Source organism: Achromobacter sp. RT286_PF (assembly GCF_059760425.1).
In genome coordinates this window covers 112,950-170,620 of sequence record NZ_JCBAMR010000007.1, presented here as the reverse complement: position 1 = coordinate 170,620, position 57,671 = coordinate 112,950, and the positions used below count along the sequence as shown (strand labels likewise).

General features: G+C 65.2%; 46 protein-coding genes and 2 riboswitches (2 of these 48 cut by a window edge). Of the genes, 26 read left to right on the top strand and 20 right to left on the bottom strand.

Features of this window, described 5'->3' with window-relative positions; all coding sequences use genetic code 11:
- Positions 1-496, top strand: partial view of a putative bifunctional diguanylate cyclase/phosphodiesterase gene (locus tag AC6LJY_RS08950; RefSeq protein ID WP_046805088.1) — the 3' end only. 1,568 nt of this gene lie to the left of the window's left edge; only the last 496 of its 2,064 coding nucleotides appear in the window; its start codon lies beyond the left edge, outside the window; the stop codon is at positions 494-496.
- A 225-nt stretch (positions 497-721) separates the two neighbouring features.
- Complete coding sequence (locus tag AC6LJY_RS08945) at positions 722-1,216, top strand: dihydrofolate reductase (RefSeq protein WP_104141932.1); 495 nt, start codon at positions 722-724, stop codon at positions 1,214-1,216.
- 19 nt (positions 1,217-1,235) lie between these two features.
- Here the strand turns inward: AC6LJY_RS08945 and AC6LJY_RS08940 are convergent, their stop codons facing one another.
- Complete coding sequence (locus AC6LJY_RS08940) at positions 1,236-2,654, bottom strand: aminotransferase-like domain-containing protein (RefSeq protein ID WP_046805090.1); 1,419 nt, start codon at positions 2,652-2,654, stop codon at positions 1,236-1,238.
- A gap of 162 nt (positions 2,655-2,816) precedes the next feature.
- Here AC6LJY_RS08940 and aptA point away from each other — a divergent pair, with 162 nt between their 5' ends.
- The 10 genes from aptA (at position 2,817) to AC6LJY_RS08890 (ending at position 17,802) form a co-directional block, all read left to right on the top strand.
- Positions 2,817-4,142, top strand: a complete 1,326-nt coding sequence (aptA, locus tag AC6LJY_RS08935; protein WP_314355556.1) for an omega-aminotransferase AptA — start codon at positions 2,817-2,819, stop codon at positions 4,140-4,142.
- A 116-nt stretch (positions 4,143-4,258) separates the two neighbouring features.
- A complete protein-coding gene (locus AC6LJY_RS08930) occupies positions 4,259-5,752 on the top strand; it encodes a CoA-acylating methylmalonate-semialdehyde dehydrogenase (RefSeq protein ID WP_046805092.1) in 1,494 nt (497 codons plus the stop codon).
- Between the two features lie 133 nt (positions 5,753-5,885).
- A complete protein-coding gene (locus AC6LJY_RS08925; RefSeq protein WP_046805093.1) occupies positions 5,886-7,394 on the top strand; it encodes a M81 family metallopeptidase in 1,509 nt (502 codons plus the stop codon).
- An 81-nt stretch (positions 7,395-7,475) separates the two neighbouring features.
- Positions 7,476-9,041, top strand: a complete 1,566-nt coding sequence (locus AC6LJY_RS08920; protein ID WP_120156992.1) for an ABC transporter substrate-binding protein — start codon at positions 7,476-7,478, stop codon at positions 9,039-9,041.
- Positions 9,042-9,068: 27 nt separating this feature from the next.
- A complete protein-coding gene (locus AC6LJY_RS08915; RefSeq protein ID WP_046805095.1) occupies positions 9,069-10,010 on the top strand; it encodes an ABC transporter permease in 942 nt (313 codons plus the stop codon).
- A gap of 9 nt (positions 10,011-10,019) precedes the next feature.
- Positions 10,020-10,925 (top strand): ABC transporter permease, encoded by a 906-nt coding sequence (locus AC6LJY_RS08910; RefSeq protein ID WP_046805096.1) that lies wholly within the window; start codon positions 10,020-10,022, stop codon positions 10,923-10,925.
- Positions 10,926-10,930: 5 nt separating this feature from the next.
- Entirely contained in the window at positions 10,931-12,628 is a 1,698-nt protein-coding gene (locus tag AC6LJY_RS08905; protein WP_046805097.1) for an ABC transporter ATP-binding protein, read from the top strand.
- A 62-nt stretch (positions 12,629-12,690) separates the two neighbouring features.
- On the top strand, positions 12,691-14,100 hold the full coding sequence (locus AC6LJY_RS08900; RefSeq protein ID WP_498135771.1) for an amidase: 1,410 nt from the start codon (positions 12,691-12,693) through the stop codon (positions 14,098-14,100).
- 27 nt (positions 14,101-14,127) lie between these two features.
- Complete coding sequence (locus tag AC6LJY_RS08895) at positions 14,128-15,603, top strand: M81 family metallopeptidase (RefSeq protein WP_498135770.1); 1,476 nt, start codon at positions 14,128-14,130, stop codon at positions 15,601-15,603.
- A 240-nt stretch (positions 15,604-15,843) separates the two neighbouring features.
- Positions 15,844-17,802 carry a DUF945 family protein gene (locus AC6LJY_RS08890; protein ID WP_498135769.1) on the top strand — a complete coding sequence of 653 codons (1,959 nt, stop codon included), beginning with the start codon at positions 15,844-15,846 and terminating at the stop codon, positions 17,800-17,802.
- A gap of 91 nt (positions 17,803-17,893) precedes the next feature.
- On the opposite strand, the gene gcvP is transcribed toward AC6LJY_RS08890, so the two are convergent.
- The 8 genes from gcvP to AC6LJY_RS08850 all read right to left on the bottom strand — a co-directional run bounded on the left by gcvP (position 17,894) and on the right by AC6LJY_RS08850 (position 28,805).
- On the bottom strand, positions 17,894-20,767 hold the full coding sequence (gene gcvP / locus AC6LJY_RS08885; protein WP_498135768.1) for an aminomethyl-transferring glycine dehydrogenase: 2,874 nt from the start codon (positions 20,765-20,767) through the stop codon (positions 17,894-17,896).
- 71 nt (positions 20,768-20,838) lie between these two features.
- On the bottom strand, positions 20,839-21,216 hold the full coding sequence (gene gcvH / locus AC6LJY_RS08880; RefSeq protein WP_046805102.1) for a glycine cleavage system protein GcvH: 378 nt from the start codon (positions 21,214-21,216) through the stop codon (positions 20,839-20,841).
- A 102-nt stretch (positions 21,217-21,318) separates the two neighbouring features.
- On the bottom strand, positions 21,319-22,419 hold the full coding sequence (gene gcvT / locus AC6LJY_RS08875; RefSeq protein ID WP_046805103.1) for a glycine cleavage system aminomethyltransferase GcvT: 1,101 nt from the start codon (positions 22,417-22,419) through the stop codon (positions 21,319-21,321).
- 91 nt (positions 22,420-22,510) lie between these two features.
- Positions 22,511-22,634, bottom strand: a riboswitch (glycine riboswitch).
- A 33-nt stretch (positions 22,635-22,667) separates the two neighbouring features.
- A riboswitch (glycine riboswitch) is annotated at positions 22,668-22,764 on the bottom strand.
- A gap of 116 nt (positions 22,765-22,880) precedes the next feature.
- Positions 22,881-23,774, bottom strand: a complete 894-nt coding sequence (locus AC6LJY_RS08870) for a ZIP family metal transporter (protein WP_498135767.1) — start codon at positions 23,772-23,774, stop codon at positions 22,881-22,883.
- A 29-nt stretch (positions 23,775-23,803) separates the two neighbouring features.
- Positions 23,804-24,418: a superoxide dismutase gene (locus tag AC6LJY_RS08865; protein ID WP_319301096.1), complete on the bottom strand. Its 615-nt coding sequence runs from the start codon at positions 24,416-24,418 to the stop codon at positions 23,804-23,806.
- Between the two features lie 205 nt (positions 24,419-24,623).
- Entirely contained in the window at positions 24,624-25,826 is a 1,203-nt protein-coding gene (locus AC6LJY_RS08860; RefSeq protein WP_104141918.1) for a BaiN/RdsA family NAD(P)/FAD-dependent oxidoreductase, read from the bottom strand.
- A 23-nt stretch (positions 25,827-25,849) separates the two neighbouring features.
- Entirely contained in the window at positions 25,850-28,111 is a 2,262-nt protein-coding gene (locus AC6LJY_RS08855) for an Orn/Lys/Arg family decarboxylase (RefSeq protein ID WP_314355552.1), read from the bottom strand.
- 241 nt (positions 28,112-28,352) lie between these two features.
- On the bottom strand, positions 28,353-28,805 hold the full coding sequence (locus AC6LJY_RS08850; RefSeq protein ID WP_046805108.1) for a hypothetical protein: 453 nt from the start codon (positions 28,803-28,805) through the stop codon (positions 28,353-28,355).
- 113 nt (positions 28,806-28,918) lie between these two features.
- On the opposite strand from AC6LJY_RS08850, the gene AC6LJY_RS08845 reads away from it, so the two are divergent.
- Complete coding sequence (locus AC6LJY_RS08845; protein ID WP_314355551.1) at positions 28,919-29,437, top strand: GNAT family N-acetyltransferase; 519 nt, start codon at positions 28,919-28,921, stop codon at positions 29,435-29,437.
- Between the two features lie 22 nt (positions 29,438-29,459).
- Here AC6LJY_RS08845 and AC6LJY_RS08840 read toward each other — a convergent pair whose 3' ends face one another.
- On the bottom strand, positions 29,460-30,701 hold the full coding sequence (locus tag AC6LJY_RS08840) for a GGDEF domain-containing protein (protein WP_485803128.1): 1,242 nt from the start codon (positions 30,699-30,701) through the stop codon (positions 29,460-29,462).
- 161 nt (positions 30,702-30,862) lie between these two features.
- Here AC6LJY_RS08840 and AC6LJY_RS08835 point away from each other — a divergent pair, with 161 nt between their 5' ends.
- Positions 30,863-31,732 (top strand): GNAT family N-acetyltransferase, encoded by an 870-nt coding sequence (locus AC6LJY_RS08835; protein ID WP_498135766.1) that lies wholly within the window; start codon positions 30,863-30,865, stop codon positions 31,730-31,732.
- Between the two features lie 18 nt (positions 31,733-31,750).
- Here AC6LJY_RS08835 and dcd read toward each other — a convergent pair whose 3' ends face one another.
- The 4 genes from dcd to apbC are packed head-to-tail and all read right to left on the bottom strand — an operon-like array spanning position 31,751 to position 39,513.
- Positions 31,751-32,314, bottom strand: a complete 564-nt coding sequence (gene dcd / locus AC6LJY_RS08830; protein WP_006221748.1) for a dCTP deaminase — start codon at positions 32,312-32,314, stop codon at positions 31,751-31,753.
- 42 nt (positions 32,315-32,356) lie between these two features.
- Positions 32,357-36,529, bottom strand: coding sequence for a translocation/assembly module TamB domain-containing protein (locus AC6LJY_RS08825; RefSeq protein WP_498135765.1), 4,173 nt, complete (start codon positions 36,527-36,529; stop codon positions 32,357-32,359).
- The gene (locus tag AC6LJY_RS08820) at positions 36,526-38,421 is read right to left on the bottom strand and encodes an autotransporter assembly complex protein TamA (protein WP_498135764.1); all 1,896 of its coding nucleotides are present in this window, start codon (positions 38,419-38,421) and stop codon (positions 36,526-36,528) included. Before AC6LJY_RS08820 ends, AC6LJY_RS08825 begins: the two co-directional genes overlap by 4 nt.
- 3 nt (positions 38,422-38,424) lie before the next feature.
- Positions 38,425-39,513, bottom strand: coding sequence for an iron-sulfur cluster carrier protein ApbC (gene apbC / locus AC6LJY_RS08815; RefSeq protein WP_120157003.1), 1,089 nt, complete (start codon positions 39,511-39,513; stop codon positions 38,425-38,427).
- Between the two features lie 101 nt (positions 39,514-39,614).
- Here apbC and AC6LJY_RS08810 point away from each other — a divergent pair, with 101 nt between their 5' ends.
- Together AC6LJY_RS08810 and metG are read left to right on the top strand one after the other, a co-directional pair.
- Positions 39,615-39,890, top strand: coding sequence for a hypothetical protein (locus AC6LJY_RS08810; protein ID WP_006221752.1), 276 nt, complete (start codon positions 39,615-39,617; stop codon positions 39,888-39,890).
- A gap of 202 nt (positions 39,891-40,092) precedes the next feature.
- Positions 40,093-42,213, top strand: coding sequence for a methionine--tRNA ligase (metG, locus tag AC6LJY_RS08805; protein WP_498135783.1), 2,121 nt, complete (start codon positions 40,093-40,095; stop codon positions 42,211-42,213).
- A 75-nt stretch (positions 42,214-42,288) separates the two neighbouring features.
- On the opposite strand, the gene AC6LJY_RS08800 is transcribed toward metG, so the two are convergent.
- From AC6LJY_RS08800 to AC6LJY_RS08790, 3 genes are all read right to left on the bottom strand, one after another.
- Entirely contained in the window at positions 42,289-43,026 is a 738-nt protein-coding gene (locus tag AC6LJY_RS08800; RefSeq protein ID WP_498135763.1) for a sulfurtransferase, read from the bottom strand.
- A gap of 114 nt (positions 43,027-43,140) precedes the next feature.
- Positions 43,141-43,938: a DUF4377 domain-containing protein gene (locus tag AC6LJY_RS08795; RefSeq protein WP_498135762.1), complete on the bottom strand. Its 798-nt coding sequence runs from the start codon at positions 43,936-43,938 to the stop codon at positions 43,141-43,143.
- A gap of 118 nt (positions 43,939-44,056) precedes the next feature.
- Positions 44,057-44,587 carry an META domain-containing protein gene (locus tag AC6LJY_RS08790; protein ID WP_046805114.1) on the bottom strand — a complete coding sequence of 177 codons (531 nt, stop codon included), beginning with the start codon at positions 44,585-44,587 and terminating at the stop codon, positions 44,057-44,059.
- A gap of 305 nt (positions 44,588-44,892) precedes the next feature.
- Between AC6LJY_RS08790 and AC6LJY_RS08785 the strand changes: the two genes are divergently transcribed.
- Positions 44,893-46,059, top strand: a complete 1,167-nt coding sequence (locus AC6LJY_RS08785; RefSeq protein WP_319308422.1) for an acyltransferase family protein — start codon at positions 44,893-44,895, stop codon at positions 46,057-46,059.
- Here the strand turns inward: AC6LJY_RS08785 and AC6LJY_RS08780 are convergent.
- Positions 46,040-46,444, bottom strand: a complete 405-nt coding sequence (locus AC6LJY_RS08780; protein ID WP_319308433.1) for a helix-turn-helix domain-containing protein — start codon at positions 46,442-46,444, stop codon at positions 46,040-46,042. The two genes, AC6LJY_RS08785 and AC6LJY_RS08780, sit on opposite strands and share 20 nt — an antisense overlap.
- Before the next feature lie 605 nt (positions 46,445-47,049).
- Between AC6LJY_RS08780 and AC6LJY_RS08775 the strand changes: the two genes are divergently transcribed.
- Together AC6LJY_RS08775 and kch are read left to right on the top strand one after the other, a co-directional pair.
- Complete coding sequence (locus tag AC6LJY_RS08775) at positions 47,050-47,862, top strand: winged helix-turn-helix domain-containing protein (RefSeq protein WP_120157006.1); 813 nt, start codon at positions 47,050-47,052, stop codon at positions 47,860-47,862.
- 439 nt (positions 47,863-48,301) lie between these two features.
- Positions 48,302-49,513, top strand: coding sequence for a voltage-gated potassium channel protein (kch, locus tag AC6LJY_RS08770; RefSeq protein ID WP_046805117.1), 1,212 nt, complete (start codon positions 48,302-48,304; stop codon positions 49,511-49,513).
- 3 nt (positions 49,514-49,516) lie between these two features.
- On the opposite strand, the gene AC6LJY_RS08765 is transcribed toward kch, so the two are convergent.
- On the bottom strand, positions 49,517-51,136 hold the full coding sequence (locus tag AC6LJY_RS08765; RefSeq protein ID WP_485803142.1) for an EAL domain-containing protein: 1,620 nt from the start codon (positions 51,134-51,136) through the stop codon (positions 49,517-49,519).
- A gap of 262 nt (positions 51,137-51,398) precedes the next feature.
- Here AC6LJY_RS08765 and AC6LJY_RS08760 point away from each other — a divergent pair, with 262 nt between their 5' ends.
- From AC6LJY_RS08760 to AC6LJY_RS08730, 7 genes are all read left to right on the top strand, one after another.
- Positions 51,399-51,866 (top strand): hypothetical protein, encoded by a 468-nt coding sequence (locus tag AC6LJY_RS08760; protein ID WP_046805145.1) that lies wholly within the window; start codon positions 51,399-51,401, stop codon positions 51,864-51,866.
- A complete protein-coding gene (phbB, locus tag AC6LJY_RS08755) occupies positions 51,856-52,602 on the top strand; it encodes an acetoacetyl-CoA reductase (RefSeq protein WP_485859053.1) in 747 nt (248 codons plus the stop codon). The genes AC6LJY_RS08760 and phbB overlap by 11 nt, the downstream gene beginning before the upstream one ends.
- Before the next feature lie 376 nt (positions 52,603-52,978).
- Complete coding sequence (locus AC6LJY_RS08750) at positions 52,979-54,094, top strand: ABC transporter substrate-binding protein (protein ID WP_046805119.1); 1,116 nt, start codon at positions 52,979-52,981, stop codon at positions 54,092-54,094.
- A gap of 81 nt (positions 54,095-54,175) precedes the next feature.
- Positions 54,176-55,069: a branched-chain amino acid ABC transporter permease gene (locus AC6LJY_RS08745; protein ID WP_498135761.1), complete on the top strand. Its 894-nt coding sequence runs from the start codon at positions 54,176-54,178 to the stop codon at positions 55,067-55,069.
- The gene (locus tag AC6LJY_RS08740; protein WP_498135760.1) at positions 55,062-55,949 is read left to right on the top strand and encodes a branched-chain amino acid ABC transporter permease; all 888 of its coding nucleotides are present in this window, start codon (positions 55,062-55,064) and stop codon (positions 55,947-55,949) included. Before AC6LJY_RS08745 ends, AC6LJY_RS08740 begins: the two co-directional genes overlap by 8 nt.
- A complete protein-coding gene (locus AC6LJY_RS08735; protein ID WP_314355537.1) occupies positions 55,946-56,764 on the top strand; it encodes an ABC transporter ATP-binding protein in 819 nt (272 codons plus the stop codon). Before AC6LJY_RS08740 ends, AC6LJY_RS08735 begins: the two co-directional genes overlap by 4 nt.
- A gap of 11 nt (positions 56,765-56,775) precedes the next feature.
- Positions 56,776-57,495 carry an ABC transporter ATP-binding protein gene (locus AC6LJY_RS08730; RefSeq protein WP_046805146.1) on the top strand — a complete coding sequence of 240 codons (720 nt, stop codon included), beginning with the start codon at positions 56,776-56,778 and terminating at the stop codon, positions 57,493-57,495.
- 6 nt (positions 57,496-57,501) lie between these two features.
- On the opposite strand, the gene AC6LJY_RS08725 is transcribed toward AC6LJY_RS08730, so the two are convergent.
- On the bottom strand, positions 57,502-57,671 hold the end of the coding sequence (locus AC6LJY_RS08725) for a GntR family transcriptional regulator (RefSeq protein WP_498135759.1). Its footprint extends 505 nt past the window's final position; 170 of the gene's 675 nt are visible here — the last part of the coding sequence; its start codon lies off the right edge, out of view — the gene reads right to left on this strand; its stop codon occupies positions 57,502-57,504.

The window sequence follows — 57,671 nt, the reverse complement described above, 5'->3', positions numbered from 1 at the left end:
CTGGACCATCGCGGTCAATATTTCCGCCTTGCAGTTCGCCCACGCCAGCCTGGTCGAAACGGTGCGTTCCGCGCTTGCCCGGCACGACGTGCCGCCCGCCTGCCTGACGCTGGAAGTGACGGAATCGACCGCCATGCGCGACGCCGAGGCCAGCCTGACCGTGCTCAAGCGCCTGTCTGGCCTGGGCGTCACCATTTCTATCGACGACTTCGGCACCGGCTATTCCAGCCTGCTGTACCTGAAGCGCCTGCCCGCCACGGAATTGAAGATCGACCGCGGCTTCGTCAACCAGCTGGAAAACGACAACGAAGACGCGGCCATCGTGTCGGCGATAGTCGCCCTGGCCCAGCAGTTGAACCTGCGCATCGTGGCCGAGGGCGTGGAGACCGCCGCGCAGCAGAAATTCCTGACGGGCCTGGGTTGCGATTCGCTGCAAGGCTTCCTGTTGGGCCGGCCGATGCCCGCCACCGAATTCCTGGAACACGCGGCGACCTGAACGGCAACAAGGCGAAGCGCCAAGGGCCGAACGGCGGCAACAAGGCTGAACGGCAACATCTGAACGGCACTGGTCGAACGGAAAAAAGGCTGAACCGCAAAAGGGCTGAACCGCAAACATCGGCGCTGCCCCAAGCGCCCTTCTTCAGACCAGCGCCCGAATTTGCTACGCTTACGCCGTTCCGCGGGCCGACTTCCGGCCGCGCCTCCACCGTAGCCAGCCCGAATGCCCGCCAGCCTTACCCTGATCGTCGCCTACTCCACCAACCGCGTCATCGGCCGCGACAACACGCTGCCCTGGAAGCTGCCGGGGGACCTGGCGCATTTCAAGCGCAGCACGCTGGGCCATCCCATCATCATGGGCCGCAAGACCTGGGATTCGCTGGGCCGCCCGTTGCCCGGCCGCAGCAACATCGTCATCAGCCGCAACCCTGATTTCACCGCAACCGGCGCCACGGTCGTACCCAGCCTGCAAGCCGCTATCGACGCCTGCGGCGAGGTAGACGAAGCGTTCGTGATCGGCGGCGCACAGATCTACGCCCAGGCGCTGCCGCTGGCGCAACGCGTGCTGGCCACGGAAGTGCACGCCGACGTAGACGGCGACGCGTTCTTTCCGTTGCTGCCCTCGTTCCAGTGGAAGGAAACGGCGCGCGAACCGCAGCCCGCTGAAAACGGCTACGACTACGACTTCGTGACGTACCAGCGTCAGGCCTTGCGATAGGGCCTATTCCCGCCCCCCTTCACGCCGCGCCCGCGTTTCTGATGAAGCGCCACAACGCCGGTGCTTCCGAATACGCCACGTTAAAGCGCACCCAGGGCGTGTCGGCTTCGTCCACCTCGAAGTAAGACCCCGGCGCCAGCCAGATACCGTCTTTCAGTGCCAGTTCGGCCAGGCCGTTGGCGCCGCGTTCGCGCCAGGCGCCCGCCACCTTGGCCCACAGGAACAGCCCGCCCTGGGGCCGCCCATGGATTTCAAAACCGTGTTGGCGCATCTGCTCGGCCACCACGACGTGCGCCTGGGCCAGACGTTCGCGAGTACGGGCGATGTGTGCGCGGTAGCGGCCTTCGCGGATCACCTGGTGCACGATGCGCTCCATGATCTCGGGCGAGGTCAGCCCCACCGCCATCTTGGTGCGCGCAATGTCACGCACCAGATCGCGGTGCGCCACCACGTAGCCCACCCGCACCGACGGGCTGATGACTTTGGAATAGCCACCCAGGTAGACCACGCGCTGCCCGCCGTCCAGCGCGGCCAGCATGGGCGTCACGCCGGGCGCCAGTTCGCGCGAGATATCGTCTTCGATCACCCATAGCCCATGGCGCTCGGCCGCCTGCAAGATGCGAAAGGCGTTGGCCATGCCGATGCTGGCGCCCGAGGGGTTCTGCAATACGGTGTTGATGAACAGCGCGCGCGGCCGGTGCTGCGCCGCCACCGCTTCCAGCGCCTCGCAATCCAGGCCATCAACCGTGCGCGGCACCGACACCACGCGCAGGCCCGCCAGGCGCAGCAGCTGCAACAGGTTGGCGTAGGCCGGCTGCTCGACGACCACCGTGTCGCCCGGCCGCAGCAAGGTGCGGATCACCATGTCCAGCCCGTGCGTGACGCCCTGCGTCAGCAGCACCTGCGAGGCCTCGACCTCCATGCCTTGCGCGCTGAGGCTGGCCGCGATGGTTTCGCGCAGCGGCGCGTAGCCGTACGGGTGCCCGTAATTGGCGATGCGCATCGCCGGCACGCGCCCCATGTGGCGCAGCGCAACGTGCAGGCCTTCTTCGTTCAGCCATTCGCCGGGCAGCCAGCCGCAGCCGGATTTGATGGGGATGGAGTGGTCGGCAAAGATGTCCGACAGCAACCAACCGGCGTTCAGGCGGGGGGGCTCCCAGGACAGTGGCTCGCCCCGGCGCGCAGGCGCATCCGGCGAGGCCACCCGGTAGCCCGCGCCCGGCCGCGCCGCCAGCCAGCCCAGCGACACCAGCCGGCTATAAGCGCTGGCAACGGTGAAGGTGCTGACGCCGTACTGACGCGCGAACTCGCGCACCGACGGTAGGGACATACCCGGACGCAGAGTTTGTTCCTCGATGGCACGCAGGATGGCCGCCACCAGCTGTTCCACCAGGGTGGGCGCCAGTCCGCGAGCGCGGTTGGGCTGGAAATCGATCACGGGGATAACTGTACAGTTGAACCACTCGTGACTATACAGTTAGCGGGCTTTGCGCAGATCGTATATTTTCATTCCTCGTGGGACAGACCAGAATCATTGAATCCCGGCGGCCGCGCTTTCCCTTCTGTTGCGGCGCCGCCGTTTCGTTCTACTGGAGCCGCCATGAACGCCCCCGCCAATTTGCCCGACCTGTCCCATCTCTGGATGCCGTTTACTGCCAACAAGCAGTTCAAGGCTCATCCGCGCATGCTGGCAGCGGCCAAAGGCATGTACTACACGTCGGCCGATGGCCGCCAGATCCTGGACGGCACCGCCGGCCTGTGGTGCGTGAACGCCGGCCACGGCCGCCAGGAAATCGTCGAGGCCATTTCCCGCCAGGCCGGCGTCATGGACTACGCCCCGGGCTTCCAACTGGGCCACCCGCTGGCGTTCGAGGCCGCCACCGCCGTGGCCAGCCTGATGCCGCAGGGCCTGGACCGCGTCTTCTTCACCAACTCGGGTTCGGAATCGGTCGACACGTCCCTGAAAATCGCGCTGGCTTACCACCGCGCGCGCGGCGAAGGCCAGCGCACCCGCCTGATCGGTCGCGAGCGTGGTTACCACGGTGTCGGCTTCGGCGGCATTTCGGTGGGCGGTATTTCCACCAACCGCAAGACCTTCTCCGGTGCGCTGCTGCCCGCCGTGGACCATCTGCCGCACACCCACAACCTGGAACAGAACGCCTATTCCAAGGGCCAACCCGCCTGGGGCGCCAACCTGGCCGACGAACTGGAACGCATCGTGGCGCTGCATGACGCGTCCACCATCGCCGCCGTGATCGTCGAACCCATGGCCGGCTCGACCGGCGTGCTGATTCCGCCCAAGGGCTACCTGGAAAAGCTGCGTGAAATTACTTCCAAGCACGGCATCCTGCTGATTTTTGACGAAGTCATCACCGCCTACGGTCGCCTGGGCGCCGCCACCGCGTCCGAGTTCTTCGGTGTCACGCCCGACATCATCGCCATGGCCAAGGGCGTCAGCAACGCCGCCGTGCCGGCCGGCGCGGTCGCGGTCAAGCGCGACGTGCACGACGCCATCGTCAACGGCCCGGCGGGCGGCATTGAATTCTTCCACGGCTATACGTATTCGGCGCACCCGCTGGCCGCCGCCGCCATTTTGGCGACGCTGGACATCTACCGCCGCGAAGATCTCTTCGGCCGTGCCCGCAAGTTGTCGGGCGCCTTCGAGGAAGCCGCGCACAGCCTGAAGGGCGCGCCGCACGTCATCGACGTGCGCAACCTGGGCCTGGTGGCCGGCATCGAACTGTCGCCGCGAGCGGGCGCTCCCGGCGCACGCGCCGGCGAAGTCTTCCAGAAGTGCTTCGACAGCGGCCTGATGGTGCGCTATACCGGCGATATCATCGCCGTGTCGCCCCCGCTGATCATCGACGAAGCCCAGATCGGCCAGATCTTCGACCAGATCGGAAAGATCCTGAAAGAAGTCGCCTGACCCTGATGACGACGCAGCCCTCGCGGCCGCGCCGCGCTTGATGTGACACCTCTTGCGGGCGGCCATGTGCCGCCCGCAAGAAGTTTTGAAGAATCCCGCAGAGAAGCCCCCGCACCATGAAGAAGATCCCCCATTTCATCAACGGCCAGCATTTCGATGGCCGCAGCAGCCGCTACGCCGACGGTTTCAACCCCGCCACCGGCGAAATCTGCTCGTCCATTCCGCTGGCGTCCAACGAAGACGTGGCGCTGGCCGTTGCGGCCGCCAAGGCCGCGTTCCCGGCCTGGTCCGAAACCCCCGCGCTCAAGCGCGCCCGCATCCTGTTCAACTTCAAGGCGCTGCTGGATCAGCACCAGGACGAACTGGCCGAGCTCATCACCCGCGAACACGGCAAGGTGTTCTCGGATGCCAAGGGCGAAGTCATGCGCGGCATCGAAATCGTTGAATTCGCCTGCGGCATTCCGCAGTTGCTCAAGGGCCAGTATTCCGACCAGATCGGCGGCGGCATCGACAACTGGAGCATGCGCCAGGCACTGGGCGTGGTGGCCGGCATCACGCCGTTCAACTTCCCGATGATGGTGCCGTGCTGGATGTTCCCCGTGGCCATCGCCTGCGGCAACACCTTCGTGCTCAAGCCCTCCGAACGTGACCCGTCCGCGTCCCTGCGCCTGGCCGAACTGCTCACCGAAGCCGGCCTGCCTCCCGGCGTGTTCAACGTGGTGCACGGCGACAAGCTGGCCGTGGACGCGCTGATCAATCACCCGGACGTTGAAGCGCTGTCGTTCGTGGGCTCTACCCCCATCGCCGAATACATCTACGCCGAAGGCACCAAGCGCGGCAAGCGCGTGCAGGCGCTGGGCGGCGCCAAGAACCATCTGGTCGTCATGCCCGACGCCGACCTGGACCAGGTCACCGACGCGCTGATGGGCGCCGCGTATGGTTCGGCCGGCGAACGCTGCATGGCAATCTCGGTTGCCGTGGCGGTGGGCGATGTGGCTGACAAGGTGGTCGAACGCCTGACCCCGCGCGTCAAGGCGCTGATCGTCAAGGACGGCATGAACGCCGACGCCGAAATGGGCCCGCTGGTCACGGCGCAGCACCGCAACAAGGTCATGGGCTACATCGAAGACGGCATCGCGGCCGGCGCCGATCTGGTCGTGGACGGCCGTGGCCTGACAGTGCCCGGCAACGAAAAGGGCTACTTCCTGGGCGGCACGCTGTTCGACAACGTCAAGCCCGCCATGAACATCTATCGCGAAGAGATCTTCGGCCCGGTGCTGTGCATCGTGCGCGTGCCCGACTTCGCCAGCGCCGTTGAACTGATCAACGCGCACGAGTTCGGCAACGGCGTGGCGTGCTTCACGTCCGACGGCGGCGTGGCCCGCGCGTTCGCGCGCCAGATCAAGGTCGGCATGGTCGGCATCAACGTGCCGATTCCGGTACCGATGGCCTGGCATTCGTTCGGCGGCTGGAAGCGTTCGCTGTTTGGCGACCACCACGCCTACGGCGAAGAAGGCATCCGCTTCTACTCGCGCTACAAGAGCGTGATGCAGCGCTGGCCGGACAGCATCGCCAAGGGCGCCGAATTCACCATGCCCGTGGCGAAATAAACCCGCCCGCTTCACGACTTCAACCCTCCGTTTTCCAGAAGGACGCATTACCCGGCTTTGCAAGGGCGCGGCTTCGGCCGCGCCCGGCCAGTACCACGACACAGCAACATCACATGACACAAGGGGATGCCCGATGCGCATCGGTATAGGCGGCTTTCAGCACGAAACCAATACGTTCGCGCCTTCGCGCGCGACGTGGGAAGATTTTGCCGAGAAAGGCGGCGGCTGGCCCAAGCTGGTCAGCGGCCCCGCAATGTTCCAAGCCGTGGCAGGCGCCAACATTCCCGTGGCAGGCTTCATCGAAGCCATGAGCCAGCACACGCTGGTGCCCACCACCTGGGCCGCGGCCAGCCCGTCCGGCCTGGTCACCAAAGACGCGTTCGAACGCATCAGCGCACTGATCTTGCAAGGGCTGTCCGACGCGCTGCCGCTGGATGGCGTGTACCTGGACCTGCATGGCGCCATGGTCACCGAACACCTGGACGATGGCGAAGGCGAACTGCTCAAGCGCGTGCGCGAGCTGGTCGGCCCCGACGTACCCGTGGTGGCCAGCCTGGACCTGCACGCCAACGTCACGCGCGCCATGGTGCGCCATGCCGACGCGCTGGTCTGCTATCGCACGTATCCCCACATCGACATGGCTGAAACCGGCCAACGCGCCGCCGCGCTGCTGTCCCAGCGGCTGGCCGGCGTGCCGCGCCCCTATGCGTCGTTGCGCGCCCTGCCCTATCTGATTTCGCTGTGCTGGCAATCGACCGACATCGAACCGTCGCGCAGCCTGTATGCGCTGGTGGGCGAGATCGAAGCGCGCGGCGCCACCAGCCTGTCTTTCGCCACCGGATTCCCCGCTGCCGACTTCCCGGAATGCGCGCCCACCGTATGGGCCTACGGCACCACGCAAGCCGAGGCCGACGCGGCCGCCGCCGAAATGGCGCGCGCCGTGCTCAATGCCGAACGCGACTTTGGCGGCAAGCTCTACACGCCCGACGAAGCCGTGCAGGAAGCGATGCGAATCGCGCACGATGCGGACAAGCCGGTCGTGATCGCGGACGCGCAAGACAACCCCGGCGCGGGCGGCAGCTCGGACACCACCGGCGTGCTGCGCGCGCTGATCCGCCATGACGCGCGCGACACCGCCATCGGCCTGATCGTTGACCCCGCCGCCGCGCTTGCCGCGCACCGCGCGGGCGTCGGAAACAAGGTACGGATTGCACTAGGTGGACACTCGGGTATTCCCGACGACGAGCCGCTGGACACCGAGTTCATCGTCGAGAAAACTTCAGATGGACGCTTCGATACGCACGGCGCTTTCTACCGCGGATTCCACATGGATCTGGGGCCCAGCGCCTGCTTGCGTATTGGTGGCGTGCGCATCATCGTCGCCTCTAACAAGGTGCAGATGGCGGACCAGGAAATGTTCCGGTTCGCGGGCGTCGAACCCACGCGCGCCGCGATTCTGGTGGTGAAGAGTTCCGCGCATTTCCGCGCGGATTTCACATCCATCGCGCAAACGATCCTGGTGTGCGCCGCCCCTGGCTCCATGCTGATGGATGCGGCAAAACAACCATGGACACGGTTGCGTCCCGGCATCAGAATGGCGCCTTGCGGACCGGTGTTTTCGGGCCGTCCCGCAACCGCCTGACCCTCCCACGCCGCCATCGAGTGGCGCGTTAACGACGTAGCGGCCAACCGTGCCGCTCACACCGCTTCAAGGGGAATCTCCATGCTCAAGTTTGTTCGAGCGGCCGCGTTGGCCGGTGCAACGTTGATGATGGCTCACGGCGCTTACGCCGAAACCGTCATCAAGTCCGTCATGCACTCGCCGTTGCGCTTGACCGACCCGCACGCCACCACCGCGTACATCACGACGTGGCACGGCTACATGATCTACGACACCTTGCTGGCCACCGACGCCGACAACAAGATCCAGCCGCAAATGCTTGAGAAGTGGGAAGTCTCGCCGGACGGCAAGACCTACACGATGACCTTGCGCGACGGCCAGAAGTGGCACGACGGCAAGCCCGTCACGTCCGAAGACTGCGTGGCCTCGATCAAGCGCTGGGCCGCCGGCGACGGCATGGGCCGCACGCTGCTCAAGTTCACCGACAAGATCGAAGTCATTGACGACAAGAATTTCCGCATCGTCATGAAAGAGCCCACGGACCTGGCGCTGCGCGCGCTGTCCAAGCCGACGGGCACCGCGCCGTTCATGATGCCCAAGCGCATCGCCGAACAAGCCATCGGCCAGCCCATCACCGACATGACCGGCTCCGGTCCGTTCAAGGTGATCGAATTCAAGCCCGGCGTGAAAACGGTGTATGCCAAGAACGCCGACTACGTGCCGCGCAAGGAACCGGCCAGCGGCCTGGCCGGCGGCAAGGTCGTGAACGTGGACAAGGTTGAATGGGACGTCATGCCCGATGCGCTGACCACCGCCAACGCGCTGCTGGGCGGCGAAATCGACTTCGTCGAACAGTTCCCGTATGACCTGTTGCCGATGATCGAAGGCAACAAGGACTTGAAGGAAGAGTCCCTGAGCCCGGTCGGCTACTTCACGATGTACCGCTTCAACTTCAAGTACCCGCCCTTCAACAACAAGAAGATCCGCCAGGCCGCGATGTACGCCATCGGCCAGGAAGACGTGATGAAGGCGCTGGTGGGCAATCCCAAGTACTGGAAGACGTGCGCGTCGCTGTGGGGCTGCGGCACGCCGATGGAAAGCGACATCGGCAAGGAAGTCGTGGTGCCCTCGAACATCGAAAAGGCCAAGGCCTTGCTGAAGGAAGCGGGCTACGACAACACGCCTATCCTGGTCATGCACGCCACCGACGTGGGCACCCTGTCCGCGCAACCGGTGGTGATGGCGCAGGCGTTGCGCAAGGCCGGCTTCAACGTCAACCTGGCTGCCATGGACTGGCAAAGCGTGGCCACGCGCCGCGCCTCCAAGGCCGCACCGGCTGAAGGCGGCTGGAACATCCACAACACCAACTGGTACGCCACCGACGTGATGGACCCGGTGCGTTCCGCGCCCGCCGCCGCCAACGGCGACAACGCCTGGTTCGGCTGGCCCGACATGCCGCAAGTGGAAGAACTGCGCACCAAGTTCGCGCTGACTTCCGACCCGGCCGAGCAAAAGAAAATCGCCGACGAATTGCAGCGCATCGGCATCGACGAAGGCCTGTACGTGCCGCTGGGCCAGATGTCCGTGCCCACCGTCTATTCGACCAAGCTCTCGGGCCTGGTGCATGCACCGGTCTTTGCGTTCTGGAACGTCAAGAAAGCTCCTTAAAGGGGCAAGCAGTTCAGGGGGAAATACATGCTGGCATTTGTCTCACGCCGGCTCCTCGCGACCATCCCCGTTCTGGTGATGGTCGCGGTGGTGGTCTTCGCGATATTGCGTTTCAGCCCGGGCGACCCGGCCATCATCATGGCGGGCGACGGCGCCACGCCTGAGCGTATCGTCCAGATACGGCAGACGATGGGCCTGGACCAACCGGTCATCAAACAGTTCTTCATCTGGGGCGGCAAGCTCCTGCAAGGCGATCTGGGCACCTCGCTCATGTCCGGCGTGCCGGTCACCAAACTGATCGCGCAACGCCTGGAACCGTCCATGAGCCTGGCGGTGCTGACCCTGGTCTTCACGCTGCTGGTTGCCATTCCGCTGGGCATCCTGGCGGCATGGCGGCAAGGCCGCCTGCTGGATCGGGCCGTGATGGGCTTTTCGGTGCTGGGCTTTTCAGTGCCCGTGTTCGTCACGGGGTACCTGCTGATCTGGCTGTTCGCCATCAAGCTGGGGTGGTTCAACGTGCAGGGCTATGCGCCGCTGGACAAGGGTTTCTGGCCCTATCTGCACCGGCTCATCCTGCCGTCACTGGCCTTGTCCACGGTCTATGTGGCGTTGATTGCGCGCATCACGCGCACCAGCGTCATCGAGGTCATGGGCGAAGACTTCATCCGCACGGCGCGCTCCAAGGGCCTGGGGGAAACCGGTGTGCTGCTGGGCCATGCGCTGCGCAACGCCGCCGTGCCCATCGCCACCGTCGTGGGCCTGGGCATCGCGCTGTTGATCAGCGGCGTGGTCGTGACTGAATCGGTGTTCAACATCCCCGGCCTGGGCCGGTTGGTGGTGGAAGCCGTGCTGGCGCGCGACTACCCCGTCATCCAGGGGCTGACGCTGTTCTTCGCGTTCGTCTACGTGTTCATCAATCTGGTTGTCGATTGCGCCTACACGGTGTTCGACCCGCGCATCCGCTACTAGGGAAGAGCCATGCACACGCCAACCGATGCCGCCGTGCAGGCGGCCGCCGACCTCCCCGGAGGCGGCAACCCTCAAGTCACCGCCTGGCGCCAAGTGCGCCAGGGCCTGAAAAGCTGGCCGGTCATGCTGGCGCTGGTGGTGCTGGTTACCATCGTCGCCATTGCCGTGTTCGCGCCGCTGCTGGGCACGGTGGACCCTACCTTCATCAACCCGGGCGCGCGCCTGAAGCAGCCCTTTACCGACTACCTGTTCGGCACCGACGCCTTTGGCCGCGACGTCTGGTCGCGCGTGGCCTACGGCGCGCGCATCTCGCTGATCGCGGGCCTGGGCGCCGCCGTCGTCAGCGTGGCCATCGGGCTGGTCATCGGCGTCATTGCTGGCTGGTTCCGTTCGCTGGACGGGCTGATCATGCGCACGATGGACGCCATCATGGCCATTCCCGGCATCCTGCTGGCAATTGCCCTGGTGTCCGTTACCGGCGCCAGTATCACGACCGTGCTTGTCGCCATCACCATCCCGGAAATTCCCCGGGTGGTGCGGCTGGTGCGCGGGCAGATCCTGACGGTGCGCGGCGAACCCTATGTGGAAGCCGCGCTGGCGTTGGGCACGCCCTTGCCGCTGCTGCTGTGGCGCCACATGGTGCCCAGCACCATCGCGCCGCTGACGGTGCAAGGCACCTACGTGTTCGCCTCCGCCATGCTGACCGAGGCCATCCTCAGCTTCCTGGGCGCGGGCATCCCGCCCGAGATCGCGTCGTGGGGCAACATCATGTCCGAAGGCCGCATGTATTTCCGCATGCTGCCCGGCCTGATTCTCTTTCCTGGCCTGCTTCTGTCGCTGACCGTGCTTAGCGTGAACATCCTGGGTGACGCCCTGCGCGATGCGCTGGACCCGAAAATGGTGCGCAGGATCTGATGCCGATGACCTACTCTCCTACTCCCCCCGCGGGCGACACCTCGTCCGCCATCCTGGCCATTCGCAACCTGTCCGTGGAAGTGGCCGGCGCCGGCAACCGCGTCGTGCGCAATCTGAGCCTGGACGTGCATGCTGGCGAAACCGTGTGCGTGGTTGGTGAATCCGGCTCGGGCAAATCGGTCACATCGCTGGCCGTGATGGGCCTGTTGCCGCAAGGCATCCTGTCCATCAGCGCCGGTTCCATTCGCGTGGAAGGTGAAGACGTCGCCACCGCGTCGCAACGCCGCCTGCGCGAGATGCGCGCGACCCGCATGGCCATGGTGTTCCAGGAACCCATGACCGCGCTGAACCCCGTGCATACGGTGGGCAAGCAGGTTGACGAAGTGCTGCGCCTGCACCGCAAGGGCATGAGCGCCGCCGACCGCCGCGCCAAGGTGCTGGACATGTTCCAGTCGGTACACCTGCCCGATGTGGAACGCATCTTCGAGGCGTATCCGCACCAGCTGTCGGGCGGCCAGCGCCAGCGCATCGTGATTGCGATGGCGCTGATCCTTGAACCCAAGCTGCTGATCGCCGACGAACCCACGACCGCGCTGGACGTCACCACGCAAAAGCAGATCCTGGCGCTGATCAAGGAATTGCAGGTCAAGCACAAGACGGCCGTGCTGTTCATCACGCACGACTTTGGCGTGGTTGCCGAGATTTCGGATCGCATCGTGGTGATGAACCGGGGCGACCTGATCGAAAGCGGCACGCGCAACGAAATCCTGGCCGAACCCAAGCAGTCGTACACGCGCCGCCTGGTGTCGTCCGTGCCCAGCCTGGTGCCCAACCGCCGCGACGCGCCGGATGGCCAGCCCGTGTTGCACGTCAAGGGCCTGGGCCGCACCTACGCGGGCAAAAGCTCGATGTTCTCGCGGCGCGCCGCGCAACATGTGGTGGCCGCTACCGACGTCAACCTGACGCTGCGCAAAGGCGAAATCCTGGGCATCGTGGGCGAATCCGGGTCGGGCAAGTCCACGGTGGCGCGCTGCATCGTGCGCCTGATCGAGCCCACCGCCGGGCACATGATGATGGGCGGTGAAGACTTGAGCACGTTGTCGGGCTCGGCGCTGCGGCCGGTGCGCCGCCGCATCCAGATCGTGTTCCAGGACCCGTACCGGTCGCTGAATCCGCGCCGCACCGTGGGCGAATCCATCATCGAAGGCCTGCTTAACTTTGGCATGCCGCGCGATCAGGCGCTGAAGCGCGCCGGCGAAACGCTGACCGTGGTGGGCCTGAGCCCCGACGCCATGCAACGCTACCCGCACCAATTTTCGGGCGGACAGCGCCAGCGCATCTGCATCGCGCGCGCGCTGGTCATGGACCCGGAGATCCTGGTGGCCGACGAAGCCGTATCGGCGCTGGACGTGTCGGTGCAGGCGCAGGTGCTTGAACTGCTGGAGCAAGTGCGCCAGCGCACCGGCGTGGGCGTGCTGTTCATCACGCACGATTTGCGCGTGGCCGCGCAAATTTGCGACACCATCATGGTCATGCAGCGCGGCAAGGTGGTCGAGACCGGTTCGGCCGAAACCGTGCTGACCGAGCCGCGCCACGAATACACCCGCGCGCTGATCGACGCGGCACCCGGGCGCGACTGGGACTTCCGCAACTTCCAGCCCGTCGCCACGACCTTGGCGCAAGCGGCCGCCGCCGCATCATGATGGGCTGATGTGCTGATGCCCTGAACACCCGAATTGCCTTCCTTTGCAACACAGGAACCCAGATGTCACTACCGCACGAATTGTCCGCCCAGGAACTGCTGCAAGCGTATCGCGACAAGACCTTGTCGCCCGTTGAGGTCACGCGCTCGGTGCTTGACCACATCCAGCGCTGGGAACCGCACCTGAAGGCCACCTACGCGCTGGACCCCGAGGGCGCGCTGGCAATGGCGCGGGCCTCCGAAGCCCGCTGGATGAAGGGCCAGCCGCAATCAGCGGGCGGCTACAGCCTGGATGGCGTGCCCGCGACCATCAAGGAAAACATCGCTACACGCGGCACGCCCGTGCCGCTGGGCACCGCCGCCACCGACCTGACCCCGGCCGCCGCCGACGCGCCGCCCGCCGCCCGCATGCGCGAAGCGGGCGCCGTGCTGCTGGGCAAGACCACCATGCCGGACTTCGGCATGCTGTCCTCGGGGCTGTCCAGCTTTCACGAGCTGACGCGCAACCCCTGGGACCTGAGCAAGAACCCCGGCGGTTCCAGCGCCGGCGCGGGCGCGGCGGCGGCGGCGGGTTATGGCCCGCTGCATATCGGCACCGACATCGGCGGTTCAGTTCGCCTGCCGGCCGCCTGGTGCGGCATCGCCACGCTGAAGCCCAGCCTGGGCCGCATTCCCATCGACCCGCCTTTCATGGGCCGCTGCGCCGGCCCCATGACGCGCACCATCACCGATACCGCGCTGATGATGGGCGTGCTGTCGCAGCCCGACGCGCGCGACCACATGAGCTTGCCTTTCCAGGACTTCGACTGGCTTAACCTGGCGCAAGACGTCAAGGGCCTGCGTATCGGCCTGCTGATGGACGCGGGCTGCGGCCTGCCGCTGGACCCGGAAGTGCGCGACGCCGTGCAGGCGGCCGCGCAGGCCTTCGAAGCCGCCGGCGCCATCGTCACGCCGATGCTGCCCTGGATGACGCCCGACATGCTGGATGGCGTGGACCGTTTCTGGCGCACGCGTTCGGCCATCGACCTGGCCGCGCTGCCCGAGGCACGCCGCGCCAAGATCCTGCCGTTCATTCGCACGTGGGCGGAAAGCGGCGGCGGCCAAAGCGGCGAAGCCGTCTTCAAGAGCTACTACGAAACGCTGAACGTGCGCGCCAAGACCGTGGCCGCCTGCGCGCCATTCGACTACGTGCTGTCGCCCGTGGCGCCCGTGGTGGCCTACAACGCCGAGTGGCCGTCGCCCACCAATGAAGTGGCCACGACCATGCACCACATCGGCTTCACCTTGCCCTTCAACATGAGTGAACAGCCGGCCGCCTCGGTCAATTGCGGCTATACGCGGGCGGGGCTGCCCATTGGCCTGCAAATCGCCGGCGCGCGCTTTGACGACCTGGGCGTGTTGCGGGTGGCGCGCGCGTGGGAGCAAATGCGTCCCGCGCAACACCCGTGGCCGCAGCCGCCCAAGACGAACTGACTTTCCACAGCAACCACAGGAATTCCCATGCGTTGGCTATTGGCAATGATCAAGCACGAGACGAATACCTATTCGCCCGTGCCGACCCCGCTTGAACGTTTTTTCCGAGGCAGCCCCGACATCCTGGCTGGCGATCTTGCCATCAAGGCCTACGAGAACACCGACAGCGGGCTGGGCGGCTATATCGAAGTGGCGCGCCGCGAGGGCGCGGAAATGGTCGTGCCCGTAGCGGCCGAGTCCTGGCCCAGCGGCCCCACCAGCGCCGAGACCCACGAACGCCTGTGCAAGCTGGTGCTGGACCAGGTCAAGCTGGGCGGCTTTGACGCCATCTTGCTGGACCTGCACGGCGCCATGGTGGCCGAAGGCGTGGAAGACGCCGAGGGCGACCTGCTACGGCGCCTGCGGGAAATCGACCCGACCACGCCGGTGGCCGTCACGCTGGACATGCACGCCAATATCTACGACGACATCGTGCGCAACGCCACCGTCATCAGCGGCTTTCACACGTATCCGCACGTGGATATCCGCGCGGCCGGGGTGCGCGCCGCCAACGTCATCGCGCGCACGCTCAAGGGCGAGATCAAACCCGTCATGACGTGGGCCAACAAGCCCATGCTGCCGCACATCATGTGCCAGGGCACCCATGCCGCGCCCAACGGCCCCTTGCAGGAACGCTGCAAGGAACTGGAAGCGGGCGGCGTGCTGGCGGCGTCCGTCTTCGTGGGGTTTCCGCATGCGGACATCCGCGAAGCGGGCCTGAGCGCCGTCGTCTGTACGGACGGCAACCTGCAAGAGGCCGAGAAGCACCGCGACGAGCTGCTGGAACGCGCCTGGGCAGGTCGCCCCGATTGGGTGTTCCACCCCGAGCCGCTGGCGCCCACCATCGCGCGCGCCAAGCAGATCGAGCAAGGCCCCGTGGTGCTGCTGGACCACTACGACAACACGGGCTCGGGCGGCACCATGGACACCACGGCCGTGCTGGCCGAAGTGCTGCGCCAGGAATTGGACAACGTGGTGTTCTACGCCATCTGCGACCCCCAGGCAGCAGAACAGGCCGCCGCCGCGGGCGTGGGCAAGACCATCACCCTGACGCTGGGCGGCAAGCTGGCCATGCCGGCCATCAAGGAACCCAGCGAACCGTTGCAGGTGACAGGCCGCGTCAAGCTGGTGTTCGACGGCGTCTACCTGAGCCGGGGCCCGATGTACCGGGGCGTGCGCAACGACACCGGGCTGACGGTGGTGATCGACACCGGCCGGGTCGAAATCGTGGTGGTGTCGCGCCACCAGGAACCCTTCGACATCAACTGCCTGTTGTCCGTTGGCGTTGACCCGTTGCAAAAGCGCTATGTGGTGCTGAAAAGCCGGGTGCACTGGCGCGCGGGCTTTTCCGCCATGGCCACCGAGGTCATCGAATGCACCGGCGTGGGCGTCACCACGTCCGACTACAGCCAGCTTGAGTTCAAGCACGTGCGCCGGCCGATCTACCCGCTGGACCCGCTGTAACGAAATCGGGTCGCAAAGTTGTCGACAAAACGGCCGGCGCCCTGCGCCGGCCTTTCATTTTGAAATCTTCAGTAACTGGGCGCACGGTCGAGCGTCACAGCGCATCGGTATACTCCGGCGCGGGCCCTTACAGGCCGATGAATACGTGTATGCCGGCAGCCGCGCCTGGGAGACCAGCCGCGACGGCGCAATGCCCTGTCTGCCGGATATAACTCGATAATCAACGAAAAAAGCACAACGATGAAAAAGAGCGTAGCGATCACCCTCGGCGTGGTCATAGTGGGAGCGGGAAGCTGGATAGGCGCCACGTGGTATACCGGCAAACGCATTGAGGAAAGCTCGCAACGCCATCTGGCAGAAGCCAACGAAAAGCTGGCCAAGCTGACGCCGCTGTTCGGCCTGCGCATCGACCAGCTCAAGTACGACCGCAGCCTGTTCTCGACCCAGGCCCGTTATGGCCTGTCGCTGGTCAAGAACGACAAGAGCCCGGACGCCATGCCCGCCGGCATGATCGAATTCGATGCCGTCATCGAACACGGCCCCTTCCCCAAGACCGCGCTGTCGCGTGGCGCGATTGCGCCCAAGCTGGCGTTCGTGCACGCGGAAGTCGCCAAGACCGACAACCTGAAGGAAGTGTTCGCGCTGACCAAAGACATCTCGCCGCTGATCAGCGACGCGATGGTCAGCTACAGCGGCACGACCACCTCCACGGCCAAGATCGCGCCCGTGTCGACCGCGCTGCAAGGCAATTCGATCGACTTCAGCGGCATGGTCATCACCGGCAGCTTCGACCGTACGCTGCAAGGCGTCGTCGCGCATGGCGTGATGGACAAGCTGGCCATCGATGGCTCCAAGAGCAACGACCCCGTCATCATGTCGATCGCCGGCCTGACGATGGACGTGAACAGCCGCATGGGCAAGTTCGGCGTGTCGATGGGCGATTCGGACCTGAAGATCAAGCGCATCGACGTGACCCGCAAGGGCGACGACGTCAAGCTGTCGCTGGATAACTTCGGCTACGGCGTGAAGCTGTCCGAGGACGACAAGTCCATCAACATGCAGGCCGCCTATCAAACCGGCGACATCACCGTCAACGACGTGCCTCTGGGCAATGGCCAGGCCGTGATCAAGCTGGCCAAGCTGGACGGCCAGGCCGTCAAGCAACTGTCGGACACGTACAACCAGCTGCTGCGTCAATACATGGCGCAAACCGAAGACGAGGGCCTGAAGGACGAGCAGTTCCAGGCGATGCTGGACAGCGCCGGCAAGCTGCTGGCGGGCAACCCGTCATTCAGCATCGACCCGATCAGCTGGAAAACCGGCAAGGGCGAAAGCAAGCTGAACTTCACGCTGGACCTGGCCAACCCGCCGGACGTCAAGAACCTGACGCCGCAGGAAATTGCCGCCAAGGCCATCAAGCGCATCGACGCCACGCTGATCATTTCCAAGCCGATGGTGCAGGACCTGGTCGCGCAATACGCCGTCAAGAAAGAAGGGCTGAGCCCGGAGAAGGCCGCCGAGGACGCCGACCAGACCGTGCGCCAGATGTCGGGCATGGCTGAAATGTTCAACGTGGGCAAGAACGACGGCGACAACATCGTTGGCAAGTTCACGTTCGCGGACGGCATGGGCAACCTGAACGGCAAGGAAATTCCCGCCGACGAATTGTTCAGCGGCCTGCTTGGCGCCGCCGGCATGAATTCCATGGGCGACGACGAAGAAGAGTCCATGCCCGGCATGAGCGAACAAGAGCCGGCCGAAGGCGCAACGCCCGCCGTCGGCGTGATGCAGGACTTCAGCCTGGACACCGTCAGCGCCCTGCTGGACGACATGGGCATCACCGCCAACAAGCAGGATGGCGACGAAGGCCCCGTGCTGATCCTGGATCCGGGCACCACCGGCGCCAGCGACCTGCGCCTGGAATTCCTGTGCAACGACTTCACTGAAAAGTGCCTGGACCTGGTCATGACGGCCACGTACAAGACCAAGAAGCCGATGTCGCTGAAGACCATCAACAGCTGGAACCAGGAATACCGCTGGACCCGCGCCTACCTGGACAACAAGAACCAGGCCGTGCTGCAAATGGACATGAACGCGGAAGGCGGGATCGGCAAGGACAACCTGCAAATCCTGTTGAACACGTTCATCAGCATCGCCGAAGACTTCAACGAGGCGGCTCAGGCGGCGCCGGCCAAGTAAGGCGTACGGCCGATACCGATACGGGCAAGCGCCCAACAAAAAGCCTCCATCGCAAGATGGAGGCTTTTTTATCGCCGCTACGCGTAATGCCCTACGCGTAGGCTTCGATCGGCAAGCACGCGCAGACCAGGTTGCGGTCGCCGTAGGCGTTGTCCACACGGGCCACGGGCGGCCAGTACTTGGCCTCGCGCAGCGACGCCACCGGGTAGGCGGCCTGCTGGCGCGGGTAGTCGTGCAGCCATTCTTCGGCCAACAGCATCTGCGCGGTGTGCGGCGCGTTCTTCAGGACGTTGTCCTCGCGATCGCGTTCGCCGCGCTCGACCTGGGCGATTTCCTCGCGGATGGAGATCATCGCGTCGATGAAGCGGTCAAGCTCGGCCACACCTTCGGATTCCGTGGGCTCGACCATCAGCGTGCCGGCCACCGGGAAGCTCATGGTGGGCGCGTGGAAACCGTAGTCCATCAGGCGCTTGGCGATGTCCTCGGCGCTGATGCCGCTGGTTTCCTTCAACGGGCGCACGTCCAGAATGCACTCGTGCGCCACGCGGCCATTGCGGCCCGCGTACAGCACCGGATAGTGGTCGCGCAGGCGGGTGGCAATGTAGTTGGCGTTCAGGATGGCCACTTCGGTGGCGCGGCGCAGGCCGTCGGCACCCATCAGCGCGATGTACACGAACGGAATCGGCAGGATGCCGGCCGAACCGAACGGCGCGGCCGACACCGGGCCGACCTTGGCTTCGCCGGGCAGCTTGCCCTGTTCGTTCACCACGCCCGGCAGGTACGGCGCCAGGTGCGCGCGCACCGCTACGGGACCCACGCCGGGGCCGCCGCCGCCGTGCGGAATGCAGAACGTCTTGTGCAGGTTCAGGTGCGATACGTCGGAGCCGAACTTGCCCGGCTGGGCCACGCCGACCATGGCGTTCATGTTGGCGCCGTCCAGGTACACCTGGCCGCCGGCCTGGTGGACCATGTCGCAAATTTCAGTGACGGCTTCCTCGAACACGCCGTGTGTGGACGGGTAGGTGATCATCAGCGCGGCCAGCTTGTCGCCGACCTGCTTGATCTTGGCGCGCAGGTCGGAAAGATCGACGTTGCCGTTGGAATCGGACGCCACCACCACCACGTCCATGCCGGCCAACTGCGCCGACGCGGGGTTGGTGCCGTGGGCCGAGGCCGGGATCAGGCAGACGTTGCGCTGATGTTGGCCGTTGGCCTGGTGGTAGCCGCGAATGGCCAGCAGGCCGGCGTATTCGCCCTGCGCGCCCGAGTTCGGTTGCAGGCTGATGTTGTCGTAGCCGGTGATTTCGCACAGCGCGGCGGACAGGCGGTCGATCAGTTCGTTGTAGCCCTGGCTTTGCGAGGCGGGGGCAAACGGGTGGATCAGCGCGAATTCGGGCCAGGTGATGGGGATCATCTCGGCCGTGGCGTTCAGCTTCATGGTGCACGAACCCAGCGGGATCATCGTGCGGTCCAGCGCCAGGTCCTTGTCGGCCAGCTTGCGCAGGTAGCGCAGCATGTCGGTTTCGGATTGCACACTGGAGAAGACGGGGTGCTTGAGGATGGCGCTTTCGCGCGCGACCGATGCGGGAATGCCGCCGGCGGCGGCCGCGTCCAGCGCGTCGATGTCCAGTTCGACATCATCGCGTTCCAGGCCGGCGGCAAACACGTTGACCAGCGCTTGCAGGTCGGCGACGGTGACGGTTTCGTCCAGCGACACGGCCAGGCGCGCGCCGTCGACGCGGCGCAGGTTGATGTGCTCGCACTCGGCGGCCGTCACGATGGCCGGGGTGGCCGCGCCCGTTTCCAGCAGCAGCGTGTCGAAGAACGTGTCGTTCACGACCTTCACGCCCAGCTTGATGAGTTCAGCGCGCAAGATGGCGGTGCTGCGCTGCACGCGCTGGGCAATGCGGCGGATGCCTTCGGGGCCATGCCACACGGCGTACATGCCGGCCATCACGGCCAGCAGCACCTGCGCGGTGCAAATGTTGGACGTGGCCTTCTCGCGGCGGATGTGCTGTTCGCGCGTTTGCAGCGCCAGGCGCATTGCCGGGTTGCCTTGTGCGTCTTTCGACACGCCGACCAGGCGGCCGGCCATGTTGCGCTTGAAGGAATCCTTGCAGGCCATGAAGCCGGCGTGCGGGCCGCCAAAACCGAACGGCACGCCAAAGCGTTGCGCCGATCCGATGGCGATGTCCGCGCCCCACTCGCCCGGGGCGGCCAACAGGGCCAGCGCCAGCAGGTCGGTGGCGCAGGCAACCACGGCGCCTTGCGCGTGGGCGGCTTCTGCCAGCTTGCGGTAGTCGGACACCGAGCCGGTGCTGTGCGGGTATTGCAGCAGCACGCCGAAGCATTCCGGCAGGCCCTGCGCTTCGTCGCCCACGGTGATTTCCAGCCCCAGGCCTTCGGCGCGCGTGCGCACGACTTCGATGGTCTGCGGATGCACGTGGCGCGAAATGAAGAACACCGGGCTTTGCGACTTGGCGCCACGGCGGGCCAGCGTCATGGCTTCGGCGGCGGCCGTGCTTTCGTCCAGCAGCGAGGCGTTGGAGATGTCCAGCCCGGTCAGGTCGGCGACCATGGTCTGGTAGTTCAGCAGGGCTTCAAGACGCCCTTGCGAGATCTCCGGCTGATACGGCGTGTAGGCCGTGTACCAGGCGGGGTTCTCAAGAATGTTGCGCAGCACGACGTTTGGCGTCTGCGTGCCGTAGTAACCCTGGCCGATGTAGTTGCGAAAGACCTTGTTGCGGCCCGCGATCTGCTTCAGTTCGGCCAGCACGTCGGTTTCGCTGCGCGAGGGCGGCAGCGCCAGCGGGGCCTGGCTGCGGATCTTGGCGGGAACGACTTCGTCGATCAGGGCGTCCAGGCTGGCGCTGCCAATCACTTGGAGCATGGCGGCCTGGTCGGCGTCGGACGGGCCGATGTGGCGGGGGATGAAGTCGGTATGGGTGTCTAGGGCGCGCGACATGGGAACTCTCGGGTGGTGGTGCATCAGGCCGGCGCGCCAAGAGGTCGGCGCGCCCGGCTCGAACCGGCTTCTTAGCCGTTGGCGACGGCTTCGTAGCCGGCGGCGTCCAGCAGCTTGTCGGCATCGGCCGCGTTGACCGGCTTGATCTTGAAGATCCAGGTGGTGAAGGCCGATTCGTTGATCAGGCTGGGGTTGTTTTCCAGCTCGTCGTTGAAGGCGACGATTTCACCGTTGACGGGTGCGTAGATGTCCGAGGCGGCCTTGACCGACTCAACCACGCCGGCGGTTTCGCCCGCGTTCAGCTTGGCGCCAACCTTGACGTCGCCAACGAAAACCAGGTCGCCCAATTGGTCCTGGGCGGTATCGGTGATGCCGACGACGAACACGTCGCCTTCAGCTTTGACCCATTCGTGGGACTGGGTGTACTTGCGATCGGTGGGCAGGCTCATGGGAAATCCTCTAGGGAATACGGGTAGATGAATGGTGTTGCGCGCCTCGTGCGAGCGGCGTGTGCGTCAACTGGCAGCGGCCGTTCGCGCGAAGCTTCGAGTTTACGAGTGTTCGACGGCTTTGCCGTTACGCACGAAGGGCAGCTTGCAGACCAGGGCGGGCACCCATTTGCCGCGGATGTCGACTTCGACCGTGTCGCCCGGACGCACGCCTTGCGGCAGGCGGGCAAAGCCGATCGACACGCCCAGCGTGGGCGACATGGTGCCGCTGGTGAGTTCGCCCGTGCCTTGCGCGCAGCGCACGGCCATGTGGGCGCGCATCACGCCGCGCTCTTGCAGCTTCAGGCCGACAAAGGCGGCGGGGGTGGCGAATTGTTCCAGCGCGTCGCGGCCGATGAAGCGGCGCTCGGCATTCTTGAGCGACACGGTCCAGGTCAGGCCGGCCTGGTCGGGCTGGGTCAGCTCGTCCATGTCCTGGCCATACAGGTTCATGCCGGCTTCCAGGCGCAGCGTGTCGCGCGCGCCCAGGCCCGCCGGGCGCACGCCCTGGGCAGCAAGGTCGCGCCACAGTTGCACGACGTCGGACGCAGGCAGGACGATTTCAAAGCCGTCTTCGCCGGTGTAGCCGGTGCGGGCGACGAGCGTGTCGTCGCCCACGCGGGCGGCAACGAAGGGGGTCAGTGCTTCGGAGGCGGCTTGCCAGGCCGGGCGCGCGGCCCAGACCTTGGCGCGGGCGTTCGGGCCCTGCACGGCCACCATGGCCAGATCGCGGCGCGGGGTGATGGCAACGTCGAAACTGCCGGCCTGCTTCACACGCTGCATCCAGGCCACGTCTTTGTCGGCGGTGCCGGCGTTAACGACCACGCGCCATTCGTCAGCGGCAAAGAAATAGATGATCAGGTCGTCGATGACGCCGCCCTGCGGGTTCAGCATGCACGAATACAGCGCCTTGCCGGGCACGGTCAGCTTGGCGACGTCGTTGGCGACCAGGCGTTGCAGGAAGGCGTAGGCATCGGGGCCGGCCACATCCACGTTCAGCATGTGCGACACGTCGAACATGCCGGCGTCCTGGCGCACCGCGTGGTGTTCCTCAAGCTGCGAGCCGTAGGCCAAGGGCATGTCCCAGCCGCCGAAATCGACCATTCGGGCGCCGGAGGCGATGTGTTCGTCGGCCAGCGGGGTGCGTTTGAGGGTTGCGGACATGCGCGGAAACTCCGGGACGGCAATGGCTTGCCAGGGTTACGGAATGCCGGTCGTGACAAGCGGATTGCGCCCGCACGGCATCGGCTGAATCTTCCGCCCCTCTGTCCTTTTGCCTGAGAGTTGCCCCGCGCTGGGCGGGTTTGCACCTTCGGCGCCTGGGCTGCTCGCTGTGTCCCGAATTCGGGGCGGCGCCAGGTCTCTCCAGAGTACTGTTTTGCCGCATCCACACGGTAAAAACCGGGACGGGGCAAGCATGTGCGGTATCGGTTACCTGAGCGATTCTGGGCGAATTGCGCCTTCGGCGGCGACCCTGGTGAAAGGGGCGCTCTCTCCCGCAAACATGCGTGACAGCGGCGCCAAGCATACAACGAAAACCAGGCCTGGAAAAGCGCGATTTCCTGGCGCGGCCCGGCCACAAACCGCTGCCGTGGACCACGCCAAACCGGACACCAACCCCCGGGCTAGCCCAGCGCCGTGTCCAGCAACATCATCAGCACAAAGCCCAGCATCAGCCCGCACGTGGCGTAGACCTCGTGCCCCTTGCGGTGCGATTCGGGAATGATCTCGTGGCTGATGACAAACAGCATGGCGCCCGCCGCAAAGCCCAGCCCCCAGGGCAGCAGCAAGACGGACCAGCCGACGATGGCGGCGCCCAGCACCGCGCCCAACGGTTCGACCAGCCCCGACAACATGCCTAGCGCCACGGCGAAGGCCCGCTTATAGCCGGCGGCCAACAGCGCCACCGCGACAACCATCCCTTCGGGAATGTCCTGGATCGCAATGCCCGTGGCCAACGCGGTGCCCGCCACCGGATCGCCCCCCGCGTAACCCACGCCGATGGCCAGGCCTTCGGGCAGGTTGTGCAGCGTGATGGCGATAACGAACAACCAGGCGCGTCGCATGCGGCGCGCCTCGATGCCTTCGCGGCCCTTGATGAAATGTTCGTGCGGCAGCGTGCGGTCCATGATGAGCAGCACCGCCGCGCCCAGCAGAATGGCCGCCCCCACCGTCAGGCCCGCGCCCCAGCGGCCCATGCCCTGGCTTTCGGCCGCCGCAATGCCCGGCACCACCAGGGAAAACGCGCTGGCCGCCAGCATGACGCCCGCGCCGAACCCGAACATGCTGTCCTGGACCTTTTGCGGGATGGTGCGGGCGAACAGGATGGGCACGGTGCCCAGCGCGGTGGCGCCGGCCGCTACCAGCCCGCCCAGCAGGGCGTCGGCCACGTGCGCCGCGCGCACGTCCAGGTAGGCCCACAGCTGGTGCATCGCCAGGCAGGACACCAGCACGGCCAGGGTCCAGACGCTGATGCTGGTGGCCGCGGGACGCACGCGGTGACGGCTGAATGTGTTCATGGGGCCGATGCCTCCATCACAAAGCGGGCTTAACCCTTTGCGGCCGCATAACGGCGCGCCACCTCGGGCCAATTCACGACATTGTAGAAGGCGCCAATGTATTCAGGGCGACGGTTTTGGTACTTGAGGTAATAGGCGTGTTCCCAGACGTCCAGGCCCAGGATCGGCGTATTGCCGTGCATCAGAGGGCTGTCCTGATTAGCGCTGCTTTCCACCACCAGCTTGCCGGCCGGCGTGACCGAGAGCCAGGCCCAGCCGCTGCCAAAGCGGGTCAGGGCCGCTTTGGTGAAGGCCTCGCGGAAGGCGGCCAGGCCACCCAGTTCGGATTCGATAGCGGCGGCCAGCGCGCCATCGGGTTCACCACCGCCCTGGGGCGACATCACGGACCAGAACAAGCTGTGGTTGGCGTGGCCGCCGCCATGGTTGCGCACCGCGCCGCGTATGGCTTCCGGCAATTGGTCCAGCCGCGCGACCAGGGCTTCAACGGGTTCTTCCGTGCTGATGCCGGCGCCATCCAGCGCCGCGTTCAGGCTGGTGACATAGGTTTGATGATGCTTGCTGTAGTGAATCTCCATCGTCATGGCGTCGATGTGAGGCTCCAGGGCGTCGTAGGCGTAGGGCAGCGTCGGAAGGGTGTAGGGCATGGGTGTCTCCGTGGGACTCGCCTGTTCCAAGGGAACGGCGACAGTCGATGATCGAAGGTCGGGGCCGAGGGCCAAAGAACGGCCGGCGACAGCCAAGACAGGAAACACAAATGATATGTATTTTTATTTGATAAAACAATGATGATGTGGCGTTGCGCAATTACTGCGCGATCATCGCGTCATCACGACCTTGAAAACAGCGCCCTTACAGCGCCTTGCCGCAGGCCACGCCGGAGGCCCAGGCCCATTGGAAGTTGTAGCCGCCCAGCCAGCCGGTCACATCCACGGCTTCGCCGATGAAGTAGAGCCCAGGCGTGGTTTTGGCTTGCATGGATTTCTGGTCCAGGCCGCGCGTGTCGACGCCGCCGCGCATCACTTCGGCTTTCTTGTAGCCGGCGGTGCCGCTGGGCACCAGCGTCCATTGGTGGATGTCTTGAGCCAGCGCGCGCAGCGTTTTGTCGGGCGCGTCGGCCAGGCGCATCGCGGCCAGGCCGGGCTTGCCGCCCTGCTCTGCCAGATGCAGCCAGCGATCGGCCAGGCGCTTGGGCCACAGGCCCGCCAGCACGGTATGCAGCTGCTGCCGGTTGCCCGACTTGGACGCCAGCAATTCTTCGGCCAGGTCGCGGCCCGGTGCCAGGTCGATCACGATGGGTTCGCCCGGCTTCCAGTAGCTGGAAATTTGCAGGATGCCCGGGCCGGACAGGCCGCGATGGGTAAACAGCAGGTCTTCCAGGAATTCACCCCGCGCCTTGCCCTGCCCCGTCTGCAGGCCCACTTCCAGCGCCACGCCCGACAGTTCGGACAGCGGCTGCCATTGTGCGGAGTCAAAGGTCAGCGGTACCAACGCGGGTCGCGGCTCGACGACTTTCAGGCCGAATTGGCGCGCGATCTTCAGGCCGAAGTCGGTGGCGCCCAGCTGCGGGATCGCCATGCCGCCCGTGGCCACGACCAGCTTGGCCGCGCGGATCACGCCCTGGCTGGTGCGCAGTTCGAAGCCCTGCTCGCCATGGCCGATATCGGCCACCGAACAGCCCATGCGCCATTGCACATCGCCCGCGTCGCACTCGGCGCGCAGCATGTTGATGATGGATTCGCTGGAATCGTTGCAGAACAGCTGGCCACGGTGTTTCTCGTGCCAGGCGATATGGTGGCGCTTCATCAGCGCCAGAAAATCCTGCGGCGTGTAAGCCGACAGTGCCGAGCGGCAGAAATGCGGGTTTTCGGACAGAAAATTGGCGGGCCCGGTCCCGATGTTGGTGAAGTTGCAGCGGCCACCGCCGGAGATGCGGATTTTTTCGGCCAGGCGCTCGGCATGGTCGACCAGCACCACGCGCAAGCCGCGCTGCCCGGCCACCGCTGCACACATCATGCCAGCGGCGCCGGCGCCGAGGACGGCTACATCAAACATCAGGACTCCAGACCCGCCGGGTCTTATTCTTCGATCAGGCAATCAACGTAGTAGCGCTTTTCGCCATCCGGACCCGCTTCATCGGCCAGGCCGTGAATATAGGTTTCGAAGCCGGGGAAGCGCTCGTTGAATTCGCGCGCGAATTGCAGGTACTGCACGATGGTGCGGTTAAAGCGTTCGCCCGGAATCAACAGCGGAATGCCCGGGGGATACGGCGTCAACAGCACGCCCGTGACGCGGCCTTCCAGCTTGTCGATGTCGACACGCTCGACCTCGCGGTGCGCCATGCGCGCAAAGGCGTCCGACGGCTTCAGCGCCGGCACCATGTCGCTCAGGTACATCTCGGTGGTCAGGCGGGCGACGTCGCGCGCGCGGTAGGCTTCGTGGATTTCCTGGCACAGATCGCGCAGGCCCATGCGTTCGTAGCGGCGATGCACACGGCAGAAGTCGGGCAGGATGCGCCACAGCGGCTGGTTGCGATCGTAGTCGTCCTTGAACTGCTGCAACGCGGTCAACAGCGTGTTCCAGCGGCCCTTGGTAATGCCGATGGTGAACAGGATGAAGAACGAATACAGGCCGGTCTTTTCGACCACGACGCCGTGCTCGGTCAGGTACTTGGAGACCAGCGCGGCCGGGATACCCGTTTCGCCGAAGCTGCCCGACATGTCCAGCCCCGGCGTGATGACCGTGGCCTTGATCGGGTCCAGCATGTTGAAGCCTTCGGCCATTTCGCCGAAGCCGTGCCAGTGGTCGTTGGCTTCCAGGATCCATTCGTCGCGGTTGCCGATGCCTTCGGACACCAGGCGGTTCGGGCCCCAGACCTTGAACCACCAGTCGTTCTTGCCGAATTCGGATTCCACCTTGCGCATGGCGCGGCGGAAGTCCAGCGCTTCGCGGATGCTTTCCTCGACCAGCGCGGTGCCTCCGGGCGGTTCCATCATGGCGGCGGCCACGTCGCACGACGCGATGATCGCGTACTGCGGCGAGGTCGACGTGTGCATCAGGTACGCCTCGTTGAAGACGTTGCGGTCCAGCTTGCGGGTCTCGGATTCCTGCACGATGATCTGCGAAGCCTGCGAAATGCCGGCCAGCAACTTGTGCGTGGAGTGCGTGGCGAAGACCATCGCGTCCTGGCTGCGCGGGCGGTCCTGGCCGATGGCGTGCATGTCCTGGTAGAACTCGTGGAACGAGGCGTGCGGCAGCCAGGCTTCGTCAAAGTGCAGCGTATCGACATAGCTGCCCAGCTGCTCCTTGATCATTTCCACGTTGTAGATGACGCCGTCGTACGTGCTTTGCGTCAGCGTCAGGATGCGCGGATTCTTGTTCACCGCTTCGCGCGCGAAGGGGTTGGCCTCGATCTTCTTGCGGATGTTGTCCGGGTGGAATTCTTCCAGCGGAATCGGGCCGATGATGCCCAGGTGGTTGCGCGTGGGGCGCAGGAACACCGGGATCGCGCCCGTCATCGTGATGGCGTGCAGAATCGACTTGTGGCAGTTGCGATCCACCACGACCACGTCGCCGGCGGCCACGTTGGCGTGCCACACGACCTTGTTGGACGTGGACGTGCCGTTGGTCACGAAAAAGCAGTGGTCGGCGTGGAAGATGCGCGCGGCGTTCAGCTCGGACTCGGCCACGGGGCCGGTGTGGTCCAGCAACTGGCCCAATTCGTCCACGGCGTTGCAGACGTCAGCGCGCAGCATGTTTTCACCGAAGAACTGGTGGAACATGCGGCCCACGGGGCTCTTCAGGAAGGCGACGCCGCCCGAGTGGCCCGGGCAGTGCCAGGAATACGAGCCGTCTTGCGCGTACTTGACCAGCTCGCGAAAGAACGGCGGCGGCAGCGAATCCACGTAGCTGCGCGCTTCGCGGATGATGTGGCGCGCCACGAATTCGGGGGTGTCCTCGAACATGTGGATGAAGCCGTGCAGTTCGCGCAGGATGTCGTTCGGAATGTGTTCCGACGTGCGCGTCTCGCCATACAGATAGATGGGGATGTCGGCGTTGCGAAAGCGCAGTTCGCCGATGAACATGCGCAGGTTCTTGATGGCGCTGGCCACGTCTTCGGGCGAGTCCACGTCGAACTCTTCATCGTCAATCGACAGGATGAAGGCGCTGGCCCGGCTTTGCTGTTGCGCGAACGAACTCAGGTCGCCATAGCTGGTCACCCCGATCACCTCGACGCCCTCGGCCTCGATCGCTTCAGATAAGGCACGAATACCCAAACCGGACGCGTTCTCGGAACGGTAGTCCTCGTCGATGATGAAAATGGGGAAGCGAAATTTCATGCAGGCGCTCCTGGGGGCATGGCGGGTTCGGTCGCATAACGCGGCGCGAGTGTACTGCTAGTAAAAATCCGCCTGATGACAGACGGCGCGAGCCCCCGCCCAACAGGCGGGAATGGCGGAATTGTAGGGCTGTTTTTCTTTCAGTCCTACGGGAAATCCCCAGATAGGCCGAACAGCCGTTGTCATCGCGCCAAAAGCCGGGCTTTCAGCACAGCGACAGCAACGGCGGCACGGAGCAAACCTAGCGGATGGTGCGGGCTTCGCCGGCTTCCAATGCCAAGGTGAACTGCTCGAAGTAGGCGGGGATGGACTCGGTGGCCCCGTCCCGGATCCGGCGTTCTACCTTGGCGATGGCGCCAAAGCAGACTTCGGCCCCGGGTTCGCCACAGACGAGCACGACCGGGTCTTCGTCGTCGCAGACCTCGTACAGCCCGCCATGCGCCCGGCGTCCAACCTCGTAGAGGTAGGCGGCGGCGCCAACGGTTTGCATGGGGGTAAGCGGCAAGGTGCCCAGGTGGGCGGCTTCCAGCGCGGTATCGAGCGCGTGGATGCTGGACAGGGAGTAGTCCAATATGGCGCCGGTGGATTCGGCGGCTTGTACAAAGTCTTGCGCGGCGTCTGCCACCCGTTCGACAAATGCGTCCTGCACTTCATCAAGGGTGGCTTCCTGGTTTGTCTTGAGGAAACCGAACATCGTTGGCTCCTTTGTGAAAACCGCAAGCGGCAATAGGGCCATTATAGGCAAGCGTGTTACCTATAATCGGCGGGAAACCCCTCAACGTTTCCTATTCCCAACACTTGCCGCCCATGACCGCACCGCTAGTCAGACGCCTGACCGCCCTTGACGCCCCGTCACTGCGACGTTTGCGCCTGGACGCCCTGGTTGAAACGCCGGAGTCGTTCGGATCGAGTTACGAAGAGGAACACACGCTGACACTGGACGACATCAAAGGCTGGGTCACGCCGCAGGACGACAGCGCGATGTTCGGGGTGTTCGTGGGTGATGACCTGGTGGGCATCATCGGCGTGGGCCGCCAGCGCAAGTTGAAGATGCGGCACAAGGCGCATATCTGGAGCGTGTACGTCGCGCCCGAACAGCGTGGCCACGGGCTGGGGCGGCTGTTGTTGCAAGCCGCCATCGCGCATGCCCGCACCATGCGCGGCATACGTCAGGTGCAGTTAAGCGTCACGTCCAACAACACGTCGGCCGCCGCCTTGTATGCCGGCCTGGGCTTCGTGGAATACGGGCGCGAACGCGAGGCGCTATGCGTCAATGACCAGCTTTACGACGAAACGCTGATGGCGCTGCCGCTGGCGGAAAAATAAGCGGCAAGGCGGGCGGATCGTCCTACGCCGCCGCCGCGCGCCGCCGCGTGCCGTAGGCGCACACCTGATTTCGGCCGCCGTCCTTGGCCTTGTACAGCGCCTGGTCGGCCGCCTTGATGACCGCGTCCGGCGCACGCAGCGCGTCGCCCCGCTCGGCCACGCCGATGCTTACTGTTACCCGCAGCGGACGCGGATTGCGCGCACCGCGCGCACCGCGCCGGCGCTGGCCCAGTTGATCCGCCTTGGGCCGCGCGGGCTTGTCGCGAAGGCGCATCTGGTAGGCCTCGATTGCGCGGCGCACCGCTTCCAGGTGCGGCAGGCTTTCCGCCGCCGTCTTGCCCGGAAACACCAACGTGAATTCTTCGCCGCCGTAGCGATACGCCTGCCCACCGCCCGGCACGCGCCGCAGCTGCGACGCCACCATGCGCAGCACCTGGTCGCCCACGTCGTGCCCGTGCGTATCGTTGAATGCCTTGAAATGGTCCACGTCGGCCATCGCCAGCGTGTAGACGCGGCCCATGCGTTGCAGGCGTTCGTTCAGCGCGCGCCGGCCCGGCAAGCCGGTCAGCTCGTCGCGAAACGCCATGTGAAAGCCTTCGTGGGCCAGTGAAATACACAGCGCCGTCAGCGCGGCGGCGGACATCAGGGCCAGTTCGATCGGATGCTGCGCGCCGCGCGGCAATGCCCACGCCATGCACACAAACCCCAGCCATTGTCCGGCCTGTTGCGGGCGGCCATAACGCAGCAGCAACAGGGTCAGCGTCAGGCCGGTGCCCAGCAACGCCACCAGCGCCTCGACCGGCACGCCAAGCCGCGCCAGCTTGCCTTGCAGGGCAAGCGTGCCAAACACTTCCACCAGCCCTTCTTTGCCGACCAGCGCAATGCCGGCCATGCCGACGGCAATCAGGCCGATGCGCAGCGCCAGGTCCAACAGCATGCTGGATCGTTCGGCCCACAGCGCGTTGATGGTGTAGGCAATGGCCCACCACGCCAGCGCGGGGCCCAACGCCCATGGCGCCTCGCGCGCCAGCGTCGGCCATACCGCCGTGGCCGCCAGCACGCACAGCATCAGCGCCATGGTTTGCGAACGCTGATACATCAAACAGATGGCCGCGCCGATCAGCGCCATCACCCACGGCACGAACGGCACGATCAAGGTCAGCGCGGGCGGCCACTCGCGCCACAGCATCAGGCCTACCGCGGCGGCCACTGGCAACGCGGGGTAGAACAACAGGGGCAGCCAGGGGATATGGGGGTAACGCACGGTGGGGGCCTTGCTCGCTTGCAGAGATGACGTCGCCAAATCGGCAAACATATATATCCTTTTTACGGTCGCCGGCGGGGGTTCTTTAGCGCGGTTACCGCGGTGTCGCCGGCCCCTGGCGCGCGTGATATGTTTTCATCCCCCGCCGAAGGAATGCCGCCATGCAGCTGCTTGTGAATATCGATGTGCCCGATCTTGAACACGCCATCGTCTTCTACGAACGCGCCTTCGGGCTGACGCTGCACCGGCGGCTGGGGCCGAAAGCGGCTGAAATGCTGGGCGCCAACGCCCCCATCTATCTACTGGAAAAGGCCGCTGGCACCACTGCGACGGGTGCGGCGGGTGCGGCAGGCGCGGCGGCGCCATCGCGCGATTACGCCCGCCATTGGACGCCCGTGCACCTGGACGTCGTCGTGCCCGACGTGGACCGGGCCGTCGATCAGGCCGTAGCCGCCGGCGCCATCCTGGAAGGCCACGCTGCCACTCACGCCTGGGGCCGCATCGCGCACCTTAGCGATCCGTATGGCCACGGCATCTGCATCCTGCAATTTTTGGGACGCGGCTATGACGAAATCACGGGCGATCAGGTGTGCACCCTGCCCGTCTCGGCATCCGACTTCGATGCGCTGGCCGACATCCGCGTGCAGGCCATGCGCGACAGCCTGGAACGAGCGGGCAGATTCGACCCGGCGCGTGCCCGGGAACGGCTGCGCGCCAATTTCCACCCGGATTGCACCTGGTGGATCGAACATGCCGGAAAACGGGTGGGGTTCTATGCCCTGCGGCCGGACGGCCAGGGCCTGCGGCTGGACCACCTGTACCTCGCGCCCGCCGCGCAGGGACAGGGCCTGGGCGGCCGCGTCCTGCAGAGCATTCTGGATGACGCCGACAGCCAGGGGCTGCCGGTCAGTGTGGGCGCGCTGCGGGGCAGCGATTCGAACCGGTTTTATCGGCGGCACGGGTTTGTGCAGACGGCCGAGTCGGAATGGGATATCGACTACCTGCGCCCGGCGCCGGGGCACGCGGGCTAAGCCGCCAGCGCCGCCCGATCAGGTGCGCGGCAGCGTCACGCCGCGTTGGCCCTGGTATTTGCCGCCACGGTCCGCGTACGAGGTCTCGCACACTTCGTCGCTTTCCAGGAACAGCATCTGCGCGCAGCCTTCGCCGGCGTAGATCTTGGCGGGCAGCGGCGTGGTGTTCGAGAATTCCAGCGTGACGTGGCCTTCCCATTCGGGTTCCAGCGGCGTCACGTTGACAATGATGCCGCAGCGCGCGTAGGTGCTCTTGCCCAGGCAGATGGTCAGGACGCTGCGCGGAATACGGAAGTATTCCACCGTGCGGGCCAGGGCGAACGAGTTCGGCGGGATGATGCAAACATCACCCTTGAAGTCCACGAACGAGCCTTCGTCGAAGTTTTTCGGATCGACGATGGTGGAATTGATGTTCGTGAAAATCTTGAATTCATCGGCGCAGCGCACGTCGTAGCCGTAGCTGCTGGTGCCGTAGCTGACGATGCGCCCGCCATTGGCCGTGCGGACCTGGCCCGGTTCAAAGGGTTCGATCATGCCGGCGTCGGCCTGGCGGCGGATCCAGCGGTCGCTTTTGATGCTCATGGTGGGAATGGTGCTAAAGGGGTGAAGTGGCCGTCATTTTACTCAGTTCCCCCAGAACGTCCGGTACACCAGCGCGATGCCGTTGACCGACCCACCTTTCAAGTCCACGGAAAGCCCGCGCGCCAGACGGTAACTGGCGCGGCCCACGGTGTCGCTGCCGGCCAGCGCCTGCTCCACGCTTAGCGTGATGCCGTTGGCGAAAGACTTGCTGGCCACCAGGAACTGGGTTGCCAGCTGGCTGTCACTGTCCCGGTTTACGTCGCCGGCCACCGTGCGGTCGGGCAGGATGCTGCCCGAACTGCCGATATTGCCGGTGCGCACGCTGACATCGTCCAGCCCGAACTGCTTGTAGAACGGCTGGCCGCCGCCCAGCAGCGCGGTGCCCACCGACACCAGCAAGGCCGCGTCGCTGCCGCTTTCGTCGGGTCCGCGCCCCAGCAGCAGCCAGGACAGCTTTTCGACATCGCTGACGTCCGGGTAGGACACCAGGTCGATACGCGGGCGCTGCGCGGTGCCGACCACCTTGACGCCGGCCTCGACCTGTTCGCCCGTGCGCAGGGCTTCGATGTCCAGCAGCGGATTGTCCAGCCGGCCCTGGAACGTCAGCGTGCCCCGGCTGAGACGCAGCTTCTGGCCATAGGCCTCGATGCCGCCGCCCCGCGTGCGCAACGCGCCCACGCCGGTCAGCCGGCCGTCATTAAGCAGAATCTGGATGGAGCCCAGCAGCCCGGCGTCCAGCCCCATGCCCGTAATGTAGAAACGCGGCCCCATGTCGAACTTCAGGTTCATGCTGGTTTGCAGCGGCGTGGACACCGTGGCGCGATCCTGGCCCGGATGAATGACTTTGACGTCGTCATCCAGCGACGGCACGCCCTGCAGGATTTCCAGGCTGAACCACCCGGCGTCAGCCTTGAGGTCACCCACGATGTCGATGCGCGGCATGGCGGCCGTCAGCGTGACCGTGCCGGAAACCATGGCGTAGCGGTCCGAGCGCTGCAAGGCCGGAAAGCGGTACAGCTTCAGCTTGATGTCGCCGCCGCCGTCCATGATGTTCCACTGCCCGCGCGCCTCGGCGTAGCCGCCCTTGGCCTCGGGGTTGGTCGTGATCCATTCCTTGGTGCGCCATTCGGCCGGCATCACGCGCAGCGATGCCGGAAAGCGCAGGCTGTCCAACACCAGCCGCTGGCCATCCAGCCGCGCCGACAGCGTACCGTCCACCAGGCGCACGCCGTCGTCAATGCGGACCAGGCGCAGCTTGTCGCCCCGGATGTTGCCCGTGGCCGACCATTTTCCGGCCAAGGTGCCTTGCACCTCGACGTTGGCCTTGACGGCGCCGCCCACTTCCATCGAATCGCCCACAAACAGGCCGACCCAGGCCAGATCGGCAATGTCGGCGTCCAGCTTGGCACGCAGCGGCTGGCGCTCGTCCAGCGCCATGCCGCCCTTGGCGTCCACGCGCAGTACGGCGGTGCCGGTGCCGTTCACGGTGCCCATCTTGGCAGTAGCCAGGTCGATTCTGGCGTCCAGGCGGCTGGCGTTGGGCGACGTGGGCGTGGCCGTCAGGTCCAGCACAAGCGCCTTCAATCCCAGGGGGACGGGCGGGTCGCCGGGGATCAGCAGGTCGCCTTCACGGCGGGCAATGCGCGCCTTGCCCGCCAGGCGGCCGTCAAATTTCAAGTCCCAAAGCAGGTCCAGGGCGATGCGGCGCTGGCCCTCGGGCACCATGGCGTTTACGCGCGAGGGGCCCTTGCCCAGCTTGGCGGCGGCCTCGGGGTCCAGCGCGCCGATCACCTGGCGGGCCATGGCGGCCGTGATGACCAGGTTGTCGGCCTGGCCGGCGGTTTCCCAGCGCTTGCCACCGCCGCGCGAGCCTTGGTGCGCCAAGGTCAGACGTTCCTTGCCCGGCAGCGTCACGCTGAGAACGGTCTGGCCCACCTGCCATTGCCATTGCGGGTGCACGGCCGACGGCAGATAGGCCAAAGAGACCGGCCGGTCAGCCGCCACGATGAACCCGGCGCTATCGGCCGTCAGCTTGGAAAAGGTGCCGCGCCAGCCCACCAGCGCCGCGTCGGGCTGGCCCGCGGGGCCCTTGCCCCAGCCGCCGGCAAAGACGATATTGGCTTTGGCCGGCGCTTCGCCCAGCACGCCGGCGCGGGGCTTGGCGGGGGTGTAACCGGCGTTGAGCTCGCCGCGATGCGCCGCGATATTGCCGGCCAGCTTGCCCTTGAGCTCGGCGCCGCCCGGGATGCCGGGCCAGAAGGCGTCCAGCTGCGGCGCCTGCGCGTCCAAAACCAGCGCGCCGTCGGTGGCGTCCATCTCGCCCGATGCGCGGATGCGGTTGCGACCCAGCTTCAAGTCCACGTCCAGGCCGTGAATGCGCAGTCCGGACAGCGGGTCGGAGTAGGCGGCGGGTGCGGTCGTTGGCGCCGTTGTGGAGCCCGCCGGTGCGGGTGCCGGTGCGGGTGCCGTTGCGGGTGCCGGTACGGGTGCCGGTACGGGTGCCGGTGCGGGTGCCGTTGCGGGTGCCGGTGCAGGTGCTGTTGCGGGTGCCGTTGCAGGTGCCGTTGCGGGTACCGGTGCAGGTGCCGTTGCGGGTGCCGTTGCGGGTGCCGGCGCCGTCGCTGTTGCCGGCGCCGTCGCTGTTGCCGGTGCCGATCCGGGCTCGGTTGCGGCGATGTCCACTTGCGCTTTCACGCCGCCCGTCAGCGGCTGCTTGTTCCAGCGGGTGCCCTCTTCGAAACGCAGGTCAATGGCGGCATGGCGCAACTGGCTCAGGTTTTCAATGTCGGCCTGCACGTCGCCGCGCACCGTCAGGACTGCCGGGGGCACGTCCTTGCCCAACCACGGCGCCAGATCCAAACGCTGCGCGCTGATCGTGCCGGTGATGCGGTCGCGGCCGGCGACTTGGCCGGCGCCCGATTGCAGGTCGAACTGGGCGGCCAGGGTCGACTTATCCGGCAGCTGCGCGTTGGCGCGGGCGCTGCGCAGGATCAGGGCGGTGCGCGGGGCCAGGTCGGCCACCACGTCCAGCAGCATCCCCGACCCGGCTCCGTCCAGCTTGGCCTGAATGCCATCCATCGACCCCGCCGCATCGGCGCGCAGCACGACCTGGCAGGCGGGCGCGGGCGGGCCGGCGATCTCGGAAGTAGCGGCTTTGGAGCCGGCGCTCGCGCCCGGCCCGGCGGCCACAGTGGCGTCCCCCTTGGCTTTGGGATTTACCTGTGCGCTTGCTATGGTCGTCCGCGCATCGGCTTTGGTGCGGCCCTGATTGGCTTTGGAGTTCGCCTGCGCGTCGGCTTTGGAGTTCGCCTGCACGTTCGCGTCGGACGCCGGCGCATTGGCTTTGGAGTTCGCCTGCGCGTTGCTCGGTGCGCTGCCGCGCGGTTTCGCCGCTGCTCCCGATTGCGGCGCAGTCCGTGCGCCCGGTTGCGCCGTGCGTTCGGCGCCGACGGCGCGCTTGGCTTGCGACGTCGTGTCCCCTTGCTTGCCCGTCGCGGCCGGACCCGCCGCGAATACGCCCCCTAATCGGTCCGCCTGACACAAGGGAGATTCGGGGCCGGACCCTCGCGCCGTCACATCCAGGCGCGCGGCGAACGGCCAGGGGTCGGCCATGCCTTGCAGCTGCGCTTCGCCCGACACCTGCGCCTCGCCTGCCTCGTGGCCAACCCGCAGCGACGCGATGCGCAGCTGCGCGCCTTGCTTGCCGGCCGCGAACGTCGCGCTAAGGTCGCCCAGCGTGACCGGCAACGGCTGGCCGTCCTGCTCCAGTTGAAAGTCACCCAGGGCCAGGCGGTCCACGGCAATATCCACGGGCAGGGACGGCAAGGAAAACGGCTCGCTATCGTCCGGCGTGGCGGGCGCCTCGGCTGACGGGGCCAAGGCCACGCGCACCGATTCCGCCGACACGTCGCGCACATGCAGCCGCCGCTGGCCCAGCGCGCGCCAGTCCACATTCAGATGTAGCCGGCTGATATCGACGCGCGTGCCGCCCGCGTCCAGGTCCAGCTTGCCCACGGTCACGCCGCGCAACAACGATCCGTTCACGTCCAGCGCCTGGCCGTTCAACTGCTGGGCGGCGGTGGTCAGCAACAGCCGCGTGCCGCTTTGCGACCCCACCAGCCAGAACAGGAAGCCGGCGGCCAGCAACAGCAGCATCGCCAAACCCGGCAGCCACCACACCAGCACCTGCCGCAGGAATTTGCGCAACAGCTTCAAAACGCGATCCCCAACGAAAAGTGCAGACGCAGGTCGCGCTCGCGCTGGCCATAGGCCACGTCCAGGAACAAGGGGCCGGCGGGGGTGCGCACCCGCGCGCCGACGCCGTAGCCCACCGCCAGGGACATGTCGCCGAAGGACTCGGCGGCATCGCCCGCGTCCACGAACACGCCCATGCCCCAGCGTTCGTTGAAATAGTGGTCGTATTCGACGCTACCTACAACCAGCGTCGGCGCGCCCACCACGGCGTTGTCGCGTTGCACGCCGATGCTTTGATATTTGTAGCCGCGGATGGACCGGGCGCCGCCCGTGCGAAAGCCGAAGTCGTCCGGCACCTGCACCTTGCTGCTGGACCACACGCGGCCGACCTCGCCGCGCACCGTCAAGACGTCCAGCTTGCCGATGGGCCACCATTTCTGCGCCCGCAGGCGGGCGCGGGTATAGGGTTCGCCAGTGTCCAGCGTCACGCCCACGCCGCCGCCCACGGCAATCAGGTTGCCTTCGCGCGGGTCATATTTGTTGTCGACGTCGCGGCGCAGCCATTCGGCCGTGGCGGTCAGCGTGGGCAACGTATATTCGTCGCCGCCGTCGATTTTTACGTGGTCCTGTGCCAGCAGCAGGCCCCAGCGCGTTTCATATTCGACGCGGCTGTCGCCCGCGCCCTTGCGCTCTTGCAGACGCGTGGCGCCCAGGGCATAGCGGGTTACATCCAGGCCCTGGATGTCGGAATGGTCGGCCAGCACGCCAAACGAATCCTTGTAGCCGCGCTCGGTGGGCGGCAGCAGGAAGTCGGCGTAGGCGCGCTGACGCAGACGGTCCACGCTGAAACCGGTTTCCATGGTGACGGGTTGGCCGAAGACCACGTTCTGGCGGTATAGCGATTCCACGCGTACGCCTGCCTCGTCGTCTACGCCGATCGACGCCGTGAACCGCTTGGGCGGCGCTTCCACCACGCGCACCTGCACGGGCAAGGTCACTTCGCCGTCCGAGTCATAGGCGGGCGGCGGCGGCGGCACGGCACCCGACACGGTCGGGTCGCCCGCGGGCGTGGCGGCGGCCACATCGGCAGCGCCGGGCGCGCGGGCGCGATCGGATTTCACGTCGGCCGCCTGCGGCGGCGCGCTGCCGGGCGGCTCCAACGACACGAAGGCGCCGCGAAAGAAGGCCGTGGATTGCAGGTCCTGCTGCCAGGTATCCAGTCGGTTCTGATCGTAGGCGGCCCCGACCGAATAGCGCACGTAGCGCTGCACCAGCTTGTCCGGTACGCGTTTCAGGCCTTCGGTGGTCAGTTCGCCCATACGGACCTGCGGCCCGCTGTCCACGGTCACCTGCAAGGCTGCGGTGGCCGTGTCGGCCATGATTTCCGCCTGCGATGCCGTCATGCGCGCCAGCATGAAGTCGCGCGTCGATATCTCGTCCAGCAGGTTCGACTTGGCCCGGTTCCAGTCACTATTGATAAACGGCTGTCCGGCCTTGAGCTGCCAGTCGTCGCGCAGCTTTTGCACACGCTGGGCGAATTCCGGACGCGTGATGCGGCCGGTGAACTTCAGGTCCACGGACGAGACGGTCGTGCGCTTGCCCGGCACGATGCCGATATCCCAGGTTTCCCCGCCGATATCGGTGCCGGATTCCAGCGTTACCGTGGGTGAAAAGTAACCCTGCGTGGCCAGCGCGGCCAGCGTGGCGTCGCGCGCACGGCGTCGCAGCCGGTTGATTTCGCCCCCGTCCTGGTCTTCAGCCAGCCGAGCGATGGCATCAACGGCCTCGGTAATGGCCGTCAGCGCGGCCGGCGGCACGCCGCCCGGGTCCACGATGACTTCCGGCCGCTTGGCCAACGCCTCGGCTGAAAACACGCATAGTCCTGCCAGAATGGCGCGGGCTGCCCATTGCATGTGTCAGGTCGGCTGCTGGACGACAATAGACGGGAATTTTCCGGCCATATCACGCGGTAGCGCGGCCACCCCGGCGGCCAGCTTGCGGGCAATGGCACGATAAAGCCCGGCAGCTTCGCTACCGGCATCCGACACCACGGTGGGCTTGCCGGCGTCCGTTTGTTCGCGGATGGCAAGCGTCAGCGGCAGGCTGCCCAGCCAGGGCGTTTGATACTGCTCGGCCATGCGCTGGCCGCCGCCTTCACCAAAAATGTGTTCGGCATGACCGCACTGCGAGCAGATGTGAATGGCCATGTTTTCGACCACGCCCAGAATCGGCACTTCAACCTTCTGGAACATGCGCAAGCCCTTGCGGGCGTCCAGCAGCGCAATGTCCTGCGGCGTGGTCACGATGACGGCGCCCACCACCGGCACCTTCTGCGCCAGCGTCAACGCCACATCGCCCGTGCCGGGAGGCATGTCGACGATCAGGTAATCCAGGTCGCGCCAATTGGTCTGGCGCAGCAACTGTTCCAGCGCCTGCGTCACCATCGGGCCGCGCCAGATGGCGGGGGAATCGGCGTCGATCAGGAAGCCGATGGAATTGGCCTGCAAGCCGTGGCCCGTCAGGGGTTCCATGCTTTTGTTGTCCAGGCTTTCCGGGCGGCCGGAAATGCCCAGCATCGTGGGCACGCTGGGGCCATAGATGTCGGCGTCCAGCACGCCGACCTTGGCGCCCTCGGCCGACAAGGCCAGCGCCAGGTTCACGGCGGTGGTGCTCTTGCCCACGCCGCCCTTGCCCGACGCAACGGCAATGATGTTGCGCACGTTGGGCAGCGGCTTCAAGCCCTTCTGCACCGCGTGGGCCGCAACCTTCCAGGTGATGTTGATGCGGGCGTCGGGAACGCCGGCCTGGGCCAGCGCCGCGGCCGCCACGGCGGCCACCTGTTCCCGCACGCCGTCGGCGGGATAACCCAATTCCAGGGTGACGGCCACGCGGCCGCCTGTCAGGTCGATGTCACGATCTTTTACAGAAACGCCCAGGTCCAAACCCGTGTTGGGGTCGCGCGCCGCGCGCAAAGCGGCGCGGATGTTTTCTATCGTTATACTCATGTCACTATGGTTCCGTAGGCAGCGCGGCTTCTGCGGGCCGCCATCCCCTAAAGGATAGCGGATACGCGGGAACCTTTCGCTGCGTTTTGCATCCGACCTTCATGACCAACACACTTATCCGCTTCTTCCGTGCCGTCCTTTTCGCCGCCCTGGCCTTGATCGGTATGGCGATGGCGCTGGTCTTCATGCTGTCCACGGCGCTTGCCGTGGCGATCCTTTACGTGGTCGCCAAGGTGCGCGGCAAACCTTTCGGCGTCCGCGCCTACTGGAGCCAGCGCCAAGGCGCCCGACCGGGACCCTTCCAGACCGCCACCGCCCCCTTCGCCACGCAACCGCGCGGCGATGTGATCGACGTCGAAGCTCGCGAAGTCCGCTAACGTCGGCATGACGTAAACGCTTGCGCCGCGTGCGGCGCAAGCTTGCCGTTGCCTTTGCCGTCGCCCGGTACGACCGCCCGGCCTGCCCGCGCCGGGTACCGCCACCGACTGCCGGCCGCCACCCATTCCAACCCGCCCGAATCGCGCCCGCGCGATCGGCGGGTTGCGTCGTTATCGGGCCGCGCCGGGGCAAGTCCACGCCATTGTCCTAAAATGGCCCGCCAAACCCTTTTTCCCTCCCCCTCTGTCGACAACCATGTCTCGCACCCTATTTGTCACCACAGCGCTGCCCTACGCCAACGGATCCTTCCACATCGGCCACATCATGGAATACATCCAGGCTGATATCTGGGTGCGTTCGATGCGAATGGCGGGCCACACGGTGCATTTCGTGGGTGCCGACGACGCGCACGGCGCGCCGATCATGTTGAAGGCCGAAAAAGAGGGCATCACGCCGCAGGCGCTGGTGGCCCGCTATGCCGCTGAACGCCCGCAGTACCTGAACGGCTTCCACATCCGTTTCGACCACTGGCATTCCACCGATTCGGCGGAAAACGTCGCGCTGTCGCATGACATCTACCGCGCGCTGCGCGAGCAGAACCTGATCGAAACGCGCTCCATCGAACAGTTCTACGACCCGGTCAAGGGCATGTTCCTGGCCGACCGCTACATCAAGGGCGAATGCCCCAAGTGCCACGCCAAGGACCAATACGGCGATTCCTGCGAAGTGTGCGGCGCCGTGTACGCGCCCACCGAACTCATCAACCCGTATTCGGCGCTGACCGGCGCGACGCCGGTGCTGAAATCGTCCGACCACTTTTTCTTCAAGTTGTCCGATCCCCGCTGCGTGGAATTCCTGCAGCAATGGACCACCGGGTCCAACGCCAACGGGGGCAAGCACTTGCAGCCGGAAATGCTGGCCAAGACGCGTGAATGGCTGGGCGCCGAAGACGGCGAGGCCAAGCTGGGCGACTGGGACATCTCGCGCGATGCCCCCTACTTCGGCATTGAAATCCCCGACGCGCCGGGCAAGTACTTCTACGTGTGGCTGGACGCACCGGTGGGCTATCTGGCGTCGCTGAAGTCGTACTGCGCGGTCAAGGGCCTGGACTTCGACGCCCTGCTCGCCCCCAACGGCACCACCGAACAAGTGCACTTCATTGGCAAGGACATCGTGTATTTCCACGCGCTGTTCTGGCCCGCCATGCTGAAATTCGCCGGGCGCAAGACGCCGGACGCGGTCAATGTGCACGGTTTCATCACCGTCAGCGGTGAAAAAATGTCCAAGAGCCGCGGCACCGGCATTTCGCCGCTGCGCTATTTGGAACTGGGCATGAACGCGGAATGGATGCGCTATTACATCGCCGCCAAGCTGAACGCCCGCGTCGAGGACGTGGACTTCAACCCCGAAGATTTCATCGCGCGCGTCAATAGCGACCTGGTCGGCAAATACGTCAACATCGCCAGCCGCGCCGCCAGCTTCATCACCAAGCACTTTGACGGCGTGCTGGGCTATTCCGGCGACACCGCCGCGCTGTCGGCCGAATATGCCGAACAGGCCGAGTCGATCCGCGCCGCTTTCGAGGCACGCGAATACAACCGCGCCATTCGCGAGATCATGGCTTACGCCGACCGCATCAACCAGGCGTTCGACACCGCGCAGCCGTGGGTGCTGGCCAAGGGCCTGGCCACCGCCGACGACGCGCAAAAGGCCGCGTTGCAAGACATCTGCTCGCGTTCGCTGGCCGGCTTCAAGGCGTTGTCAGTGATGCTGGCGCCGGTGCTGCCGTCGCTGGCCGAGCGCGTCGCGCTGGAATTGTTCGGTGCCCAAGCGCCGTTCACCTGGGCCGATGCCGCCGTGCTGCCGCAGCGCGTGGCACCGTTCAAGCACCTGATGCAACGCGTGGACCCCCAGATGCTGGAAGACCTGTTCGAACCGCCCGCCGCCCCCGTCGTTGTGCCCGGCGGCGAGCCCGTTGCCGAAACCATTTCCATCGACGATTTCGCCCGCGTGGATCTGCGCATTGCGCAGATCGTCAACTGCGAACACGTCGAAGGCTCGACCAAGCTGCTGCGCCTGACGCTGGACGTGGGCGAAGGCCGCCACCGCAACGTGTTCTCGGGCATCAAGTCGGCCTACAAGCCCGAAGACCTGATCGGCAAGCTGACCGTCATGGTGGCCAACCTGGCGCCGCGCAAGATGAAGTTTGGCGTGTCCGAAGGCATGGTGCTGGCCGCCAGCCACGCGGACGAAGCCGTGGACGCCGGCATCTATGTGCTGGAGCCCTTCCCCGGCGCCAAGCCCGGCATGCGCGTGCGTTGATCGGCGCATCCGTCTGACGCAAAAAAGCCCGCCGGTAATGGCGGGCTTTTCTTTGGCAGACGGCCCGGGCCAGGGCTACGGCTGGGTGGGCGCCAGCTCCGGGTCCAGCGAATGGCGTTCGTCGAAGACGAAGCATTTGCCGTCATACCCCACGCCGCCGGTTTCCTCGAAATACTTCAGGATGCCGCCGTCCAGCTGATACACGTTGGGAATGCCCGCCTCGTTCATGTAAATGGCGGCTTTTTCGCAGCGGATGCCGCCCGTGCAGAAGCTGACCACCGTCTTGCCTTCCAGTTCGGCGCGGTGCGCCTGTACGGCGGCCGGAAACTGCGTGAAGCGTTCGATGCGCCAATCGATGGCGTTCTTGAACGTGCCTTCATCGACTTCAAAGGCGTTGCGCGTGTCCAGCATGACGACAGGGCGGCCGGCATCGTCGGCGCCCTGCTCAAGCCAGCGCGCCAGCGTCTTGGCGTCCACCCCCGGCGCACGGCCCGCTTCAGGGCGGATGGTGGGGTGGTCCATGCGAATGATTTCGCGCTTGATCTTGACCAGCAGCTTGCGAAACGGCACGCCTTCGCTATGGCTGAATTTCACTTCCAGGTCTGCAAAGCGCGCATCGGCGCGCAGCGTTTGCAGGAAGGTGTCGATGCCCTGGGCGGAACCCGCCAGGAACAGGTTGATGCCTTCTTCGGCCAGCAGGATGGTGCCCTTGAGCCCGCAGTCGCCAGCCACGGTCAACAGGTGGGCGCGCAGGTCGGGCAGGAGATCCAGCGAAACGAATTTGTAGGCGGCGATATTGACGACGGCAGTCATGGCAAAGCAATGCAAAGCGGTGGGCGAAGCCCGTAATAGTAAACGCTGGGCGGATCGCCCCGCAGGCGCGAGCGCCGGGCAGGCCACGCCGCCCAGCGCCCGGCTTGATCCGTATCAACGGCTGACGATTTCCTGCTCGATCACCGCGTCCAACACCCAGCGCACAGTTGAAGCGCCCGGCGGCGGGTTCGGGTCGGTCACTTCAACCACGCGCAGCCGGTAACGGATGCCCGGCTGAAACTGAAAGCCCGTGATGTCGCCATACCAGTACTGCCACGGCTGCGAGGCGCTGTCGCGCACCTGATAGCACAGCGCGCGACCGGCGCCCCCGTTGCAGGGCACGCGCTCGGCATTCACATAGACCAGCTTGGTCGGCCCGGCTTGCCCGCCCGCCACCGGGTCCACGCGGCGCCCAAAGTCCAGCGTATCGCCGCTGGCAAGCACCCACGTCATGCGCTGCGGGTTGTTGGTGTTGTCCAGCGACGTCGCGGTGATGCGCGTCAGCCCGGCCAGGAAGTCCTGCTCAAGCTGCATGTTCTGCGGCGCGCACGCCATCATCGTGGCGACCGGATTCGCTTGCACGACCAGTTGGCCGTTAGCCACGGTATAGGGCGCGTTGTATTGGTTGCAACCCGCAAAGCCCGATACCCGCGGCGCACCTTGCACATGGACGAAGCTGACAGTCAGGGGACGCGAATTGGACGAGGGATGCGGAATCGTCCGCAAGCCGCCGCCCGGCAAGGTCCAGCGCGCCAGGTCCCAGCTGGTCTGGGCCAGGATGTCGGAGGCGGACGCGGGTTGGAAGCGGCGGTCTTGCCCATCGGCGGCGCGATGGGACGGGCCGGCGCAGGCGGCCAGGGCAACGGCTAGCGCGCATGGCGCCAGGCAGCGCAGGGTAGCGGTAAAGGGCATGGGCGGTCTCCGCACGTAAACACGTCAGCACGTCAGCACGTCAGCACGTCAGCAAGTCGGACCGCGCCACGGCGCGATGCCGGGCGCGGAAAGGCGACATTATCGCGCTGCCAAGGGCTTACGGCGTGGGCGGGTCCTGACGGCGTTCAAATTCCAGCACGTCGCCGCCGCGCAAGTTGAACGTCAGGTGCCGGGGGGCGCCACCGCTGTCCAACGTGAAGGTGTCGATGGCGGTCAGGCCGCGCAGGTAGTCGGCTTCAAGCTTGGCGCGTTCGGGCGGCACACAAGCCATGCGCGTGGTGGCCGGGGCGTCGATAAACAACTTGCCACTTTGCAGCTTGTACGACCCCATATAGCGGTTGCAGCCGGAAAAGCCGTTGACGCGGTACTGCTTGCCTTGCGCCAGGAAGGTCAGCTGCACGGGCTCGCCATTGTCACCGTGGGGGATGTCGCGCTGGGCGCCGCCCGTCTGGGTCCAGCGCACCAGTTCCCAACTTGTCTGGGCCAGGGAATCTGCACTGGTGGCGGCATTGGCCGCGGCGGCGCCTTGCGGGCGCGCGCCTCCGGTGGACCCCGCGCAACCCGCCAATGCCAGGGTCAGCAGGCTCAGGCACAGCAGCCGGCAACGCGAAGACAGAGGGGTAGGCATGAATAGGTCTCCTAAAGGTTTCATAGCCCCGACTGTAACCGGCACAGGCCTGTAACGTCCTGCTCTCTAAACCCTACAGCCGTATCCAAAAGCAGCACGATGGCTCGATTCCATCACGCCGAAGATGCAGGGTGCTGCATCGAATGCCGCATGGCGGCGCCTGTGTCCGACGCGCAGAATCAGTGCAGACCACGCATCTGGCCACCCTGGCAGCACAGGGCAAACAAGCCGATCGCAACGTAACGAACGACGCATGCGTCGGCCGCTTTTGGCCGGCCATAAAAAGATTACCGGGAGACACGGCGATGGGCTTCTTGAGAACTCTACTGGCGCTATCAGTGGTGCTGGACCACCTGGGCGGCGGCTACGCCGATCACCTTGTCGGCGGGCGGCTGGCGGTGCAACTGTTTTATGTGATTTCGGGCTTTCTGATTTCATATGTGCTGACCGCCACGGACAACTACCAGGGCGCCACAGGCAAGTTCTACGCCAATCGTTTCCTGCGCCTGTTCCCCATCTATCTAACGGTGGCGGGCCTGACCCTGCTGGCGCATGTTTTAAGCGGCGGCGCGTTCTTCCGCTTCTATGCAGCCCTGCCCTTCTCGGCCGATCTTTTCCTGGTGCTGTCCAACCTGTTCATCTTCGGACAGGACTGGTTGATGTTCTTCGGCATTGAACATTCGGCGCTGGCATTCACGGGCAGCTTCGCCAATAGCGAAGTGCCGCTCTACCAGGGACTGCTGGTGCCGCAGGCCTGGACGCTCGGTGTCGAAATGAGCTTCTACCTGGTCGCGCCTTTTGTATTGGGATCGCCGCGCAGATTGTTGGCCCTGCTGGCCGCATCGTTGGCGCTGCGCGGCGTCTTGATCGTGACCGGCGTCGGCGTGACGGATCCGTGGACCTATCGGTTCTTTCCCACCGAACTGGCGTTGTTCCTGATCGGTTCGCTATCGCACCAGGTACTGCTGCCGCGTTTCAAGGCCTGGACGCGCCGGTTTCACCGGCTGCCTGAAGCCGGCACCGTGGCGCTGTTCATCTACACGTTGCTGCACTTTTCCATCGGCATCAATCCGACGGTGCGTGATGGGTTGGCGGTGCTGCTGTTTGCCGCGCTGTTGCCGCTGGCATTCCTGTTTCAGTCGCGCCATCGCCTGGACAAGGCCATCGGAGAACTCAGCTACCCGATCTATATCTGTCATTCGCTGGTGATCCTGTTCTTCAGCTGGTTGCTCAACGACGTTGAAATGCACCAGCCCATGTTGTTCTCGGCCTTGGTGATCGCGGGTTGCATCGGGTTTTCGGCGCTATTGAACGGCTTGGTGGCGGACCCCGTGGAACGCTTGCGCAGCCGCCTGCGCCGCAAGCCGCAGCCGGGCGAATTCATGCCCGCGCCGGACCCGCATCGCCGGCCGCAAAGCGCGGTGCCGCCCAGCCCGGCTCAACCCATGGGGCCTATTCGCCGCGTGCCTTGATGTAGGCGGCAAGCACGAGTTCGATCTGCCGCTTTTCCTGCGAGCTCAAGCGTGAATAGGTGGCGTAGGACACCGATTCGAAGGGCCACGCCGGTGGGGCCGGCAGGTCGCCGGGATTGGCGTTGGCCACGGTCGGCTCGGCATAGCCGGAGCTAAGCATCGGCCCTTCTCCGGTACTGAGCCACATCGGGCTGACCCGCAGAGCGCGGGTCAATTTGATCAGCGCATCGCTGGAGGGCTGCTGGCGCTGCCCGCTTTCGTAGTTGCCGATAGCGCTTTGCGACAGGTTGCTTGCGACCGCCAAGTCCTTTTGAGTCCATCCCTGAAGCATTCTTGCGTTGCGCAGACGATGGCTAAACGTGTCCAATCGATCAACCTGAGACATTAATATGAAATTATTTATTTGATTAAAACATCTCAACACTGGCGCCAAATAAACGGATTGCACCCCAATTTCAGGGTTAATCCGTAAATCGCAATATTCGCGTGCTTGCGTGTCGCGTGAGCCGCGGCGGCACGGCTTTATCGAACCGGTCACACCTGCGAAAACCCAAGCCGGCCAGCCACTTACCCTAATAATCCGGCGCGCGCGGAAAGGGTAGTCGCACCGGGGTGCAACCCGCAAGCCCGACGTTAAAGCCGCCCGGGTTTATGAGCAATACCGTATGCAAAATAGAAAATAATGTATCGGTAATACTTAATAACCCGCAGAGGCAAGGGTGCAAAGTCCGAGGCGGCGCAGTGCTTTCCGTTACCGTTCCCTCACGCCACGGTTACCATCGGAAACTACAGAAACGTATCTTCACAAAAAAACACGCCCGTGTTTAAATGAAACACGGGCGTGACTTCAAGGCGGCATAGTCCCCGCCGCCGGTGGCCAGCATCAGACAGGAAGCCGGCCGAAGCCCGTGCCCACATTCAAAAAAACACCGCCAGACGGTCTCGTCATGGCGCGACGCTCCGTGCCGCGCCGGCTCATTGGAAGCATCAATGAATAACACGCTGGATGTCATTTTCCTTGGCAATGACGATGCCAAGCACGCCAGGCTTGTGGATGCCTTGTCTCATCTGGGTTTCTGCGTACGCCGTTGCCATGACCTGATCGACGTCTACGACCGCTATTCCCGCCGCCCCAGTCCGCTGGTCGTGCTGGACGCGCCGCTTTCCGATATCCACAACGCCGCCGTACGCTTGCGCGCGGTTGACCGGGGCCTGGGCATTGTCGCCATCGCCGCCTTTGCCGACGCCGAAAGCCGGATCCGCACGCTGCTGTGCGGTGCGGACGCCTGCCTGCCTCCCGACGTGACGGGGCTGGAATTGGCCGCGGCGTTGCAGGCGCTGGTGCGCCGTGCGGTGGGGCTTGACGGCATGGAAGCCTCGGCGGACACGCACGCCGAAGAACCGGCCCAGGAAACCTGGCGCCTGGCCAACAAGGGGTGGACACTGATCAGCCCCGCCGGCCGCACACTGGGGCTGACCACTGGCGAACGCGATTTTCTGTCGCGGCTGGTGACGGCGCCAGACCGCAAGATCAGCCGTGACGCGTTCTACGCCGACGGGGCCGACGATGCAGACAGCGGCATCACGCGCCGGCGCTTCGTCGACGTCATGATCAGCCGCTTGCGGCGCAAGGCCACGGCCAACCAGATGACATTGCCGATCCGGGCTGTGCACGGCTGGGGCTATATGTTCGCGGCGGATATCGCGCTGGACCCGGACTATCGAGCTTCAGGGGAGGACAGCCGGCAGGACGGGCTGGAAGAATGGGGCCGCGAAACCGAAGACGCCGGCGCGGCAAACTGATCTGGGCGCAAAGCCCATGGCGCGTTCAAATTGAACGGGCGAAAAAAACGCGGCGCTGCCCCCGAGAGGTAAGACGCCGCGCTAAAACAACACGTGAACCCGGAGTCATCAGCCGGCACTGATGCCTTCTACCTGGATCACGCGATTCCAACATTCGTGCCTCATACTGCTCACGCACGGTCCGACCGTGAACTTCTGCGCGGTCTCTAGTCCGCGCACAAGCTGCAACGTGATCAACGCCTGGGTGCTGGCCGGCCCCGACTACTGGCTGACTTCCACCCGTATCAGCGGTTTTCCACTTGGATAGCCGCGTGATGAACGAAGTTTATGACTTGGCACCCGAATCCAGTAATTCTTTGTTGATAGCCTTCTATACCTATTTGATATAGCAGAGCCCTTTGAGTCATCGTCCTAAAATGCGGACTAAAGGACAGGTCCAATGCCGCTAACCTCTGTGTCGCTGATGCGCCTGCACAAGAAAGTGCTGGCGGTGTTTCCCCCCAACTGGTGCCTGGCCATCCTGGTTGCGCTGGACGGCTACGCATTCATGCACCCCGTGTTGCGCGAAGTGCGCGCGCGCGAATATTCGTTCTGGCTGGCGCTGGACAATTGGCATGAAGTGATGCGCGTGGTGGGCCTGTTGGAAATCCCGCGCCTGGTGCTGGGTGTGGGGCTACAGGTGATTGCCATCGGCCTGATCTTGAAGGCGCGCATCGCCTGGGCGTTCTCGCTGGTGCTGCTGATCGGCATCGGCACCTTCGCGATTCTTGGCGATAGCGGCCGCGCGGGGCTGGGCATCTACACGATGGTGCTGGTGATTGCGCTGGTGGTGTATTGGCGCCGCTTTGACCGCGCAAGCGTGACGGCGGGTTCGCTGTTCGCGCTGGTCAGCGTGATGTCCCTGTTGATCTACGCCGTCTTCGGCACCCTCTACCTGGGCGAAGAATTCAACCCGCCGGTCAAGGACGCGGGCACCGCGTTCTACTTTTCCATCGTGTCGATGTCGACCGTGGGCTATGGCGACATCACGCCGCACAGCACCACCGCCAGGCTGTTTACCGCGTCGATTATCATCCTGGGCATTACCGTGTTCGCCACGTCCATCAGCGCCATCGCCGGCCCGGTGATCGGCGGCAACTTGAAACGGCTGGTCAAAGGCAAGTTTTCAACCGCCATGAGAAAAAACCACATCATCATCGCGGGCGCGACGCCGCTGGCGCTTAGCGTCTACGCCGGATTGCGCCGGCGCGGCGACGAGGTCACGGTAATCGTGCCGCCCGGCATGCCGCACGAATACCCCGCCGCCACCGATTTGATCGAAGGCGACCCGTCCAGCGTAGACGTGTTGCACAACGCCGGCGTGACGCGTGCGCGCTATGTGCTGGCGCTGCGCGACGACGACGCCGAAAACGCGTTCATCGTGCTGGCCGCCAAAGAGGCCACGGCGCAGGGTGGCGCCAAGACGGTGGCGCTGGTCAACACCAGCAAGCATCTGGAAAAGATCCGGCGCGTGCATCCGGACCTGGTGTTCTCGGTGCAACTGCTGGGCGCCGAGTTGCTGGCGCGTGCCATCAATGGCGAACCGATGGACGGCCAGGCCATCACCGACTTGTTCTTCGCCAAGGCCGAACCGCAGGCCAAGGCGTCCTGATCGCTACGCCGCCGTCGCGCCCGGCGGTGTAGCTTGCGCCAGCGCGCCCGTCGTCGTGCCACCCGACGATGGCGGCACCGCGCCTGGCGGCGAGTGCTTTGCGTACCAGGGGATGAATTCGGCCGACGGCATCGGCCGCGCAAACAAATAGCCCTGGATGAACGCCACGCCGCGCGCCGTCAGGTAGTCAAACTGAACCTGCGTTTCAACGCCCTCGGCCACCACCGCCAGATTCAGCCGGTGCGACAACGTGATGATCACGTCCAGCACCGGCGCCTCTTCACCGGTCGGCAAAATGGACTGCACAAAGCCCTTGTCGATCTTCAGGTAGTCCACCGGGAACTTCTGCAGGTACGACAGCGAACAATGCCCCGTGCCGAAATCGTCGATCGCCACACGCACGCCCGCCGCCCGCAACGCCTCGATGTTGCGGCGCGCCTGGCCGCTGTCCTGAATCAGGCTGCGCTCGGTAATTTCCAGCACCAGCAGCGGCCGCCGCGCGGCCACGTTGGCCAGAAACGCCTGCATGTCGGGCACCAGCAGGTTGCTGGACAGATGCTCGGGCGCGATGTTCACGCCGATGTGAAAGTCAGGCGGCGTGCGCCACGTTTGCAAATCGCGTTCGATCAGCCGCAGCAGGTGCTGGGTCAAGGCAATGATCATGCCCTCGGCTTCGGCGGCCGCAATGAAGATGTCCGGCCGCACGAACCCCACGCCGGGCCGGTTCCATCGCATCAGCGCTTCCACGCCTTCGCACTGCCCGGTCAGCTGTCCATACACCGGTTGGTAATGCACCTGGAATTCATTGGCCAGCATGGCGCGGCGCAACTGCTCTTTGAATGACAGGCGGTTCAGTTGCAGGCGATACGCCGCAAACGCCAGGCCCGCGCCAATCAACAAGGTGGCGGGCAGGTAGCTCAGCAACAGCTGCTTCCAGGCGTGCATCATGCTTGCCGTGGGCGCCCTCACGTTGATCGCCAACGCGACCCGCCCGTTGTTGCGCGTGATTTCGTCGTACACAGGCTGGATGCCGGCGTCGTCGTCGCTCCAGGAATCGCTGTGTATGGGCGCGCCCTTGCCCACAATCAGTTCAATGCGATAGTCGCCCAAGGTGCCCACGGCGTTCAGCAGGTCCAGCACGTAGCGGCCGTCCAGCGCGACGGCGCCGCTAAAGCCCGGGGCGCCCGGCTTGCCTAGCAGAATTGCCGGGCGGTCCGGCGCCAGCGGCGTGCCCGCCACCGAAAACAGCCAGCGGTCGGGCGTGCCGTCGATGGGCCATTTGCGGAAATCGCCCAATTCGGAATCGACTTCGCCGACGATCGAAGAACAATAAATGTGGCGATCGTTGGCCAGCACCAAGGCGCGGAAATACGGGTTGAGCGTGCCCCAGCGACGCAGTTGCGGCAGCACCTGGGCACAGGGCTGCGGCGTCAGCTCGGCCACCTGATCCAGCACCGGCCACGCCTGCGCAAGCATGTTCTCGATTTGCACGCGCACGATCTGCGCGGCGGCTTCGGCTTCGGTCCTTTGCTGCTTTTTGGCGTGGATCCAGGTCCCCGCCAGGCACAGCAGCGCGGGTAGCACCAACGCCAGCGCCACCGGCAGGTACCGCCAGGACGGCACGCGAACCGTTATTCCCGATGTGGCCACAACTGCCTCGCTGAATAGTCCGTGCAGCCCAAGTGCCGCTTCGACGCATGACACACCATGGCCGAGGTAACGTCAAGTTACTTTGCAGGCACAAAAGCGCGGCGCGCACGGGCTGGCATTGCGGGGGGACGCTGGGCTATTGTTGACCCACGCCGTGCGCTAGGCGCAGCCGCCCTGACCCAGACGGCTTCCAGGACTGATTCGTTGCCCCTTACCACTACGACAAGGACGGATGATGAAGAAACCTACTGCCTCCATGCCCCAGGGAATTGCCGGCGCCAACGCCGCCTATTACCAACGACTGACCCAACTTGCCCAGGAAAGCCAGCAGCGCTGGATGGAACTGGGCCGCCGGCTGGCCGACCAACACACAAACAACACGCTGTCCACGCTAAGCCCGCTGCAACACACCGGCGACTGGCAATCCATTGCACCCGCGCTGGGCGAGATGACGCGCAAGCAATGGCAGGCGCAATTGGAAGCCAGCCAGGCCATCACCCACGCCGCGCTGCAAGAGCAGGCCGCGTTGACGGCCGGGCTGGGCGAAGCCATGAGCGGCTGGTTCAAGCTGGCCACCGGCGGCGGCATCACGCCCGCGCCCTTCCCCATGACGCAGATCTGGACGGCGATGTCGGACCAGATGGCCGCCGCGTGCGCCGCCATGCGCGATGCCAACCAGCCCGGAGATCGCCATGACGGATAAACGCACCGCGCTGGTGACGGGTGGCTCGGGCGGCCTGGGCCGCGCCATCGCGCTGGCGCTGCACGATGCCGGCCACGACGTGATCGCCACCTACCACTCGAACGAAGGCGCCGCGCACGCCTGGGCCGAAGAAGAAGCCTCGCGCGGACGCCGCTTCGCGCTGTACTCCGTGGACGTGGGCGACTACGCGTCATGCCAGACGCTGATGCGCCGGCTGGACCACGACGGGCGCGTTATCGACATCCTGGTCAACAACGCCGGCATCACGCGCGATGCGCGCCTGCGAAAAATGAGCTTGGAATACTGGAACGAGGTCATGCACAGCAACCTGGATTCCATGTTCCACATGACCCAGCCGCTATGTGGCGGCATGGCGGACCGCGGATGGGGCCGCATCGTGAACATTTCGTCCGTCAACGGCAGCAAGGGCGCGTTTGGCCAGACGAACTACGCGGCGTCCAAGGCGGGCATCCACGGCTTCACCAAGGCGCTGGCGCTGGAGCTGGCCGGCAAGGGCGTCACCGTCAACACCGTGTCGCCCGGCTACCTGGACACGCGCATGGTGCAGGCGGTGCCCGAAGATGTGCTGAAGGAAAAGATCCTGCCGCAGATACCGGTCGGCCGCCTGGGCCAACCCGAGGAAGTGGCGGCGCTGGTGGCGTTTCTGTGCGGCCCACACGCAGGATTCATGACCGGGGCCAACGTCGCCATCAACGGCGGCCAGCATATGTACTGAAGTACTGACCGTAGTACTGAAGCCCTGACCGTAACGCCGCCACGCTGGCCGGGACGGCCCTCGTTCCTCACGCAACAGCATCGCGCCCGCCGACGGCTCCGTTGGCGGGCGCGATGCGTTGCGGCATATCGACACGCGGTGCAACCCGGTGGGTAAAACGGTGTTTGAAACAACAGGTAACGGGTTAACCCCATATTGTTGAGACGCGAGCCGCCTCGTATATTTGCATCCACTTGAGCAGGATTGGATGCAATTTTCGTTTTTGGTATCCACATCTGCCCTCGTTTCGCGCCTTGGGTAATGCCCAGGGCCACCACACACCGCCGGCCCTTCGCGCATCAGACGCGAACCCGGCACGCTTCGAGGGGAAACCACCATGCAATTGTTCGTCCGCCCGTTGCTGGGCGCCACCTGCCTGATGTTGTCGCTGGCCGGCGCCGGCGCCCACGCACAGGAAACCGTAAAGATGGGCGCCGTGCTGTCGTTGACCGGCGCCAACGCCACTGTGGGCGAGGACGTGCGCCGCGCCGTGGACCTGGCCGTGGAAAAGGTCAACGCCGACGGCGGCGTGATGGGCAAGAAATTTGCCGTGGTGGTCGAGGATTCGGGCGGCAACCCCACCACTGCGTTGAACGCCGCGCGCAAGCTGGTCAGCGTCGACAAGGTGCCGGTCGTCATCGGCGAATACTCGTCGGGCATTTCCATTCCGCTGGGCCAGTACCTGGTCAAGGAAGGCGTGACGCACATCAACATCGCCAGCACCAGCGTGAAGATCCGCGACCTGGGCGCCACGTCGTTCAACCTGATCGGCCTGGAAGACAAGGGCAACCGCTTTTCCGCCAAGGACACCTGGGATCAGGGCTACCGCAACGTGGCCATCATTGCGCCCAACAACGCCTACGGCCAAGGCGTGGCGCACGGCTACAAGGAAGAGTTCGAAAAGCTGGGCGGCAAGATCGTGACCGAAGTGCTGTACACCGCCGGCCAGTCCACCTACCGCCGCGAATTGCAGCAGATGTCGCGCAGCAACCCGGACGCCTACATCTACACCGCCTACGGCCAGGAATCGGCCGTGATCAACCGCGAGGCCTTTGAACTGGGCCTGCGCAAGACGCCGTGGTACGGCATCTTGCTGAGCATGTGCCTGAGCGACACGCCGGCCGACATCGCGCAAGGCCAGATCGGCATGGAAGTGGGATCGGTGCTGGGCCCCAAGGGCCGCGAATACGCCGAAGCCTTCAAGGCCCGCTACAAGGACGGCTTCAAGACGTCCTACACCGGCTACGCCTATGACGCGGTGCTGTTGACGGCCGCCGCCATGAACCTGGCCAAGTCCACCGCCCCCGCCGACGTGCAGGCCGCCCTGACCCAACTGGGCCAGAAGGGCTATGAAGGCGTCACCGGCTTCATCAAGTTCGACAGCGACCGCCAGCGCGTGGACCCGCCCTACGCCAAGCTCAAATCCGACCAAGGCAAGATCGTCGCACGTTGATGGGCCCGGGCCGGCGGCTGCCACGCAGCCCCGGCCTTGTCTTCAGGCGTTTTCTTTTTTGCTGTCTTACGAGTCAACAAGATGATCCAGATTCTCGTCGACACGCTGCTACGCTGCTCGGACCTGGCGCTGATCGCGCTGGGCCTGAGCATGGTGTATGGGCTGGTCAAATTTCCAAACATCGCGCACGTGCAATACGCCATGCTGGGCGCCTACGCGACCTATGCGTGCAGCGTGCTCGGCCTGCCCCTGCCCCTGGCGCTACCGGCCGCAAGCCTGCTGACCGGGGCGCTGGCGCTGGTGTTTCACCTGCTGGTGTTTCGTCGGTTGCTGCGCGCGGGTCCAGCCATCACCATGATCGGTTCGCTGGCGCTGTCCATGTTGCTGATCGCTTTTTGCCAGGGCGTCGCGGGTTCGTTCCCGCTGATGTTCAAGCTGCCGCTGGCCACGCCAATACGCCTGGGTGACGCCAGCGTCACCGTTATGCAGATTGCCGCCGTATCCACCACGGCGGTACTGCTTGCGGCCTTTGCGCTGCTGCTTTTCACGACGCGCACCGGTCGCGCCATGCGCGCGCTGTCCTGCAACCCTGCCCTGGCCGACGCCAGCGGGTTGAACGCCTCGCGCATTACCTGCCAGGTGGCGTTCGCCAGCGGCGCGCTGGCAGGTCTGGGTGGCGGGCTGTTGGCCCTGTCCACGGGCGCGCACATCAACCTGGGCTCGGATCTGTTGTTGCCGGTGTTCGCCGCCGCCATCCTGGGCGGCCTGGGCAACCCACTGGGCGCGGTCGCTGGCGCATTCCTGATCGCCTTCACCGAAACGCTGGTGACTAACCTGAACTTCGGCTGGCTCTACAACAAGCCGGTGGCCTTCCTGCCGGTGGCGTACATCAGCGCGGCATCGTTCCTGATCCTGTTGCTGGCGCTGCTGTTCAAGCCCTACGGCCTGTTCGATCGCGAGGTGCGCCGTGTTTGATTTCCTGATTTCATCGCTGACCTTCGGCGCGATCTTTGCCTTGATGGCGCTGGGCCTGAACCTGCAAGCCGGCTTGGCGGGCTTGCTGAATTTTGGCCACATCGCGTTCGCGGGCATCGGCGCATACGGCACCGGCATCGCCGTGCATATCGGCTGGCACCCGGGCCTGGGCGCCGCTGCCGGCGTTGCGGTGGCCATGGCGCTGGGCTGGTGCGTTGCACGCTTGGGCAAGCAGCTGGCCGCCGATTATTGGGGCATAGCCACCCTGGCCATCGCCGAGATCATCCGCACCGTCGCCACCAACGAACTGTGGCTGACCAATGGCGCGCAAGGCATCAGCGGTATCCCCGCGTTGTTCGGCGGCCTGGACGGCAAGAGCGGCGCGCTGGCATTCCTGGGCCTGGTGCTGGTGTTGGCGGCCGCCGCCGCCGTGCTGTTGCGCCGTCTGGCCTACAGCCGCTTCGGGCGCGCGCTGCGCGTGATGCGCGAAGAACCCAAGCTGGCGGCCTGCATGGGCTATGACCTGATGCGGCTGAAATCGCGGGCGGTAATGGCCGGCGCGGCAGTGACTGCGCTGGCGGGCTCGCTGTACGCGCACTACATGAGCTTTGTCGGCCCCGATTATCTGCTTGCCTCCGAGACATTCCTGTTGTGGACCATGCTGATGATCGGCGGCATCGGCAACGTATCGGGCGTACTGCTGGGCGTGGTGCTGGTGCAGACCGCCTACACGCTGGTGCCCTTCGCCAAGGACGCGTTCGGCTTCGGCTCCGACGTGGCCGGCGCGCTGCGGTTGGGCTTGATCGGCTTCATTTTGTTGGGATGCCTGTTGTGGCGCAGCGAAGGGCTGCTGCCGGAAAAGATGAGGAAGATGCCATGACCACCCCTTATGCATTGCAAGTCGATTCGGTGGCCAAGGCGTTTGGCGGCAATCGCGTGCTGGAGAAGGTCGGCTTTTCGATCCGACCAGGCGAAATCGTCGGCCTGCTCGGCCCGAACGGATCGGGCAAAAGCACCTTGCTGAACACCATCACCGGCTTTGAATCCATCGACGCCGGCACCGTGCGGTTCGAAGGCCGGCGCATCGACTCCTTGAACGCGCACCGCATCGTGCAGGCCGGCATCGCGCGCACCTTCCAGTTGCCGTCGATGCCACGCAAGATGTCCGTGGCCGAGGTCGCCATGGCGGCTTCGACCGAACATCACGGCGTGTGGGAAAACCTGTTCGGCTCGCGCGCGGCGGGGCTGGCCGAGACACGCGCACGGGCGCGTGCCGGCGCGTTGATGGACCAATTGCTGCTGACGCCGGTGCGCGATTTGTCGGCAGCGGCGATCTCGGGCGGGCAAAAGAAATTGCTGGGCATCGTCTGCGCGCTGATGGCGCAGCCGCGCATGCTGATGCTGGACGAGCCCACGGCCGGCGTGCACCCAAACCTGCGCAGCGACATTGTCCGTGCGTTGCAGCGCCTGAATGATGCAGGTATGACGATTGTGATTGTTGAGCACGACATGCATTTCATCCGCGAAGTCTGCCATCGCTGCATCGTGCTGGACCGTGGCCACATCGTGGCCGATTGCCGGCCGGATGAACTGGCGTCCAATGAACGGGTGTTGCAGGCGTATCTGGGCGGCGCGGCGGCCAAGCCCGCCGGCGGCGCCACGGCCACGCCGGTACTGCGCATGGGAGCTGCCTGATGAGCGAAAAAATGATCGACGTGCAAAACGTTGTTGCCGGCTACACCCGCGACGTGGACATTCTGCGCGGCTTGTCGCTGCATGCAGGCCAATCTGAAATCGTGACGCTGCTGGGACCCAACGGTTGCGGCAAATCGACCTTGCTGAAAACCATCGCCGGCTACCTCAAGCCGCGCGAAGGCCAGGTCATGCTGAAAGGCAAAGACATCTCGCGCTTTCCCGTGCACGAGAAAATTCTGCGTCACGGCCTGGGCTTCGTACCGCAAACCGAGAACGTGTTCACGGCGTTGTCGGTGCGCGAAAACCTGCTGGTGGGCGGCAATGCGCTGGACAAGGCGCAGTGCCTGGCGCGCGTGCGCACCTTGTGCGAACACTACCCCGTGCTGCAACGCAAGCTGGATGCGCCCGCCGCGTCGTTATCCGGCGGCGAACGGCAAATTTTGGCGCTGGCGCGCGCGCTGATGCCTTCGCCGGGCCTGTTGCTGCTGGACGAGCCATCGGCCGGGCTGTCACCCAAGACGCTGGGCGAAGTGTTCGAAGCCATCCAGCGCATCCGCGCCAAGGAAGGCGTGACGATACTGATGGTGGAGCAAAACGCCATGGAAGCGCTGCGCATTTCCGACCGCGCGTACGTGCTGTCGATGGGCACGGTGGCCATCACCGGGCAGGCCGAGGCGTTGATGAACGACGCAAAGGTGCGCGAACTGTACCTGGGCGGCCGCGCGGCGTAGGCCCGTTCAGCCGTCTTCGCGCATGCGGTGCATGGCGACCAGGTTTTTCTTGGTTTCGATGATGTGCGCTTCCACCAGGCGCGCGGCCAACGCGCCGTCCTGCGCACGACAGGCTTCCAGGATGCGGTAGTGATCCGCCTGCGGCCCTTCCTTGCCGGTCGCCTGCGACATCATCT

Excerpts from the sequence above, each read along its gene's own strand:
- AC6LJY_RS08945 (WP_104141932.1), top strand. The coding sequence starts at position 722 with ATGCCCGCCAGCCTTACCCTGATCGTCGCCTACTCCACCAACCGCGTC.
- dcd (WP_006221748.1), bottom strand. The coding sequence starts at position 32,314 with ATGAGCATCAAAAGCGACCGCTGGATCCGCCGCCAGGCCGACGCCGGC.
- AC6LJY_RS08760 (WP_046805145.1), top strand. The coding sequence starts at position 51,399 with ATGAAGAAACCTACTGCCTCCATGCCCCAGGGAATTGCCGGCGCCAAC.
- AC6LJY_RS08835 (WP_498135766.1), top strand. The coding sequence starts at position 30,863 with ATGCAGCTGCTTGTGAATATCGATGTGCCCGATCTTGAACACGCCATC.
- kch (WP_046805117.1), top strand. The coding sequence starts at position 48,302 with ATGCCGCTAACCTCTGTGTCGCTGATGCGCCTGCACAAGAAAGTGCTG.
- AC6LJY_RS08895 (WP_498135770.1), top strand. The coding sequence starts at position 14,128 with ATGCGTTGGCTATTGGCAATGATCAAGCACGAGACGAATACCTATTCG.
- AC6LJY_RS08910 (WP_046805096.1), top strand. The coding sequence starts at position 10,020 with ATGCACACGCCAACCGATGCCGCCGTGCAGGCGGCCGCCGACCTCCCC.
- AC6LJY_RS08850 (WP_046805108.1), bottom strand. The coding sequence starts at position 28,805 with ATGTTCGGTTTCCTCAAGACAAACCAGGAAGCCACCCTTGATGAAGTG.
- AC6LJY_RS08900 (WP_498135771.1), top strand. The coding sequence starts at position 12,691 with ATGTCACTACCGCACGAATTGTCCGCCCAGGAACTGCTGCAAGCGTAT.
- AC6LJY_RS08810 (WP_006221752.1), top strand. The coding sequence starts at position 39,615 with ATGACCAACACACTTATCCGCTTCTTCCGTGCCGTCCTTTTCGCCGCC.
- gcvT (WP_046805103.1), bottom strand. The coding sequence starts at position 22,419 with ATGTCCGCAACCCTCAAACGCACCCCGCTGGCCGACGAACACATCGCC.
- AC6LJY_RS08890 (WP_498135769.1), top strand. The coding sequence starts at position 15,844 with ATGAAAAAGAGCGTAGCGATCACCCTCGGCGTGGTCATAGTGGGAGCG.
- phbB (WP_485859053.1), top strand. The coding sequence starts at position 51,856 with ATGACGGATAAACGCACCGCGCTGGTGACGGGTGGCTCGGGCGGCCTG.
- aptA (WP_314355556.1), top strand. The coding sequence starts at position 2,817 with ATGAACGCCCCCGCCAATTTGCCCGACCTGTCCCATCTCTGGATGCCG.
- gcvH (WP_046805102.1), bottom strand. The coding sequence starts at position 21,216 with ATGAGCCTGCCCACCGATCGCAAGTACACCCAGTCCCACGAATGGGTC.
- AC6LJY_RS08745 (WP_498135761.1), top strand. The coding sequence starts at position 54,176 with ATGATCCAGATTCTCGTCGACACGCTGCTACGCTGCTCGGACCTGGCG.
- AC6LJY_RS08855 (WP_314355552.1), bottom strand. The coding sequence starts at position 28,111 with ATGAAATTTCGCTTCCCCATTTTCATCATCGACGAGGACTACCGTTCC.
- AC6LJY_RS08845 (WP_314355551.1), top strand. The coding sequence starts at position 28,919 with ATGACCGCACCGCTAGTCAGACGCCTGACCGCCCTTGACGCCCCGTCA.
- AC6LJY_RS08795 (WP_498135762.1), bottom strand. The coding sequence starts at position 43,938 with ATGCCCTTTACCGCTACCCTGCGCTGCCTGGCGCCATGCGCGCTAGCC.
- AC6LJY_RS08915 (WP_046805095.1), top strand. The coding sequence starts at position 9,069 with ATGCTGGCATTTGTCTCACGCCGGCTCCTCGCGACCATCCCCGTTCTG.
- AC6LJY_RS08920 (WP_120156992.1), top strand. The coding sequence starts at position 7,476 with ATGCTCAAGTTTGTTCGAGCGGCCGCGTTGGCCGGTGCAACGTTGATG.
- AC6LJY_RS08820 (WP_498135764.1), bottom strand. The coding sequence starts at position 38,421 with ATGCAATGGGCAGCCCGCGCCATTCTGGCAGGACTATGCGTGTTTTCA.
- gcvP (WP_498135768.1), bottom strand. The coding sequence starts at position 20,767 with ATGTCGCGCGCCCTAGACACCCATACCGACTTCATCCCCCGCCACATC.
- AC6LJY_RS08785 (WP_319308422.1), top strand. The coding sequence starts at position 44,893 with ATGGGCTTCTTGAGAACTCTACTGGCGCTATCAGTGGTGCTGGACCAC.
- AC6LJY_RS08870 (WP_498135767.1), bottom strand. The coding sequence starts at position 23,774 with ATGAACACATTCAGCCGTCACCGCGTGCGTCCCGCGGCCACCAGCATC.
- AC6LJY_RS08775 (WP_120157006.1), top strand. The coding sequence starts at position 47,050 with ATGAATAACACGCTGGATGTCATTTTCCTTGGCAATGACGATGCCAAG.
- AC6LJY_RS08905 (WP_046805097.1), top strand. The coding sequence starts at position 10,931 with ATGACCTACTCTCCTACTCCCCCCGCGGGCGACACCTCGTCCGCCATC.
- AC6LJY_RS08790 (WP_046805114.1), bottom strand. The coding sequence starts at position 44,587 with ATGCCTACCCCTCTGTCTTCGCGTTGCCGGCTGCTGTGCCTGAGCCTG.
- AC6LJY_RS08735 (WP_314355537.1), top strand. The coding sequence starts at position 55,946 with ATGACCACCCCTTATGCATTGCAAGTCGATTCGGTGGCCAAGGCGTTT.
- AC6LJY_RS08800 (WP_498135763.1), bottom strand. The coding sequence starts at position 43,026 with ATGACTGCCGTCGTCAATATCGCCGCCTACAAATTCGTTTCGCTGGAT.
- AC6LJY_RS08925 (WP_046805093.1), top strand. The coding sequence starts at position 5,886 with ATGCGCATCGGTATAGGCGGCTTTCAGCACGAAACCAATACGTTCGCG.
- AC6LJY_RS08730 (WP_046805146.1), top strand. The coding sequence starts at position 56,776 with ATGATCGACGTGCAAAACGTTGTTGCCGGCTACACCCGCGACGTGGAC.
- AC6LJY_RS08930 (WP_046805092.1), top strand. The coding sequence starts at position 4,259 with ATGAAGAAGATCCCCCATTTCATCAACGGCCAGCATTTCGATGGCCGC.
- AC6LJY_RS08750 (WP_046805119.1), top strand. The coding sequence starts at position 52,979 with ATGCAATTGTTCGTCCGCCCGTTGCTGGGCGCCACCTGCCTGATGTTG.
- AC6LJY_RS08860 (WP_104141918.1), bottom strand. The coding sequence starts at position 25,826 with ATGTTTGATGTAGCCGTCCTCGGCGCCGGCGCCGCTGGCATGATGTGT.
- AC6LJY_RS08865 (WP_319301096.1), bottom strand. The coding sequence starts at position 24,418 with ATGCCCTACACCCTTCCGACGCTGCCCTACGCCTACGACGCCCTGGAG.
- AC6LJY_RS08780 (WP_319308433.1), bottom strand. The coding sequence starts at position 46,444 with ATGTCTCAGGTTGATCGATTGGACACGTTTAGCCATCGTCTGCGCAAC.
- apbC (WP_120157003.1), bottom strand. The coding sequence starts at position 39,513 with ATGAGTATAACGATAGAAAACATCCGCGCCGCTTTGCGCGCGGCGCGC.